The following is a 57,546-nucleotide window of genomic DNA, read 5'->3' on the forward strand; positions in this document are numbered from 1 at the left end:
CCCCCGCGGGCGGGGCGGGCACCCCTGTCCGCGGCGCGGCCGGCCCCCCCCCCCCCCCCCCCACTTGCCTGAATCGGGTTTGAATCGCGAAACCCTGATCCCCGCGCATCAAGCGGTCGCTTGTCGCCCACGGCTGAACAGCTTGGGCCCAAGCAGATTTACCGTCAGACCCAACATCACAAGCACACCCCCCGCGCATTGCAGCACGCTGAGTCGCTCGCCCAGCACCAACGCTGAGGAACTGAGGCCGACCACCGGCACCAGCAGAGAAAATGGCGCGACCTTGCCCGCTGGATAGCGCGACAGCAGCTTGCTCCAGCTGATGTAGCCGAACAGCGTGGCGACGAAGGCCAGGTAAGCGAGCGACAGCACTGAACTCCATCCCAGATTAAGCAACGAATGCTCAATGAGCGCTGGCCCCTCCAGCCACAGCGACATGGCGAGAAACGGCAGCGGCGGAACGATCGCACCCCAGACCACCAGGGCGACGAGATCGACGTTCCCAAACCGGCGCGTGATGATGTTGCCAAGCGCCCACATCGAGGCCGCGCACAACACCAGCAACACCGCCAGAAGCGGGGTCGCAGCCCCCGTGCCCATGCCGATAAGGGTCAGTCCGCCAGCAGCAATGAGTAAGCCCGCCACGCTATACACGCGTAATTTCTCACCGATGAATATCGCCGCAAACAGCAGCGTGAAGAATGCCTGCGCCTGCAGCAGCAAGGAGGCCAGCCCCGGCGGCATGCCATGGGCCATGCTCTCGAACAGAAAGGCGAACTGACCGAAGGAAATGGTCGCTCCATACGCGAGCAGCCAGAACCAGGGCAACTGCGGACGGCGAATGAAAAACACCGCGGGAATCGCGACCAGCGTGAACCGCAGCGCGCCCAGCAACATCGGCGGCAGGCCATCCAGGCCGTATTTGATCACGATGAAATTCAACCCCCACGCAATGATGACCAGCAATGCCAGGCAAAGGTCTTTAAACGGCATGGTGTTCCTTAATAGTTGGCAGGTATTTCGGGGCGATCCCGAGAAGCAATAATCGCCTCACGCTCGCCGCGTTTGCAAACCCATTGGCAGTGTTAAATGAAGAATTAGTTAATTGATTATTTAGCACTGAGCAAACACGCGACCATGATAGCTATAGGCCTGCCTTTCCGCTGGACGTACCTTAAGTAATTGAAAATCCGGCAGACACGCTGATAGCTGGAACGGACCTCAGCATTCCTTTGGAGCTCCGGAGAGACCCACATGCAACTACAAAACTTTAAGATTTCGACCAGAGCGCTGCTCTGCTTTGGTCTGATTACGCTCATTCTGCTAGGCCTTGGCCTGTTCGCCTACGTTCAAATTGATGAAATGCGTACCACTGAACAAAAGCTGGAAACCGACGTGGTGCCCAGCATTCAGGTAATTGACGATATCCAGATCGCCCTGCTGCATACCCGGCTGGAAAGCATACGATCGCTGGCGGTGGCGGGCTCAGACGCACAACGCAAGGTCACCGATAGTATTTTTCAGGACATTGCCATGCTCGAAGACAAGACGGGTTACTACCGAGCACACCTGGTTACTGACGAAGAGGATAACAAGCAGTTTCAGACCGCGAACGGCCTGATGGAGAAATACATAGCTGGCGTCAAAAACATTATTTCGCTGAATAAAACCGACCATCAAAGCGCGCTGGACTATGCCAACAACGAACAGGCGCAGACCGCGACGCAGTATCAGGCAGAGCTCACAAAGCTGCGTGACCTTAATTCACAGAACGCAGTTAACGCCGGGCATCGCGCTGCAGAGGTTTACAGCCACAGCATCATGGTTCTTATCTCGGTTGTTCTGGTTGCATCGGTGCTCACCATAGGCCTGGCGTATGCCCTGACCCGAAGCATCGTAAAGCCGGTTGCCAGCTCATTGACCTTCGCGGAGCAAATCGCGACGGGCGACCTCTCCGGTGTCCTCCCCGTGACGGGGCGAGATGAGGTATCCAGTTTGATGATTGCGCTCAATGTCATGGCCGGCAATTTAAAGACCACGATCACCGAGATATCGGGAGCAGCCGACCAACTGAGCACCGCCTCCGTCGAAATGACATCGATCACCGAAAGCGCAGACCGGACACTTCAAAGACAGAACAGCGAGATCGAACAGGCGGCCACTGCGGTCACCGAAATGAGTGCGGCAGTGGAGGAAGTGGCGAGAAATGCGAACTCAACGTCCGAGGCCGCGAAGTCATCCAGCACATCCGCCGAAGAGGGCAACCGCAGGGTCGTCAACACGGTGACGGCCATGACGAGCCTCGCCGACCTCGTGGACAACTCAGTGGTTCAGGTCAAGGCCCTGGCCAGTCAGGCGGACGATATTACAAAAGTGCTGAGCGTCATCAGGGCCATTGCCGAGCAGACAAACCTGCTCGCGTTGAACGCAGCGATTGAGGCGGCGCGCGCCGGGGAACAGGGACGAGGATTCGCTGTGGTGGCAGACGAGGTTCGGGCACTGGCGCACCGGACCCAACTGTCCACGCAGGAAATCGAGCAGATGATCACCAAGGTCCAGTCAGGGTCTGCCGCTGCCGTGGAGTCCATGGACAAAAGCAGGCAGGAGGTTTACAGCACGCTGACCTCTGCGAAAGACGCCGGCTCGTCCCTGCGCCTGATCACCGATGCGGTCCTGGAAATCAATGAACGAAATATGCAGATTGCGACGGCGTCGGAGGAGCAAGCCCATGTTGCCCGCGATGTGGACAGAAACCTGGTGAGCATTCGGGATCTGGCAATGCAGAGCACCGAAGGCGCGAGACAGACACTGGAAGCAAGCAACGAGCTCTCGAAGCTGGCGGTCCGGCTCAATGACATGGTCGGCAAGTTCCGGCTTTAGCCCACCGCGGCCCTGACGCCCGGACTTCAGAGCCCATTTCCAACCAGACCCCGAAAACTAAAAAGCCCCGCAGATGCGGGGCTTTTTACTGTGTTTGGCGGACCTGGAGATTTGAACCCCGGAAACGGTCTCAACCCTCGCCGGCTTTCAACACCACTGGTTTCTACCGCTCACAGATGCCGCTCCGGTAGATGTCTTGCGCCCATGTCAGACGCTCAGGATGGCCTATGCTTCGTTGGCCTGGAATAGCCAGGCTATTTCATAAGGGCGTAGAAAATGGCTGACAATTTAGGTAATCGCGGACCACAGGACAGAGCCAGAGTGAATACCTCTGAAGCCTGGGAGCTGCAGTACTGGACTAACGAGTTTGGGGTGACCGAAGAACAACTCAAAGCCGCAGTAAAGGCAGTCGGTCCAATGGTGGTAGACGTACGTAAAAAGCTGGGTAAATAAATCAGACATTCCCTGCGGAGTGCCGAGAAGCGCAGCCAATGTGACAAAGGTCTGCGCTTTTCTCTGTCTAAACAGAAAGACCTCTGATTTACAGAAGCCCTCTGATTTGCTCGCTCAGGGTCAAGAGATCCAAGTTAGCCTTGGCAGTGTTAAACGGTTACGGCTGGAGATCGCCTTCGCTACATCTGAAACTTGCTGACTTCCACTTGCAGGCTGGTGGCAAGATTTTTCAACCCGCCGCTCGTCTTCAGCAAGTCCTGAATGGACATATTATTTTGTTCAGCCATCTGCGCAGTGCGCTCCACATTCCGAGCTACATCCTGACTAGCTGCCGTCTGCTCCCGCAAGGCCAGGGAAATCTGGTCTACAACTTCGAGTACCTTATTCGAGCTGTCGCGTATCTCGCCTATTGCCGTGCCGGCACTACCCGCCATTTCCACGCCGTCATTCACTTCCTGGACCCCGCTGCGCATGCTTTCTACGGTTTCGCGGACGCCAGATTGAATCTTTCCGATCATGGTTGCGATTTCCTTGGTCGATTTGCCAGTGTTCTGCGCTAACAAGCGCACCTCGTCGGCCACTACTGCAAATCCACGCCCCTGTTCACCCGCCCGCGCCGCCTCAATGGCGGCGTTAAGGGCGAGTAAATTGGTCTGGTCAGCGATACCTTGGATCACACTGATAATTGAGGAAATCTGCTCGGAATGCTGGCCCAAGCCTGCGACCTGTGTAGAGGAAAGCTGCACTGTTTTTGCGATGCCCATCATGCTGGACAGGGTGCTTTCTATAACTTGCGCACCATCCTTCGATTGCTGGCCTGAGCGGGTAGCCAACGTGTGAGCTTCATCCGCATTTTCGGAGACATGGTGAATGCTGACGGTCAACTCTTCGACAGTTGCAGCCATCATTGACGCGGACGTTGATTGCTCTTGAATAGCGCCGGAAAGCTGCTCGGATGCCCCCGAAATTTGTTGCACAGCGACAACTAGCTGACTGGCAGCGAGGCTGATTTGCTGGATCATCTCTCTAAGCCGAGTCTGCATACGCAAGAAGGCTTTGGGCAGCTCATCATGGCTACTGGTGTCAATAACGGTATCCAGCTTACCGTTGGCGATTGCAGTGGCTGCGTCGATAGCGAGTTGCAGGCGTGCGGTTGTACTACGGCCCAACGTGGTAGCCAAGATGACGGATAGAACCGCTGCTGCGATGCCTCCCCAGATCAGAATCAACAACGCATCATGCTTGGCGTCCGCCATTGCCTGGTTTCGGACTTCAAGCAACCTGTTCTCATCAGCGGTGATTTCCCCCAATACAGCCCGCATGCTGTCCATTTTGGCCTTGTCAGCCCCTGAGGTAATACGCTGGTCCAAAGGGTCATCGGGGGCACTGCGCTGAGTCAAATCTCTGCGCATGGCGATGATCGGGTGCACGTCTTCGTCAATCCACCGTTTCTGAATTTCGCCAAGCTGGGCAAGTCTTTGTTGCTGTTGCGGGTTATCGGCGGTCAAGCTTTTGAGCAGGTTGAGCACCTCGGCGAACTGCTTTTCGCCCATCATCGTGGGTTCTAGAAATGAGTCTTTTGACGAAATGACGAATCCGCGCATGCCAGTTTCAATATTAATCAACTGTTCCAGTGCGACCTGTGTTCCGTTAAGCACTTGATAGCTATGCACATTGCTCCTGGTTGCGGTTTCAACCTCTTCAAAACCCTTGTACGCGCTTCCTACCAACATCCCGATTAGCAATACGATAACGAAGAAACTGAAATACAGCTTTTGAGATATGCTTAGCTTACTTAGCATTATCTAAATCCCGGCAAAGCCCTTCCCTGGCTGATAATTGAGCTTAATGTGGCGCGTGAGTGCGCGTTTGACAGTGAGGCTCGCCCAGGATCGAACTGTGCTCAGACCTTAATGAAAGTGTCGACAATTATGCTTTTTACTTGAGGAACTTTTTTCGAGCGTGGTTGTATCGCAGGTGCTGCGAAAGCCCGGCGGTCTTATCACTTTCACCTGTTGCTAGCAGCGGAGCTGCCGACCGGGGCTCGGGTAAGAGATAGGATGGCCAGCGATGTGGAAAAAGCCCGGGAGAATGCGCAGCAGAGAGCTATCAAGCAGGGCGTCCCGATGTCGGCAGGGAGATAGGGGGATTTCAGTTCCGGGACATCAGGCCAAAGGCCGACTCGGAGATTGTTGATATCTACGATGCAAGCTTGCTGCAGGGCTACCGGGGGGTCGGCGTGACTGCGAAGCCATCAAAGAAGCCTCCCGGCGAACACCATACGCCGAAAACGAAAATGTCTCTCGCATGATGAAACCGGTCGGGGTTGCGGTTGGCTGAGCACAGGATCATGTGATCTCCCACAAAGGCGAGGCACTTGACCAGCGGTTGCTGGTTGACGATTCGATGGTATTCGCCGGGATTAATAAATCACCTGACTAATAAACGACGCGAAAATATACAGGTACCGACGCAGACGCTAATGCGACATTGCCTGATAACACCTTGAATACGGCATTGTTAGCATCGTATGACACGAGCTGAATCACGATGGCATTAGGGTTTGCCCCTGCAAAGATACGAGGGAACACAAGAAGTGCTGTTGAAGCGGACAAAGTACAATTGCCCAGACGTCGAGGACGCTGTCCTAAGGTATCTCGGTTGTTGATACGGTCAATTTTCATTGCTCCATAGATGCAAACAACCCCGAGGCGGGTGTTCTTAGGGTGGGTAGATTATTAGGCTTGCGAAAGGGTGAAGCCGTATACGCTGAAGGACCGGGCGCTTGCAGACGAGCGACGCGTAACGACTCGCTGAGCGTTGTGCCGTAGATCACGGAACGTCTTTGAAAAATACGTGGTCCCCGAGTTTCAGAGTCCGCTTAGCCCTGGCAGCCCACTCCGGAGCCTTCGACAGAGTGGTCGCGTAGTAATGAGTTGCCCCACCGGTGGGGTCTGGCACCTTCCCGTCGATCACTTGGTCAGCAGCGATTTGGCACTGCGCCAACTCCCTGAACGGGATCTGTCGCGTGCCGCTCAGGAATGGATAGTTTGGGTCGCCCCTGTTCCAGCAACTGAACTGATAGGGTTTTTGGCATACCCCGGCATAGCCCTCGCCCCACCATGATTTTTCTTGTCCATCATTCACGCGGTTGCGGATCGTCCAGGCCACGGCAACCATTCCGGCAAGCCCTTCTCCACGAGCTTCGCCGTACACCGTGCGAGCGAGAACATCGCGATCTTTATCAGTCACGGTCATGACTATCCTCCAGGCAAAAAATCCGCTCATGGGTGCGTCCAGACTCGACGCACCTCCAATAAACGGGCTTACTTATTCTTGCTTCGAACGATCTGCGCATCGACTTGGTCGGCGCATGTGTCGAGCAGCTTGATGGCCTGATCCTTCAGCTCCCATACGTCGCCGTTGTCACGCAGATCGGTATCCTCCGCATTGACCCGCTCGCACGGAGTCAGCTCATGGGCTTGCAGCCTTATGACTGTGGTCTTTGTTACCACTGGCGGCTTTGCCGCGCAGGCCGTCAGGCAAAGGCTGAGCAGCCCAATCACGAACAGGTTTACTGGTGCGCTTGAGGTCATCGAACTCCTTCCTCGCCTTCTTGGCTTTGTCTTCACTGGCCCTGATGCGCTTGTTCAGGTCGGCGGTGTAGTCGGCGTTAAGCTGTGCTTCAGCGCGCAGCGTCGTGATCGTGGCCTGGCTTTCCTTATTGGCGTCGACGGCTTCCTGTTTGGCTTTGGCCTCGACACTGATGGCCCCTTGCAACGTGACCACGCGGATCTGCTGGATGGCAATCAGCAGGCCCATCACGATGACAATGACTATGGCGACCGCGACGGCTCGCAAGGTGGCGCCAGCTTTGGCTACTGCGGCAATGGGTTCGAGGCTCATAACGAATCCGCCTTGCGTCCGAGGAACCGGATGATCAGCTCGCGGATCGCCGTCACGCCGATGAACCCGATGGTGCCGCCGGCGGCAACGGACAGGCTCGACGGCCAGGCCATCCATTCGATGACGCTGCTGGCTGACAGGCTCAATGCACCACAGATCAGCGCCTCAAGCACAACGCGCCATTTGTTGGCTTCTTTGCCTTCATAGACCACGCGCAATAGAGAAATGGTTGCGGCCATGATCGCTCCTTGCCAGAGCGGCGTCGTGATGATCAGCCAGACGTGGGCCCAGAAGTCAGGTGTTTTTTCCGACATCTTCGTCGACCTCCGACAGTCCGCCCTCTCGGGCTCGGGGAATGGGGCAGCCCCGCAGCACGCCTGGCTTAGAGCGATAGGCGTGGCAGGGCTAAATACGAAAAAGCCTCGGTGAATGCCGAGGCTCTGAATAAGTGCATGTCGTTCAGGCTGCCCGTCGGAGCAGCGCGTGTGCTGTTATATAGCGTTCCGGATCGGGTGTTCACACACGCGGTCACTGGAAGAATGGGAAGGAGAGCCTCCCGGAATGGGAGGCTCAGGCTCTGCTAGCCAGACCTACGCTTGTGCATAACCCCACTGAGTGATGCGCTCAGCGAAGTATGGCTTCACCATCGTAACCGTTGCCGCTTGGTTACTCGCTTCAAGGCTCATCTTCTCGCCGTCAGTGCCCGGACCCGCGACCCATAGGGTGACGGGGATTTTCTCAGCCTTGGCTTTGTCGAGCAAATTCTTCAGCGCGGTACGGCCAGCGTCCGTTGGTGGAATGCCAGTCTCGCCGATGAATGCTGCCATCTTGTTGGCTTTGGCGTAAGTCAGAAACGGACCCACGATTTGGTCGCGCAGCGCCGTTGGCGAAATTTGGGTGTTGTCGCCGTTGTAGGCACCGCTCGATCCGCCATCGACGTCAGCATAGGCGTGCGCTTCCCACACGATAGAATTCGCCGGATCCACAATCTTCGACTGTAGATTCGCCGAGACACCCGCCCATTCCTTGGCACTCGCGAATTGCAGGCCGCAGATGAAGACTGGCTTTTTGGAGCTATTGCGCAGGGCCTTCAGCACGGTATTCATCGTGTTGATGTAGAGCGTCTCCAACGCAGGCGCTGTGATGTTATCTTTCGCGCCAGCACTGTTACTCGCGTAGGGTTCGTTGCCGAGCCCCCAACCAAGAACCATGGGGTCGTCGCATGCAACAACCAACTTCTGGTGGAAGTTCGCCAAGTGGACCGCACTCCAAGAGCCACCACCGACGGAGTTACCCTCCTGGATCAGAACCTGCTCCGTAATTTTCCAGCCGTCTTGATTGCCCGCCTCTTTACTTGGGTAAAGCTGACCGGTCAGTTGGCCATTCGCATCGGTCTGGTAGCGATGCAGGCGCATGTAGTGATGCGGATCGGGAATGATCCTGGCTTCACCGTTAGAGTCATCGCTGATCGCCTTCAGCATTTCCTTCCACTTGTCCACGAACTCCTGCTTCAAGTTCGCGCCTTGACCTGGCAGACCGTCAATTGTCGACAGCTCAATGGCGCGCTGCAGTTCGAACGGAAAACGGATAAGGCGCACACCGAGGTTCTTCACCCAGTGAGTGATGGTGTCCCGAGTGGGCCATTGATAATGAGTGCCGGCCGAACCTGGAAGGATCTGGCCAGCATTGGCGACCGAGCCCAGGTTGATTCCTACCAGAGGAATGTTTTTGAGCTGGGCGATTACTGAGCTGCTATTGGACATTTTGATTACCTTGAGTCGAATGATTTTTAGCGGAGAATTCCGCATTCATGTCGCTCAAAGGCGATAGCTCGGGGCACGTGGCCCTCACATGATTCAACGTCCCGCACCGGGCACACTTGATCTGGAGCTCCGTCATCTCACCGATACGGGCGAGAAGTCTTTTGCACTTTCCACATCTGCAATCTTTCAACATTCTGCGAAGCCTTTTGGATTCTGCCAGGCTCCGCCCCGCTCGCGCGGAGAGTAAGGGCCTCGGCTGGTTTGCAGGTACAACCTGCGATCTGGCGATCCCTGTGGGTGTTAGTGCACCCGCCTGACTGCCCTCTCTTTCTTCGTTGATTTCCCGTCTGGCCCTGCTACCAAGGCCAGCCAGTGAAATCGGTGATTCCGTCCTGCTAAAGAGCTTTGATCCAGTCGGTCCCTTGTCGGGGCTGGGAGACCACTTCGCTGGTCCCTGGCTATCTGGCGGCTTCACCAGTCATGTACCGCTGCGCTATGTCGCTGCGATGGATGTAAGTTAGCAAACGCTAAATGCAGCGTCAATAGCTAACGCTAAATTATTTACGCGCTTGGAATGGGTGCTGGTCGCTCGAAGCAGATCGATATTTCTGACAGGGGTTTTGCAAACAGCTGACTGCCGTTATGCTTGCGAAAGCTGTACGTATACACAGTAATCAAGGAGAAACTGATGTCCCAGCCAGAGAAGAACAAGCCTCAAGAGCGCGAGCCCATGTCCGGCCTTGAGCGCCTGAACCTAAGGGTCGCGAGCATGATCAACCACCCCATCGCTCAGGATCAGATGTGGGTCACGATCCATAAGCTGGAGACCGACGGCGAGCGAGAGTGGGACGAAGTGATGGGGGCTATTGCGGAAGTAGATGGGATAGAGATGGTTTTCAATGATGAAGACAGTTCGGTCACGCTGAAGTGGGAGGCGCCGTCAGATGACGATCCCCGCGTTCAAGTGCGGGACGAATTCGAAGCACTGGAGGAAGCCGCGCCTTTCTGAGTGCACAAAAAAGCCCGCTTGATTCGCGGGCGTCTGCACCTTCAAAAAACCGCCTGTGCCGGCCACTAGTCGGCCAGATCGGCCAGCGCAACTAGGCCTTCCTTGCGTTCCAGATCAATAACACCTTCGCATGGATCGTCACATCGTCGATCCTTGCCGTCTGGTTCTCATAATGCTGATTGTCTGAAATAAGCCTGTAATTCTCTTCGTCCAGTCGCATCACGCGCTTGATGTACAGCTCTTGATGCCAGGTCAGTACGTAGATGCCCTCACCGATGAAGTCCTGCACGCCTTTGTCGACGATCACCAAGTCTTTATCGTTGATGGTTCCTTCCATGCTCTGACCCCAGCCACTGATCATGGCCAGGGCTGTCTTCGAGGTGTAGGTCACACCTTTCTCGCGAAGAATCTCCTCTCTGACAACCAAGTTGCGCACTACCTCATTGTAATCAGGCGGCACCTGTCCGTGACCCATCGCTGCACGTATGTCGTACTGGCGAATCACAATCTCTTCATGGGTAGGACGAAGCGCGGCGTAATTGGCCGGAAGCACGTCTGTGCTCTGGTCATCCGGGTCGGCAGCCGCCGCCACAATCCGGTCCCGCGCCTCATTTGAAAAGCCTTTCACCTTGGCGAGGGACTGCTTGAGCTGTTCCAGTGCCGAAAGCCCGGCCTTCACCGCTGTCGCAGAAGTCTCGGACGCAGCAGGGCTGACCAGGCTTCCCGAAGGAAGGCCGATCTTCTCTTCCAAATTCGCAGCAGCTTTCTCGCCGAGATTTCTGTGCCCGTTAAGAATCTGGGACAGATACGACGCATCAAGGCCGTGCCGATTGGCGAAATCTTTCTGGGAGGCCCCGGCCATCAGGGCTTTCAGGGCGTCAGCTCTAAGCTTGTTAATGTCCATGTCCAATCATCGCTTCGGGTTAGCATACAGTAAATGACGGTCTGCTATCAGCCACATGATTAGCATCTGCTAACTTTGGGCAGCGCGGGCTGGATGATCCGATAGATTACGATCAAAAGCAGCCGAGCAAAAACCAGACCCCGAAAACGAAAAAGCCCTGCATGAGCAGGGCTTTTTACTGTGTTTGGCGGGGAACTAGGGATTCGAACCCTAGAAACGCTATTAACGTTCGCCGGTTTTCAAGACCGGTGCATTCAACCACTCTGCCAATTCCCCGAAGCATCTGGCGTCGGAAGTTTTTCACCCCTCCGTCGCTTTGCGGGCGCCATAATACCGTAATGAAACAAGCTGTCAAACTCTCCGGCTAGCGCGCTGCCTCGCCTCTGTTATGATCTTTGCAACTTGAGGTTTCAAACCCTTCGTTTTCACCATCAGGAGTAGCGCCATGCGCGAACAGGATTACGCAGTCAACAACCGCGTGCAGGTCGAGCAGCTAGAGGTTAGCCGCGTCCTGCGCAACACTTACGGCCTTCTGGCCCTCACCCTCGCCTTCAGCGGCATCATGGCGTTCGTTGCACAACAGATGAACGTGCGTTACCCGAACGTCTTCGTCGTGCTGATCGGCTTCTACGGTCTGTTCTTCCTCACCAACAAATTGCGCGATTCGGCATGGGGTCTGGTCTCGGCGTTCGCGCTGACGGGCTTCATGGGTTTCATCCTCGGCCCGATCCTCAACCGTTACATCGGCATGCAGGGCGGCGCTGAAGTCGTTGCTTCCGCGTTCGCGATGACGGCGCTGGTCTTCGGCGGTCTGTCGGCCTACGTGCTGATCACCCGCAAGGACATGAGCTTCCTTGGCGGCTTCATCACCGCAGGCTTCTTCGTGTTGCTCGGGGCGGTGGTGGCGAGCATGTTCTTCCAGATCAGCGGCCTGCAACTGGCGATCAGCGCCGGCTTCGTACTGTTCTCTTCGGTCTGCATTCTGTTCCAGACCAGCGCGATCATCCACGGCGGTGAGCGCAACTACATCATGGCGACCATCAGCCTGTATGTATCGATCTACAACCTGTTCATCAGCCTGTTGCAGATCTTCGGCATCATGGGCAGCAAAGACTGATCAGTTTGCCCGCTTAAACAAAAAGCCCGCTTCGGCGGGCTTTTTGCTGTCCGGCGTTCATGAATTCTTTATCATTGCGCTCATGTTCCTTGCCAGCGCCCCCACCGAGCCGCCCATGAAGTTCGCCATCGCCCTGCATTCACCCGCCCACGCGCCCTCCTCACGGCGTGCGCTGCTGTTCGCCAAAGCCGCATTGGCGCAGGGCCATGAAATCGTCCGCCTGTTCTTTTATCAGGACGGCGTACACAGCGCGTCCGGCAATGTCGTGTCGCCTCAGGACGAGTCGGACACTGCCGGGCAATGGCGTGATTTCGTCACCACCCACCAGCTTGATGGCGTGGTCTGCATCGCAGCGGCCCTGCGCCGAGGCGTATTGAATGCCGAAGAAGCGGAACGCTATTCGCGACCTGCGGCGAACCTTGCTGCACCGTGGGAATTGTCGGGGCTGGGTCAGTTGCACGACGCGGTCCAGGCGGCCGACCGTTTGATGTGTTTCGGAGGGCCGTGACGTGGCGAAGTCATTACTGATCATCAGCCGTCAGGGGCCATGGTCTGGTCCGGATGCCCGCGAGGCACTGGACATTGCCCTGGCCGGCGGCGCGTTCGATCTGCCGGTCGCCCTGCTGTTCATGGACGACGGCGTGTTTCAGCTGGCGACGGCGCAGAATCCCAGCCAGGTGCAGCAGAAAGACCTGACCGCCAACCTGCAAGCGTTGTCGATGTTCGGTGTGGAAGACCTGTTCGCCTGCGGCACCAGCCTGAATCAGCGTGGGATGCAGCCAACCGGCTTGAGCGTCGAACCCCTTCAGGTACTGGATGACCCGCAAATCGCTGGGCTCATTGACCGTTACGACCAGGTGATCACAATCTGATGGCTACCCTGCACGTACTCTCTCACTCCCCTTTTACCGATTCGCGCCTGAGCAGTTGCCTGCGCGTGCTCGGCAGTCAAGACGCGATCCTTTTGTGCGGCGACGCAACCTATGCATTGCGCGAAGACACCACTAGCGCCGAGGCACTGAGCGCGAAAACGGGCAGCCTGAAACTGTTCGTGCTCGATGAAGACGCCACCGCTCGAAACATCGCGCTGCCTGACTGGGCCCAAGGCGTCGACTACGCCGGCTTCGTCGTGCTCTCGGTGCAATACGACAAGGTCAATACGTGGCTATGAAACAGCTCATCGTCGACGGGCACAGCATCGCGCTGGACAAAGACGGCTATCTTGAGGACCTCCACGACTGGTCCAATGAAGTCGCCGAAGCCCTGGCCCTTGAAGAAGACATCGCCCTTACTCCCGATCACTGGGAAATCCTCGAATTGCTGCGTGCGTTCTACGCGGAGTTTCAGCTGTCCCCGGCCACGCGGCCGCTGGTCAAGTACACCGCGCTGAAACTGGGCGCCGACAAGGGCAACAGCTTGCACCTGAATCGTCTGTTCAACGGCACTCCCGCCAAACTTGCCGCCAAGCTGGCGGGCCTGCCCAAGCCGACCAATTGCCTATGACCGACTTCACTCCCCTCGTCATCGAAACCCCTGCCGAGCATCCGTTCGCGCCCTTCGTTCGTATTCTCGGCAAGGGCAAGCGTGGTGCGCGCAACATGACCCGCGCCGAAGCCCGGGAAGCCATGGGCATGGTGCTCGATGAAAAAGTCGAAGACACCCAACTCGGCGCGTTCCTGATGTTGCTTCGACACAAGGAAGAAAGCCCGGATGAGCTCGCGGGTTTCACCGAAGCGGTGCGCGAGCGGCTGCATGCGCCGGAACTGAAGGTCGATATCGACTGGCCCACGTATGCCGGCAAAAAGCGTCATCTGCCGTGGTACCTGCTGGCCGCCAAGTGCCTGGCACAGAACGGCGTGCGCGTATTGATGCACGGCGGCGGCGCCCACACCGCCGGCCGCCTGTACAGCGAGCAGTTGCTGGAGCTGTTGGGCATTCCGCTGTGCCGCAACTGGCAGGCGGTGGGTGAAGCGCTGGAGCGGCAGAACATTGCGTTCTTCCCCCTCGGCGACTGGGCGCCCCAGCTGCAGCGCATGATCGATCTGCGCAACACGCTGGGTCTGCGCTCGCCGATCCATTCCCTGGCGCGCATCCTCAATCCGCTGGGTGCCCGCTGCGGGCTGCAGAGTATTTTCCATCCGGGCTATCAGGGCGTGCATCGCGACGCCAGCAGCCTGCTCGGCGACCACGCCATCGTGATCAAGGGCGACGGCGGTGAAGTCGAGATCAATCCCGACACCATCAGCCACTTGTATGGCACGACTGACGGTCAGCCGTGGGACGAGGAATGGCCGGCGTTGTCGGACCGTCGCCACGTGAAGCCGGCCACCCTCGATCCGCAGCATCTGCTCGCGATCTGGAAAGGCGACATCGAGGACAGTTACCCGCAACTGGCCCTGATCGCCACCATGGCGCTGGCACTGCGGGGCCTCGGGATGCCGCGAACTGAAGCCTTCGCGCAGGCCGAGCAGTATTGGGCGAACCGAAACAGATCGATTTAGCCGATAGCTACCCCCCAGTCTTTGCGTTATTCGTTCGAACGATTGCCTTTAGACTGATATCCAACGTACTTCGGTACAGCTCACTTTGGAGTCAGACATGGGCCTTCTCGTTGAAGGACGCTGGCAAGACCAGTGGTACGAAAGCAGCAAAGACGGCGCTTTTCAGCGCGAGCAAGCCAAGCGCCGGAACTGGGTTACCAGCGATGGTCGGCCCGGCCCGTCCGGTGAAGGCGGCTTCAAGGCGGAAGCCGGTCGCTACCATTTGTACGTTTCCCTTGCCTGCCCGTGGGCCCATCGGACGCTGATCGTCCGTAAGCTCAAGGGCCTGGAAGGTCTGATCGACGTCTCCGTGGTCAGTTGGCTGATGCGCGAGAACGGCTGGACGTTCGACAAGCAGAAAGGGTCTACCGGCGACGCGCTGGATGGCCATACGTTCATGTATCAGCGCTACCTGGCCGACACCGCCGATTACACCGGTCGGGTGACCGTGCCGGTGCTGTGGGACAAACAACTGAATCGCATCGTCAGCAATGAATCATCGGAAATCATCCGGATGTTCAATTCGGCGTTCGACGATTTGACCGGCAATCATCTGGATCTCTATCCAGAGCCGCTGCGCAACGAGATCGACCGGCTGAACGACCGAATCTATCCGGCCGTGAACAACGGTGTTTACCGCGCCGGTTTCGCCACGTCACAAGGTGCGTACGAAGAGGCCTTCGACGAAGTGTTCGCCGAGCTTGATGCGCTGGAAAGCCTGCTCAGCGAGAAACGCTACCTGGCGGGTGAATACCTGACCGAAGCGGACGTGCGCCTGTTCACCACGCTGATTCGCTTTGACGCGGTGTATCACGGGCACTTCAAGTGCAACCTGCGGCGCATTGCCGATTACCCGAACCTGAGCAACTGGGTGCGCGAGCTGTACCAGCTGCCAGGCGTGGCCGAGACAGTGGATTTCGTGCACATCAAGCATCACTACTACGCAAGCCACGCCACCATCAACCCGACCGGCATCGTGCCAAAAGGCCCGCTGCAGGACTTTAGCGGCGAGCATGATCGCGGGCGTTTGAGCGGAAAAGGGATCTTGCACAACGACTGATGGGTTTCAGTTAAAGACCTGAAACCCATCACCCGGTGCATGATCATTGTGGGAGCGAGCTTGCTCGCGAATAGGCCAGTGCGTCCGCAAAATTTTCAGCGGCTGGAAGGCAGTCTTCGTGAGCAAGCTCACTCCCACAGGGACGGTGTTTGCAACGGGAAAGGGCGCCGCGCTAGTAACGCTTCATCAAGCGTGACGAAGCCGCAGATGTGGCGGTTGACCGATGAACTGTAGGAGTGAGCTTGCTCGCGAATAGGCCAGTGCATCCGCAAAATTTTCAGCGGCTGGAAGGCAGTCTTCGTGAGCAAGCTCACTCCCACAAGAATTGTGTAGCTCTCGCGAAGCCAGGCAGGCGCATGTCGTGATCAAACGCTCGCCTGCGCCCCTTCGAACCACGCCAGTTTTTCCCGCAACTTCACCACTTCGCCCACAATCACCAGGGTCGGCGCATGAACCTCATGCTCCGCGACCAGTTGCGGCAGATTGGCCAGCGTGCCGGTGAAGACGCGCTGGTTGACTGTGGTGCCCTGCTGAATCAGCGCCGCGGGGGTTACGGCCGAGCGGCCGTGCTTGATCAACTGTTCGCAAATGACCGGCAGCCCGATCAGGCCCATGTAGAGCACCAAGGTCTGGGATGGTGAGACCAGGTCTTTCCATGGCAGATCGGTAGAGCCGTTCTTCAGATGACCGGTCACGAAACGCACGGACTGCGCGTGATCGCGGTGGGTCAGCGGGATACCGGCATAGGCCGCGCAACCACTGGCCGCCGTGATGCCCGGCACGACCTGGAAGGGAATGCCGTGGGCCGCCAGTTCTTCGATCTCTTCACCGCCACGGCCGAAGATGAACGGATCACCGCCCTTCAGTCGCACCACGCGTTTGCCCTGCTTGGCCAGATCCACCAGTTGCTGGTTGATCTGATCCTGGGGCAAGGCGTGATCGGCGCGCTGCTTGCCTACGTAGACGCGGTCAGCGTCGCGGCGGCACAGATCCAGAATCGCCGGTGCTACCAGGCGGTCGTACAGCACCACATCCGCCTGCTGCATCAAACGCAGCGCGCGGAAGGTCAGCAGATCAGGATCACCCGGGCCGGCGCCCACGAGGTACACCTCACCGGTCGTAGCCGGCGCATCGCCGTCAATCTTTGCCTGCAACAGCCGCTCTGCTTCGGCGCCCTGCCCGGCCAGTTGCCGGTCAGCGATGGGTCCCTGAAATACATCCTCCCAGAACGCCCGGCGCTGCTGAACGTTGGGAAACAGCCCTTTCACCTGATGGCGAAAGCGCGCGGCCAGACCGGCCAGATGCCCGTAAGTCGGTGGAATCCAGGTTTCCAGCTTGGCGCGGATCAGCCGTGCCAGCACCGGCGCATCGCCACCGCTGGACACCGCAATCACCAGCGGCGACCGATCGACGATGGCCGGGAAGATCACGCTGCACAGCGCAGGCGCATCCACCACGTTGACCGGCACACCGCGCTGGCGGGCATCGGCCGACACCTGCGCATTGAGTGGCTCATCGTCTGTGGCGGCAATGATCAGCACGCAACCGTTGAGGTCCGACTCGGTGTAGCCGCGCAGAATCTCTTCGCCGCCGCTGCGCTCGATCAGCTCGCGCACCTCCGCTCCGATCTCGGGGGCAACCACGCGCAGCACCGCCCCGGAGTCGGCCAGCAGGCGAGACTTGCGCAAGGCAATCTCGCCGCCGCCCACCACCAGCACCCGAGCGCCACGAAGGTTATGGAACAGCGGCAGAAATTCCATTTAGCCGATCACCTCGATGCCGCCCATCCAGGGCTTGAGGACATCCGGCACGCGGATCGAGCCGTCGGCCTGCTGGTAGTTTTCCAGCACCGCCACCAGCGTACGACCCACCGCGAGACCCGAACCGTTCAGCGTGTGAACCAGTTCCGGCTTGCCGGTTTCCGGGTTGCGCCAGCGCGCCTGCATGCGACGCGCCTGGAAATCGCCGCAGTTGGAGCACGACGAGATTTCACGGTATTTGTCCTGACTCGGAATCCACACTTCCAGGTCGTAGGTTTTCACTGCGCTGAAACCCATGTCGCCGGTGCACAGCGCCAGTACGCGATACGGCAATTCGAGCAGTTGCAGAACGCGCTCGGCGTGACCGGTAAGGCTCTCAAGCGCTTCCATGGATTTTTCCGGCTCGACGATCTGCACCATCTCAACCTTGTCGAACTGGTGCTGACGGATCATGCCGCGGGTATCACGGCCCGACGCGCCGGCTTCGCTGCGGAAGCACGGGGTGTGGGCGACGAACTTCAACGGCAGCTGCTTGGCGTCGATGATTTCCCCGGAGACGATGTTGGTCAGCGACACTTCGGCGGTCGGGATCAGGTACAGATCGGCCTCGCCTTCGCGGGAGATCTTGAACAGGTCTTCTTCGAATTTCGGCAGCTGCCCGGTGCCCTGCAACGCAGGCGCCTGGACCAGATACGGCGTGTAGGTCTCTTCGTAACCATGCTCGTTGATGTGCAGCGTGATCATGAATTGCGCCAGCGCACGGTGCAGGCGCGCAATCGGGCCACGCAACAACGCGAAACGGGCGCCGGAGAGCTTGGCGGCGGTTTCGAAATCCAGCCAGCCGAACTTCTCGCCCAGGGCAACGTGGTCCTGAACCGCGAAATCGAACGACGCCGGCGTGCCCCATGTGCGCACTTCGACGTTCTCTTCTTCATCAGCGCCCACCGGCACCGATTCGTGGGGCAGGTTCGGCATGCTCAGGGCCATGGCGTCGAGCTCGGACTGGATGGCGTCCAGCTCTTTCTTGCCGGTGCTCAGCTCTTCGGCCATGCGATCGATGTCAGCCATCAGCGGCGCGATGTCTTCGCCGCGCTGCTTGGCCTGGCCGATGGATTTGGAACGGGCGTTACGCTCGGCCTGAAGCTGTTCGGTGCGGGTCTGCACCGTCTTGCGCTGGGCTTCCAGCGCTTCGATGCGGGCCACGTCCAGTGTGTAGCCACGGGAAGCCAGGCGATCCGCTACGTCCTGAAGTTGAGTACGCAGCAGTTTGGAGTCGAGCATATCGGTCTCTCGTATATTAAATTCGGGTCAAAGACAGGCCGGCCCATGTCGCGAGCAGCCCGCCCAGTACGCTGATGAGGGCGTAACCAATGGCCAGGGGAGCCTGGCCGCTTTCAAGCAGGCGAATCGTGTCCAGTGAGAAAGACGAAAAGGTCGTCAAGCCTCCAAGGACTCCCACCATCAATCCGGCGCGCACTTCGATCGGGACTTCCGGGCGGATCAGAAACAGCCCGTAGAGCAAACCGATCAGCAGGCAGCCCACCAGATTCACGGCGAGCGTTGCTGTGTAGAAATAGCGCGGCCAGTTCGCAGCGACCACGTTAGCCGTCGCGAAACGCAGTAATGTACCAGCCACGCCACCGGCGGACACGGCAAGAATCAACTGAATCACTATTTTCTCCGTTGACGAGGGCTGGCGCGGTCGAGCGCCGACAGGTGTTTGAGTTTTTCGCCGATCTTCAGCTCAAGGCCTCGGGGAACCGGCTGATAATACTGACGCGGTTCGAGTTCGTCGGGGAAGTAGTCTTCACCGGCCGCGTAGGCATCCGGCTCATCATGGGCGTAGCGGTACTCTTCGCCGTAGCCGAGCTGTTTCATCAGCTTGGTCGGCGCGTTGCGCAGGTGCAGCGGCACTTCCAGCGAACCGTGCTCGGTGGCCTCGCGCATGGCCATTTTGAAACCCATGTACACGGCGTTGCTCTTCGGCGCACAGGCCAGATACACAATGGCCTGGGCCACGGCCAGTTCGCCTTCCGGACTGCCGAGGCGTTCCTGCACATCCCACGCCGACATGCACAGCGGCAAGGCGCGCGGATCGGCGTTACCGATGTCTTCGCTGGCCATGCGCACCACGCGCCGCGCCAGATACAGCGGATCGCAGCCGCCGTCGATCATCCGCGCGAACCAGTACAACGCGGCATCGGGGTTGGAGCCGCGAATGGATTTGTGCAGCGCGGAAATCTGGTCGTAGAAGGCTTCGCCGCCCTTGTCGAAACGGCGACGGCTGTCACCGAGCAGGCTTTGCAGCAATTCGGGATCGATTTCGCTGCCGTCTTCGGCCAGGTCCGAGGCGTTTTCCAGCAGATTGAGCATCCGCCGGCCGTCGCCATCCGCTGCCGCCAGAAGCGTCGTGAACGCCTCGTCGCCCAGCGTCAGATGCCGATTGCCCAGCCCGCGCTCTTCGGTCAGCGCGCGGTTGACCAACTGACGCAACGCCCCTTCGTCCAGGCTCTTGAGCACATAGACCCGGGCGCGGGAGAGCAGCGCGTTATTCAGTTCGAATGACGGGTTTTCAGTGGTGGCGCCGATGAAGATCAGCGTGCCGTCTTCCACATAGGGCAGAAACGCATCCTGCTGCGACTTGTTGAAGCGGTGCACTTCGTCGACGAACAGAATGGTCCGGCGGCCGTACTGACCCGCCTGTTGCTTGGCGATCTCTACGGCCTGCCGAATCTCTTTGACCCCCGCTAGCACCGCCGACACCGTCTCAAAATGCGCGTCGGAGACTTTCGCCAGCAACCGCGCCAGCGTGGTTTTGCCCACGCCGGGCGGTCCCCAGAAAATCATCGAATGCAGCGCGCCCTGCTCCAGCGCTTCACGCAGTGGCTTGCCGTGGGCGAGCAGGTGCTGCTGGCCGACGTACTCGTCCAGATTGGTCGCTCGCAGGCGGGCGGCCAACGGTTGCGCGATCGGTTCAGTGCTGAACAGGTCCATGAAACAGGCGAACCCCTTTTATTCCTGAATGACGTCAGCGCCTTTCGGGATCTGGAACTGGAATTTGCTCGCCGCGACAGGCTCGTTGGCCTTGACGCCGGTGAACAGGATATTGGTGCGCTGGCCGACGCTGTCGATCAGTTGCATGTCGTTGATCATGCCGTTGCGAAACGACAGACGCAGGCTGTCGAACAGCGTGTCCTTGGATTTAGGCTTGAGCACGAAGTCGATCACGCCACCCGCTTCCTTGGCAGTGATGTCGAAGCTTTCGCTGATTTTTGATACATCGCCGGACAGCAGCAGTGCTGGGGTCTGGGTCAGACGCTGGTCGAGGGTCTTGATGGTGACCTGCTCCAGGTCAGGGTCCCACAGGGAAACCTTCTTGCCGTCGGAGACCATCGTTTGCTCCTGCGGCGGGTCGGTGTGCCAGTAGAACAGGCCCGGGCGCTGCAAGGTCATCTCGCCGGCGGTTTCCTGCAACTGGGTGCCGCCACCGTCGAGGGTGAGCTGGGAGAAACGCCCGCTCAAGGTTTTCGAATTTTCCAGCAGTTGGGTCAGGCGCGCCACGTCCTTGCTGTCGGCGTGGGCCGAGACAGCGGAAAAAGCCAGTGCAGATACCAACAGCATGCGGATAAGACGCATGGGATTCCTCTTTGAGTGTGGTTGAAGCCGGGCGCCGCCGCGGTGGCGACTCCCGGTAACGCGTGACCGGGAAGTGTCAGTCACGCACAGGGGCTGGCGCAATCACTTCGCGCGAGCCGTTGGTGTTCATCGGCGTCACGACGCCCGCGTTTTCCATGGTTTCGATCATCCGCGCGGCGCGGTTGTAGCCAATCTTCAGCTTGCGCTGCACCGCAGAGATCGACGCACGACGGCTTTCCAGCACGAACTTGACGGCTTCGTCGTACAGCGCATCGCTTTCGCTGTCTTCGCCATCACCGCCGCCACCGCCACCGTCGAAGCCGCTGCCCGGCTCTTCGACGCCGGCCAGGATGTCATCGTTGTAGTTCGGCGTGCCGCGCAGCTTCCACGCCTCGACCACGCGGTGAACCTCTTCGTCCGATACGAACGCGCCGTGCACACGAATCGGCAGGCTGGTGCCCGGCGGCATGTAGAGCATGTCGCCGTGCCCGAGCAGTTGTTCAGCGCCGCCCTGATCGATGATGGTCCGGGAATCGATCTTGCTCGATACCTGAAACGCCATGCGCGTCGGGATGTTCGCCTTGATCAGGCCGGTGATCACGTCCACCGACGGACGCTGGGTCGCGAGGATCAAGTGGATGCCTGCTGCTCGGGCCTTCTGGGCGATACGGGCGATGAGTTCTTCGACCTTCTTGCCGACGATCATCATCATGTCGGCGAACTCGTCCACCACCACAACGATGGTCGGCAGCTTGGTCAGCAGCGGCGCTTCGTCGTGAATGCTTTCGCGGTGGTACAGCGGGTCGGACAGCGGCGTGCCAGCCTCCTCCGCTTCGCGCACTTTCTGGTTGAAGCCCGACAGGTTACGCACGCCCATCTTGGCCATCAGTTTGTAGCGGCGTTCCATTTCAGCCACCGACCAGCGCAGGGCGTTGGCGGCGTCTTTCATGTCGGTCACCACCGGGCACAGCAAATGCGGGATGCCTTCGTAGATCGACAGCTCGAGCATTTTCGGGTCGATCATGATCAGCTTGGCGTCTTCCGGCCCGGACTTGAACAGGATCGACAGGATCATCGCGTTCACGCCCACCGACTTACCGGAACCGGTGGTACCGGCGACCAGCAGGTGCGGCATCTTGGCGAGGTCGGTAATGACCGGCTTGCCGCCGATGTCGTGACCCAGCGCCAGGGTGACCGGTGATTTCGCGTCGTCGTATTCCGGCGTCGACAGGACCTCGGAGAAACGCACGATCTGACGATCCTCGTTGGGGATTTCGATACCAACGGTGGTCTTGCCGGGAATGACCTCGACCACACGGACGCTGGTCACTGCCAGGGAGCGCGCCAGGTCTTTCGCCAGGTTCGAGATACGGCTGACTTTCACGCCGGCAGCCGGCTGGATTTCGTAACGGGTAATCACCGGGCCGGGGTGAATCGAGTCCACGGTGACTTCGACGCCGAATTCCTTGAGCTTGATCTCCAGCAGATGACCCACCGCTGCCAGGGATTCAGGCGAATAGTTGAGCTGCTTTTTCTCTGCCGGGTCAAGGATCGAAATCGGCGGCAAGGTGCCTTCCACGGCGCTGTCGACGAACAACGGCGCCTGTTTCTCTTTCTGTACGCGCTTGCTCGGCTCCGGTGCCCGTGGAGGTGCCGGCGCAATGACGGCGGGCACGTGCTTCTCGCGGGCGGCCATGTGCTCGGTCAACGCCTGTTCGCGCTCGATCAGGCGCTCCTTGGCTTTGGCCTGCTCCCGTCGATCCGGGGCAACCGGCGCGACCACTTCGTCGACACGCATGTCGACTTCACGCAGCTGAGCCACCATCTGCTTGCGCTCGTTGCGCGCGGTCCACCAGCGGTTGAGCGAGCCCGTGAACAGTTCGATCAGGTCCAGGGTGATCTTGCCGGTGTTGTCCATGACCTTGAACCAGGACAGATCGGTGAACACGGTCAGACCGAACAAAAACAAGGCGATGAACAGCAGCGTGCTGCCCTGAACATTCAGCGCGCGCTTGGCCAGATCGCCCAGCACTTCGCCCAGCACGCCACCGGCAGAACCCGGCAGGCCCGATGCCGAATGAAAGTGCAAGTGCGCCAGCGAAGCGCCGGCCAGCACCAGAAACACCAGACCGATCATGCGCCAGGAAAACAGCCAGCCGCTCCACTGCCACGGCTCATGGCGATGGCGGAAAACCTGATAGGCCTTGATCCCCAACAACAGCGGGAAGATGTAGGCGAAGTAGCCGAGGATCATGAACAGGATGTCGGCAGAGTAAGCACCGGCGAAGCCTGCGGCGTTCTGAACCTGGGCAGAATTGCTTGAGCTGCTTGTGTGGCTCCAGCCTGGATCGCCCTGATCGTAGGTCAGCAGCGCCATGATCAAATACAGACACAGCGCGCCGAACGCGATCAGTGCACCTTCCTTGAGCCGGTAGTGCAGGTGCTGCCGCCAGAGCGGAACGGGGGTGGGTGCTATGGTGGATTTCTTCAAAACGCTTCAATTCCTGCGCGCAAGCGCGAACATCTGATGATTGACTGTGTACGACTGCCTTGACGAAATGGCAGTGCCTTTCCCGAACATCGGCCTGAATATCGGTCCGACGGTCAGCATGACCACCGGGGAAAACACGACTGCGATAACGCACGCTCGACAGGTGACTTGAAATGAGGTTAAACAACATCGGCATTGTACGGATTTGCGCGCCGCGCGCTACGTTAGTCTGGCGCGGAGCTTGCCGATCTTCAAGCTTCGACGGCCGCAGACAATTGCGGCACGCATTTTCTTTGCCGACAAAGGCTTATGACGCGTAGCTACTGGTTCCTTGAACTGTCAAAAGGCCATGCTGGAATGAAGAAATCAAGCGGTCCGACATCCCGGTTCGATCAGGCGGCTTGTGACCCCGTTTGCAGCACGGAGTTGCAATTCGCAATGACGACCCGCGCTGACTCCCCTCCCCTCTCGTAAAGGCTGGATGCCATGCTGACCTGGTTACAACGCGACACCCTTGATTTTCCTGCGCTGGAAAAAGCCATGCGCGAGCCCAACGGACTGTTGGCCGGCGGCGGCGATTTGTCTGCCGATCGCCTGATCGCTGCGTACCGCCATGGCTGTTTTCCCTGGTATCAGCAGGGCCAGCCGATTCTGTGGTGGTCGCCGGACCCGCGTACCGTGCTGTTTCCGGATGAACTGCATGTGTCGCGCAGTCTGGGCAAGTTGCTGCGCCAGGGGCGTTATCGGGTCACGTTCGATCAGGACTTCCCGGCGGTCATTCAAGCGTGCGCCGAACCTCGGGCCTACGCAGACGGCACATGGATAACCGACTCCATGCAGGCGGCCTACATCGAACTGCACGCGCGTGGGTTCGCCCATAGCGTTGAGGTCTGGGAGGGCGACGCCTTGGTGGGCGGCTTGTATGGATTGGCCATGGGCCAGTTGTTCTTTGGCGAATCCATGTTCAGCCGCGCCGACAACGCTTCAAAGGTCGGCTTTGCGACGCTGGTCGAACATTTGCAAACGTGGGGACTTGTCCTGATCGATTGCCAGATGCCGACCGAGCACCTGCTAAGCCTTGGCGCTCGGTCGATTCCACGGCAGACCTTCGCCGACTGTCTGCGCGAACATCTGGATAAGAGCACTTGCGCCGACTGGCTGCCTAGGCGAGTTTGAGTCGGCTGGCATACACTCTTAACTCAAGGTTTTTCTCGAGGGTTGATCATGACCGAGCTGGCGCGGCTGAAGTTCTATGCCACTCAACCCCACTCCTGTAGCTACCTGCCCGAGGAACAAGCCACCACGCTGTTTCTCGACCCCAGCCAGCCGATGGACGTCCAGGTCTATGCCGATCTCTCGGACATGGGGTTTCGCCGCAGTGGCGATCATTTGTACCGTCCGCACTGCCAGAACTGCAGCGCCTGCGTGCCTGCGCGCATTCCGGTCGGGCTGTTCGTGCCTGATCGTCAGCAGAAACGTATTTTCAGAAGGAACGCCGACCTCGAAGTGACGAGCACCAAGCCGCATTTCAGTGAGGAGTACTTCGATCTGTATCAGCGCTACATCGAGCAGCGCCATGCGGACGGCGATATGTTCCCACCAAGTCGCGACCAGTTTTCCACGTTCCTGGTACGGGACCTGCCGTTCTCGCGGTTTTACGAATTTCGCCTGGAAGGCCGGCTACTCGCCGTGGCCGTCACCGACCTGCTGCCCAACGGGCTTTCGGCCGTTTACACGTTCTACGAACCCTCGGAAGAGCGCCGCAGCCTGGGGCGTTACGCGATTCTCTGGCAGATCGCCGAAGCCGCACGCATGCAATTGCATGCCGTGTACCTCGGCTACTGGATAAAGAACTGCAAAAAGATGAATTACAAGACCCAATATCGCCCCATCGAGCTGCTCACCAATCAAAGATGGGTCACTCTTTACTGAAGCCCTTGGCTTAAACCTCAATTTTCGGGCACAATGCAGCCCGCTTTTGCCTGGCTGCCGTTTGCACCGGGCCATTCATTGGATACCGAGGGCTTTACTGCATGTCGAAAGAAGACAGCTTCGAAATGGAAGGCACTGTCGTCGACACCCTGCCCAACACCATGTTCCGTGTGGAGTTGGAAAATGGGCACGTCGTAACCGCGCACATCTCCGGCAAGATGCGCAAGAACTACATCCGCATTCTTACCGGCGACAAGGTCCGCGTTGAGCTGACGCCCTACGACTTGAGCAAAGGGCGCATCACTTACCGCGCCCGCTAACAGGTCTTAACAAAAACGCCCGGCTCATGCCGGGCGTTTTTGTGTGCGCGAGATTCACCCTACCCGCTCACGGCAAGCCGCAAAAAGCGGCTCACTCGGTCCGTCAGAACGCGGCACGTTGCAAAAGATGTGGGAGCGAGCTTGCTCGCGATTGCTTCGTGTCAGTCACCTAATGTGTCTCAGACAAATCGCAATCGCGAGCAAGCTCACTCCTACAGGGTTCTGCACGTTCGCACCCAACAAAAAAGGCGCCAATCGGCGCCTTTCAGGTTTGTTGCAATAACCGAAGCGTCAGGCCAGTTCAGCCGTGGTTTCGTAATCGAACGAGATCTCGCCGTCCTTGATGTCGATGTGTACCACACCGCCATGCTCGGACAACTCGCCGAACAGAATCTCCTCGGCCAGCGGACGCTTGATCTTGTCCTGGATCAGACGTGCCATCGGGCGTGCACCCATCGCTGCGTCGTAACCCTCCTCGGCCAGATAATCCCTCACCGCGTCGGTCACCTCCAGCAATACGCGCTTGTCTTCCAATTGCGCCTGAAGCTCGGTGAGGAACTTGTCCACCACGTTCTTGATAACCTCATGGCTGAGGCGACCGAATTGAATGATGGTATCCAGACGGTTGCGGAATTCCGGCGTAAAGCTCTTCTTGATCACTTCCATCGCATCAGAGGAGTGATCCTGATGGGTGAAACCGATCGAAGCGCGCGCGGCCGTTTCAGCACCGGCGTTGGTGGTCATGATCACGATCACATTGCGGAAGTCCGCCTTGCGCCCGTTGTTGTCGGTGAGCGTCCCGTGGTCCATCACCTGCAGCAGCAGGTTAAAGACTTCAGGGTGCGCCTTCTCGATTTCATCGAGCAGCAGCACGCAATGCGGCTGTTTGGTGACGGCTTCGGTCAGCAGACCGCCCTGATCAAAACCGACATAGCCCGGCGGCGCACCGATCAGACGCGATACGGTGTGACGCTCCATGTACTCGGACATGTCGAAACGCACCAGCTCGATACCCAGAGCCTTGGCCAGCTGACGCGCTGCCTCGGTCTTGCCGACACCGGTCGGACCTGCGAACAGGAACGAACCGACAGGCTTGTCCGGGGACTTGAGGCCTGCACGGGACAACTTGATCGCGGTGGACAGCGAGTCGATGGCTGCGTCTTGACCAAACACGGTCAGCTTCAGGTCGCGCTCCAGGTTACGCAGCAACTCCTTGTCGGAGCTGTTGACGTGCTTCGGCGGAATCCGCGCGATCTTCGCGACGATGTCTTCAACCTGCGGCACTTCAATGCGCTTGACGCGCATTTCCACCGGTTGCAGCCGCTGATAGGCGCCCGCCTCGTCAATCACGTCAATGGCCTTGTCGGGCATGTGACGGTCATTGATGTAGCGCGATGCCAGTTCGGCAGCGGCACGCAGGGCTTCGTCGCTGTATTCGATATTGTGATGCTGTTCGAAACGGCCCTTCAGACCGCGCAGAATGCCGATAGTGTCTTCGACAGACGGCTCCGAGACGTCGACCTTCTGGAAACGACGGGCCAGCGCACGGTCTTTTTCGAAGATGCCGCGGAATTCCTGAAACGTGGTCGAACCGATGCAACGGATATCACCCGACGACAGCAACGGCTTGAGCAGGTTGGACGCATCCATCACGCCACCGGAGGCAGCGCCGGCACCGATGATGGTGTGGATTTCGTCGATGAACAGGATCGCATGCGGACGCTTCTTCAACTCGCCGAGCAGCGCCTTGAAGCGCTTCTCGAAATCGCCACGGTATTTGGTACCGGCCAGCAGTGCGCCCAGGTCGAGGGAGTACACGACGCTGTTGGCCAGCAGATCGGGCACCTGATTGTCGACGATGCGTTTGGCCAGGCCTTCGGCAATGGCGGTTTTACCCACCCCGGCCTCGCCCACCAGCAGCGGGTTGTTCTTGCGGCGCCGCGCGAGAATCTGGGCGACGCGCTCGACTTCCATCTCGCGCCCTACCAGCGGATCGATGCGGCCTTGACGGGCCAGCTCATTCAGGTTGCTCGCATAGGCATCCAGAGGATTGCCTGAGGAAGAAGACTCACCGCCCTCGTCATCCTGCATATCTTGCTCACCTTCAGATTGATCGCCATGCCCCGGCACTTTGGAAATACCGTGGGCGATATAATTGACGACATCGATACGGGCAACGCTCTGCTGCTTGAGCAGGAACACTGCCTGGCTTTCCTGCTCGCTGAAGATCGCCACCAGCACGTTTGCGCCAGTGACTTCTCGCTTGCCGGAGCTCTGCACATGGAAAACCGCACGCTGAAGAACGCGTTGGAAGCCGAGTGTAGGTTGGGTCTCGCGATCCTCGTCATGCACGGGGATCAGCGGCGTGGTGGAGTCGATGAACTCCTGGAGGTCGTGTTTGAGTTTGTCGAGGTTTGCGCCGCAGGCACGCAGTACGGTGGCGGCAGCCTCATTGTCCAATAGGGCCAGCAGGAGGTGCTCGACGGTCATGAACTCATGACGTTTAGAGCGGGCCTCCTTGAAAGCCAGATTGAGGGTGACTTCGAGCTCACGGTTTAACATAGCTTCACCTCATACCCAAGTGTCCGGCGTTAACCGTCCTTCTCGATTTCACAGAGTAGCGGATGCTGGCTTTCCCTGGCGTACTGGTTGACCTGCATAGCCTTGGTCTCGGCGATGTCGCGGGTAAACAATCCGCAAACGGCCCGTCCCTCTGTATGGACGGCCAGCATGACCTTGGTCGCCAGCTCACGATTCAGGTTGAAAAACACCTCGAGCACTTCGACAACGAAATCCATCGGGGTGTAGTCATCGTTGAACAAAACCACCTTGTACATAGGCGGCACCTGCAATATCGGCTTGGCTTCCTGTACAGCGGTGCCCGACGCATCGTCCTCATGGGGATGCGGGTCATCCTGATTGAATGTTAGTCGAATCTTGCTGATTGCATGCATGGTAAAGAAGGTTCACAGAGGACGTGATTGAAATAAGTGGTGGCGGTGATACCGGTTTTCAACTGGACCGCCGCTTGACCTTGACTATCGGCCAATCGGTGTTACAAACAATAGAACCCACATTGGGTAAAAAGGGTCCGCGCAGTCAACCAAAATTTTTTAGGTCCGGCGGATGAGAGGTGATGATACTCCCATCGGAGTCCTTTGCAGAGGGATGTGACTATGCTAAGCGGTAAGGTCAAGTGGTTTAACAACGCCAAGGGGTATGGCTTCATCGTCGAAGATGGCAAGTCCGAGGACCTGTTTGCACACTACTCGGCGATCAGTATGGATGGCTATAAAACCCTGAAGGCCGGACAGCCGGTAAATTTCGAAATCATCCAGGGACCGAAAGGTCTTCACGCCGTTAAAATCAGCGCGAAGATCTCCGCTGATAACCATCAGGCCGTCCCTCATCACGAGAGGCAACCCGAGGAACAGCGGGCATAGCGCAACAATCACGCCTGAGCCGGACCGTTCAAGCGCGAGATTCGATAAGCCGGTCAATCCATCAGGGTTGGCCGGCTTTTTTTGTGCCTTCGCTGCCCCGTTGCGCGCATCTATCGTGCATCTATATAGGGAAGCGAGCCAACGCAACTGTGGCCCAGGTGCTCCTTTAGTCGAAATCCGCCTCGTTACGCGTCGGGACGGATTCACACCCGCTAACTGCGACAGGTTGCCGCAGGCCCCGTGGCGCAAGGGCTGCACGGTTTTCCCGGGGAATCCTCACGCATCCCGAGACCTGCGCAATCGTCCCGGGCACCGCAAAGCCGTCACACGAGTACCGTAGTAATGGCCGGGTGCAGTGATATACTCAGCGCCGGTGACCGTTGGGTCATTGGGGGCCGAACCACCTGAACCCAGGCTTTCAGCCCTCGACAGGCCGGACCGCTACCCGGGTCCGACCGTTTGACGCTCGACTGATGCACCCCCTATCACGCGACGAAATTCTCGACTTTCGGCTCATCGATACTTTGGGCGAAAGTGCCTACCCTGCGCATCTCGAAATTTTGTGTACGCTCAGCAAAGAAGAGAGTTATCCCGAATATGTCCAACCGCTCGAAGATCATCTACACCTTCACTGACGAAGCGCCAGCCCTCGCCACCTACTCACTGCTGCCTATCATCGAAGCGTTCACCGCCTCCGCTGACATCGCCGTTGAAACCCGCGACATCTCGCTTGCAGCCCGTATCCTCGCCAGCTTTCCCGAGCGCCTGGGTGACAAGAAGGTGTCCGACGATCTGGCAGAGCTGGGCCAACTGGCGACCACGCCGGAAGCCAACATCATCAAGCTGCCGAACATCAGCGCTTCGGTTCCACAACTGAAGGCCGCGATCAAGGAACTGCAAGCCAAGGGCTACGACATCCCGAACTATCCGGATGAAGTCGTCACCGAAGCCGACAAGGTTGCCCAGGCTGGCTACGACAAAGTGAAAGGCAGTGCCGTGAACCCGGTGCTGCGTGAAGGTAACTCTGATCGCCGGGCGCCGCTCTCCGTCAAGAACTACGCGCGCAAGCACCCGCACAAAATGGGCGCCTGGTCTGCGGACTCCAAGTCCCACGTGGCGCACATGGACAATGGCGACTTCTACGGCAGCGAAAAATCCTCGCTGATCGAAGCCGCTGGCGCCGTGAAGATCGAGCTGATCGGCAAAGATGGCAGCACCACCGTGCTGAAGGACAAGACGTCAGTACTGGCGGGCGAGATCATCGACTGCGCGGTCATGAGCAAGAAAGCCCTGCGCGCTTTCGTGGCCCGTGAAATCGAAGACGCCAAGAAGCTCGGCGTGCTGTTCTCCGTGCATTTGAAAGCCACCATGATGAAGGTCTCGGACCCGATCATGTTTGGCGAGTTCGTCGCCGAGTACTATCAGGAAGCGCTGAGCAAGCACGCTGAGGTCCTGAAAGAAATCGGCTTCAACCTGCACAACGGCATCGGCGACCTGTACGCCCGCATCAAGGACCTGCCCGCCGACCAGCAAGCGCAGATCGAAGCGGACGTCAAAGCCGTCTATGCGACCCGCCCTGCCCTGGCGATGGTCAATTCCGACAAAGGCATCACCAACCTGCACGTGCCGAGCGACGTCATCGTCGACGCCTCGATGCCGGCGATGATTCGTGATTCCGGCAAGATGTGGAACAACGACGGCGTGCTGCAGGACACCAAGGCCGTGATCCCGGATCGCTGCTACGCAACCATCTATCAAGCCGTGATCGAAGACTGCAAAAAACACGGCGCCTTCGACCCGACCACCATGGGCAGCGTGCCAAACGTTGGCCTGATGGCGCAGAAAGCCGAAGAGTACGGCTCTCACAACAAAACCTTCCAGATCGAAACCGATGGCGTGGTCCGCGTGACCGACGACAAAGGTCAGGTCTTGATGGAGCAGAACGTTGAAGCCGGCGACATCTGGCGCATGTGCCAGACCAAGGATGCGCCGATTCAGGACTGGGTCAAACTGGCCGTCAACCGTTCGCGCCTGAGCAACACCCCGGCGATTTTCTGGCTGGACCCTGAGCGCGCCCACGATGCGGCGATGATCAAGAAGGTCGAGCACTACCTGAAGGATCACGACACGGCAGGCCTGGACATCAGCATCCAGTCGCCGGTCGACGCGATGAAGGTTTCCCTGGAGCGTATCCGCGCGGGCAAGGACACCATTTCGGTGACCGGTAACGTGCTACGCGACTACCTGACCGACCTGTTCCCGATCATGGAGCTGGGCACCAGCGCCAAGATGCTGTCCATCGTGCCGCTGATGAGTGGCGGTGGTCTGTTCGAAACCGGCGCAGGTGGTTCGGCGCCGAAGCACGTTCAACAGCTGAACGAAGAGAACTTCCTGCGCTGGGATTCCCTGGGCGAATTCCTGGCACTGGCCGCTTCCCTCGAGCACTTGGGCAACGTCTACGACAACCCGAAAGCGCTGGTACTTGCTACTGCTCTGGACAAGGCCACCGGTCAGTTCCTGGACAACAACAAGTCGCCATCGCGCAAGGTCGGCGGTATCGACAACCGTGGCAGCCACTTCTACCTGGCCACCTACTGGGCTCAGGCTCTGGCGGCACAGACCGACGATACGGCGCTGCAAGCCAAGTTCACGGAGCTGGCAAAAACCCTGGCTGACAACGAAGCGACCATCGTCGCCGAGCTGAACAGCGTGCAGGGCAAGCCACTGGACATCGGCGGCTACTACTTCCCTACCCCGGAACTGGCCAGCAACGCCATGCGCCCAAGCAAGACCCTGAATGACGCGATCAATGCGTTGAAGTAAGACGGTAAGCGCTACGCAGTACTGCAAGGATGCAAAACGAAACCCGGCCTCGTGCCGGGTTTCTTTTTTTTGCAGGTCACTGAGGCCGGCAAAACGGCCTGGCATTGCTATGGCCGGGAAGGCTTCACGTTGAGCGTATGCCTGGTGTTCGTGTAATCACTGGGCTCACAGCGGTCAAAGGTGGGCGTGGCTGGATCCGTTTTCTTGCAGAAAATACTTAACGATTTGGCGCCTTCGCTGTTGATGGCCTCTAGTTTCACGGCGACCGAAGGGGGGTCAAGCGCCTCATTGACCAATGTGGGGAATCGAACGTCAGGTTGCTCGGTCTCAACCCCTGCGTCTGTCTGGATTGAATACCGGGTGGTTGACGGATCACCCCTGTCCCAATCGAAGATGACCCCACCACCTGGCATTAACGTGCCTTTTAAGTCTATCGGCATCGAGGGGCGGCCGTGATACATCACGAGCTCCTTAGGGGCTGAATGGTTACCCGCCGCATCATAGGCCCTAAGACCAAAGGTATGGTTTTCGCCAGTGCTGAGGCCCAGATCGGCGGTCTTGACGGGTCTTTCGCTGGCGGTTTGTACTACGTTTCCATCCACCGATAGTTGGTAGCCGGCCACGCCGGTGTCGTCGGTCGCATCCTCCCACTTCAACAGAGGCGTGTCTGTTTCAGCACCATTCGCGCCATAGGCATAAAAGAACGGCGCAAGCACTGGCGCAACCCGATCAACAAGCAGCAGGGCGCGGGCAGATTGATTGCCGGCGGCATCGAACGCTTCCAGGTGAAAGGTGTAGGTCGTTGCGGGGGTCAGGCCCGATGCAGTGAACGTCGTCAGATCAGTTTCACCGATGGCCTCAGGCAGATCATCTCGGTAGATGTGGTAACCCGTTACGCCGACATCATCGGTGGAGGCGGTCCACTGGATAAGCAACGTGGTGCCTGTGTCCTCGCTGTAGCGGGCCCCGGACGGCGCTGACGGTGGTTCGCGATCCACCAAAAGCATAGTGGGCTGCGATGGGTTAAGGTTGGCGTCGTAAGCGCTCACACTGTAACGATAAGTCGTCAGGGGTTTAAGCGTGGTGTCGTGGTAGTCGGGGGTTTCGGTATCGAAGGTCGCGCCATCGTCCCGCACAATGCGATACCCGACGACACCCACATTATCGTGTGAGGGAAGCCATGAAAGTTTCAGCGACGTCGGTGTCACATCGCTGTATTCAATGTCACGGGGCGTAGACGGCGCTTCACGATCAACGAACACAGAAACAACAGCTGACTGGTTATCAGCGGCGTCCCTGGCCTGGACAGCGAAGGTGTAGTTCACACCGATCTCCAACCCCTCGACAGTGAATGTCGTGCCTGCTGTCTCGGCCAACAGGCTGCCATCCCTGTAAACCGCGTACCCCTTCATTTTCGTCTCGTCAGACGACGCGGCCCAACTCAATTTCAACGAGTGGCTTTGCAGGTCACTGAAACTCAAGTCTGAAGGTGACTGAGGGGGGGTCCTGTCGATAAACAGGGATACGGGCGCCGAATAAGTGTCATTAAACTTGTGAGCACGAACGGCCAGCATGAAGTTGAGCGGTGTTACAGCTTGGTCGATCGCTATCGACGTTTCGGGCGTTACCCCTTGCACCTGTCCATCGTAGGAAATCTCATATGCCAGGCTGCTTGCGGAGCCCGCGATCTCATCCCAGCTTATTTCAAACAACCCGTCCTGGTGATTGACGACCTTCAGCCCTGTCGGCGTGGCGGGCGGTGTGGCATCGAACGCCGGAACCGCCACGGATGAGGGCGCAGAACGATTGCCATCGAAATCGACCGCTACGACGGACACCTCACTGATGCCTTGCGTGTTGAATTCATAGAAGTTGGTGTGGGTACTTCCCAACACTCGGCCATCACCCGATATCTCGAACTCGGCGATGCCATCCTGGTTTACGGAATCGTCCCAGTAGATCACAGACGTTCCAGGGGTCACTTGCTGTATGACCGGCTTTGTGGGCAACACCTCGTCAAAGCTGCGGGCACAATACATTCTCATGCCGTTCAGGGCAGTGTCGTCACCCTCCCCCTGATAACCCTCGAGCCGCGTTATAAACCCTGCGGCGTACAGATCCGCAGGACAGATAAAATCGCTGCTCCAGACTCCCCAGTCTTCAGGCATGGCTCCGCCAATTCGGGTACCGTCCTGGCAGACGCCGATGAGGTCGGTTGCGACCACCTCGTCGCTGTGATCTCTGGGCCACAGCGTCCTCATGGCAAAACCCTTGAGCGGCCCGTTCGAAGGGGTGCACTTATACGTCGCGCTCCAGTCCCCCCAACTTCCCCCGGCACTCTCGATCGGGTTTGACTGAGCGTCTTCTGAACAAAACATTCTGACTGAGTTGAGCCCGGTGTTATCTCCGCTACCCTGGTTCTTTTCGATTTTCAAACTGAACCCCCAGGCAAACCGGCCGACCGGGCACTGAGCTTTAGTCCCCCAACTACCAAAAGAGCCATCGGCCTCCGCGCTTGTTGGCACGACGTCCTGGCCCGTAAAGCTGTCCAGTGACACCTTCATATAAGAGACCTTGCCCGCCAGTTGCTGATCGCCCCCATATCGAACAGCCAATACCGATCCGTCAGCACTTTCCGTGCTCGCACCGAATCTGTCCAGATTGGCAATGCTGAAGGGAGCGGTCATGTCCTTGCGTACAAATAATCTGACGCAACCCTGCGAACAGGTTTCGGACACATCTTTAGTACCAAAGAGCGTGATAGTGCTGCCGGCTAAAGCCCCCGTCAGCACAAAGGACTGGGCATCATCGTTTGAACATCCATAAGCATCACCATTTCCGCCCAACTCAAATGAAATGGCCGCATCCACCGGAACAGAGCAAACGTCATTGTCGCTGTCGTCAGCCAATTTTATTTTAGGCATGATGCTGCCTGTCTCGGGCTCGATAATGATGTGTGACACCTTGCCGTCAAGTCCGTTGTGAGGGTGATAGATCACCTCTACATCTGCGTTTGTGTAAGAGCGCTCATAACTGCCCACCACGACTCGCTCGCTGAGCCCGATGTCACGCAACACGTTGATGACGGTGTAGTCGTCCGACTTGCTCGCATTAGGTTGATCGAAAACTTTTATACTGGTGCCTTTCTTGACACCCCTAAGTGCAAGGGATCGTGTTTCGTCGTTCTCGCACCCTGCAGCTTTTAAGCGAATATCCCACTCGACACTGGTGGGCAAGACGCAGACGACGTCTGAGTTCAAAGCACTGGTGGGACCTGCGTGAAGCGTTGAATCTGGATGAGCCTCGGAGACACCGTTGTTATCCTCATAGAAGTAGACGCCGCCCTCGGTCAATGCACCGGCATAGGCGACCGCATCACCCACTTGGGAGTAATCCAGAGCGAGGAAGTTGGGAATCAACCGTTTCTCATTTGCGACCGCGCACGCACGGTCAATCCGGTGTTCCATCCACGTTAAATTATTGTCGATCTGGGCGGCATGGGCGGGGGAGGAAAACAACGTGTGGAACTGATTCAGGGTAAAAAGCCTGGGCCACGATGTAAACCCGACTTCCGAGGCGTAAGGAGTTGTCAGCGGGATGTCTGACCAGCGAGTAACACACTCCCAGTTATCAGAGGTTGTAGACCCCAGATCATAGGTATTCTCCACCTTGAAATTCGAACCCTTCGCCAGGTAGACGGGCCCGGCTGGCGTCAGATACTCACCATTGAGGTTCTCAACGAAAAAGATGATCCTTTTGTGACTGTCGATTATTTGCTGCAACGTTGGCCAATGATCATCGCGAATGTAGTCTCTTACATCAAATACGTAGTCCGACAAACCAGGCACGCTGGCAAAGGCCTCTTCGATAAATCGGCGTTCGACTCGATCTTGCAGCAATATAGTAACGACAGCGGATTTATTCTCTTCCTTATCAAGAAACCGCATGACTTTTTGCAGTTCGTCCTTGAATGGTTTTCTTGTTTTGGATGCAGGAGCGCACGGACTCTCCTCATAACCGCCCAAGGTTTCATGACACAAATAGGCCTCGGTCCAGTAGTCGGGATAGGCCCCCAGCCTGAAGGGGTGAACGTCCCACATCAATCCGCGAACACCTCGCTCCAACTGTTCGTCCAGGTCATTCAGATAACCGTTATGAGCCGTTACCCAGACATATTCATTATAGGGCTTGGAAAAATCTCGAATGTATGGCGCGCTGTTGCCTACTCCGGCGTGGTCGGGTTCAGGTTTCTGAAGACTGCGGTCTTTGGCTTGTAATATTACCTCCGGCGACGCTACTGCATTGCCCCGCTGCTCGCCTCCCACTTCAAGCGGCCCCGCCCACCCTCTTTGCATTAATCCAATTAGAAGTATCACCCCAAAAACGATAGGTCGCCATTCAATAACGTCTACATACCGGCAAGCGCACGACCGGCCTTTATCACCATCCATAGTGTTCATGTACTTCTCCATTTATAACGGGCGACCCTATCCGGCACTCAATGAATGCGGACTTGCGCACTGATACAACAACCTTATCTTTCAGTTAAGCACTATTTTTCCCTGGCAAGAAAAGCAAATGCTGGATAAGACCAACGGTAGCCAAGAGGACGGGTTTGAGGCAGGTCACTGTAGCGGCTATGCTCCGAAACCTTATTTATATTCTCCGAGCTATCCATGACCTGGCACCCCCACATCACCGTCGCAACCGTCATCGAAGACGATGGCCGTTTCCTTTTCGTCGAAGAATTGAAAAACGGCAAGCTCGTGCTCAATCAGCCTGCCGGTCACTTGGAGCCTGATGAAACGTTGCGCGAAGCGGCCATCCGCGAAACGCTGGAAGAAACCGGCTGGGACGTCGAACTGACGGGCGTCGTCGGCATTTACCTGTACACAGCGCCATCGAATAGCGTGACCTACCAGCGCGTGTGCTTTTCGGCCAAAGCAACGCGGCACCACCCCGAACGTGCGCTGGACACCGGCATCGTCGGCGCGCCCTGGTTCAGCCGCGACGAACTCGCCCGTCAACCGGAGCGCTGGCGCAGCAAGCTGGTATTGCGCTGCATCGACGACTACCTGGCAGGCCCGATTCACATTCTGGACGTTGTACGCGACTGACTGGCCCTTTCCCGGCTGAAGCAGGTCCTACTCATCCCATGCGTCTGTGCAACTGAATAGCTTTTAGCCTTGGCGCCGACTCCCTGCTAGAATCGCGCCCTTTCCTGCTGCTACCCAATCGAATTCCTATGTCTGATTCAGCCTTTTCCGATACAGAAAAGAAGCGCGTCATTGTCGGCATGTCCGGCGGCGTGGATTCTTCGGTCTCCGCCCTTCTGCTCATGGAGCAGGGGTACCAGGTGGAAGGCCTGTTCATGAAGAACTGGGAAGAAGACGACGGAACGGAATACTGCACCGCCATGGACGACCTCGCGGACGCCCAGGCTGTGTGCGACAAGATCGGTATCAAACTGCACACCGTGAATTTCGCGGCCGAGTACTGGGATCACGTCTTCGAGCATTTCCTCGAAGAATACAAAGCCGGGCGCACGCCGAACCCGGACATCCTGTGCAACCGCGAGATCAAGTTCAAAGCCTTTCTCGACTACGCCTTCATGCTCGGCGCTGACCTGATTGCCACCGGGCACTACGTGCGCCGCCGCGACATCGACGGCCGCACCGAACTGCTCAAGGGCCTGGACCCGAACAAGGACCAGAGCTACTTCCTGCATGCCGTCGGCGGTGAGCAGATCGCCAAGACCCTGTTCCCGGTCGGTGAACTGGAGAAGCCCGAGGTGCGTGCCATCGCCGAGAAATACCAGCTGGCGACCGCGAAGAAGAAGGACTCGACCGGCATTTGCTTCATCGGCGAGCGTCGTTTCACCGACTTCCTCAAGCAATACCTGCCTGCGCAGCCCGGCGAAATCAAGACCACCGAGGGCGAGGTCATCGGTCGGCATGCCGGCCTGATGTACCACACCATCGGCCAGCGCCAGGGCCTGGGCATCGGCGGACTGAAGGACGCCGGCGATGAGCCGTGGTACGTGCTGGTCAAGGATCTGGAGCACAACGAGCTGATCGTCGGCCAGGGCAACGAACACCCGTGGCTGTTCTCCCGCGCCCTGCTCGCGTCGGAGATCTACTGGGTCAATCCGATCGACCTCAGCAGCACGCGCCAGCTGACCGCCAAAGTGCGTTACCGCCAGAGCGACCAAACCTGCACCCTGGAACGTACCGAGACCGGCTATCGCGCCACCTTCGACGAACCGCAACGCGCCGTGACGCCGGGCCAGTCCGTGGTGTTTTACGACGGCGAGGTCTGCCTCGGCGGCGGCGTTATCGAAATCGCCGAGCCGTGGCACACCAGGGATGCACGTTGATGACCCCGATTCAGGAACAACTTGTCGCCCTGGCCGGAGTCTTTCAGGCCGCTGTGCTGGTCGATCGCATCGCCAAGACCGGCCAGGCCGGTGAAGCGGCTGTTGGCTGCCTGATGGGCACGCTGCTGGTCATGGACCCGAAATACACGCTGGACGTGTTCGGTGGCGACGACCTGAATCTGCACGAGGGCTATCGCGCCCTCGCCAGCGCTCTGGAACGCGATCCGGCCACGCTGCAACGGGAACCCCTGCGTTATGCCCTGGCGATGCTGGGCCTGGAACGTCAACTGTCCAAGCGTGAGGACATGCTCGACACCATCGGCAAGCGCCTGCCGCAGATCAAATCCCAGGTCGAGCATTTCGGTATCGCGCACGAAAACGTCATTGCTGCCAGCGGCGCGCTGTATCAGGACACCCTGAGCACCTTGCGTCAGCGGATTCAGGTCCACGGCGACATGCGCAATCTGCAGCAACCCAACAATGCCTCGAAAATCCGCGCGCTGTTACTTGCCGGTATTCGCTGCGCACGCCTTTGGCGACAAGTGGGCGGCCACCGCTGGCAACTGGTCATCAGCCGCCGCAAGTTATTGAAAGAACTGTATCCGTTGCTTCACCGCTGAGTGGCCAACCCCATTCAGCCCGCTCCGAACCTGACATCGCGCGAGTCATAACGGTCAGCCAGCCTCGGCTGACCGGAATTTTCATGTATGATACGCGCCCCTTTTCGTCGCCTGACAGTCCGAGAACACCCCATGCAGCTTTCTTCGCTCACTGCGGTTTCCCCTGTAGATGGCCGCTACGCCGGCAAAACCCAGGCCCTGCGCCCGATTTTCAGCGAGTACGGCCTGATCCGTTTCCGCGCCCTGGTGGAAGTACGCTGGCTGCAACGCCTGGCGGCTCACCCGCAAATCCCTGAAGTGCCGGCATTCTCCGCCGATGCCAACTCCCTCCTCGATGCCCTGGCTAACGATTTCGCTCTCGAGCATGCCGAGCGCGTGAAAGAGATCGAGCGCACCACCAACCACGACGTCAAGGCCATCGAGTACCTGCTCAAGGAGCAGGCGGCCAAGTTGCCGGAGCTGGCCAAGGTCAGCGAGTTCATCCACTTCGCCTGCACCAGCGAAGACATCAACAACCTGTCCCACGCGCTGATGCTGCGCGAAGGCCGCGACACCGTGCTGCTGCCGTTGATGCGGGAAATCGCCGAGTCGATCCGCGAGCTGGCGATCCGCTTCGCCGCCGTGCCGATGCTCTCGCGCACCCACGGTCAGCCAGCCTCGCCGACCACCCTGGGCAAGGAACTGGCCAACGTCGTTTACCGCCTGGAACGCCAGATCGCTCAAGTCGCTGCCGTGCCGCTGCTGGGCAAGATCAACGGCGCCGTCGGCAACTACAACGCGCACCTGTCGGCCTACCCGGACATCGACTGGGAAGCCAACGCCCGCGCCTTCATCGAAGACGAGCTGGGTCTGGGCTTCAACCCCTACACCACGCAGATCGAGCCGCACGATTACATCGCCGAGCTTTTCGACGCGATCGCCCGTTACAACACGATCCTGATCGACTTCGACCGCGACATCTGGGGCTACATCTCCCTGGGCTATTTCAAGCAGCGCACCATCGCCGGCGAAATCGGCTCGTCGACCATGCCGCACAAGGTCAACCCGATCGACTTCGAAAACTCCGAAGGCAACCTCGGCATCGCCAACGCGCTGTTCCAGCATTTGGCCAGCAAATTGCCAATCTCCCGTTGGCAGCGTGACCTGACGGACTCCACTGTGCTGCGTAACCTCGGCGTGGGCTTCGCTCACAGCGTGATTGCCTACGAAGCCAGCCTGAAAGGCATCGGCAAGCTGGAGCTCAACGAGCAGAAGATCGCCGCCGATCTGGACGCTTGCTGGGAAGTCCTGGCCGAGCCGATCCAGACGGTCATGCGTCGCTACGACATCGAGAACCCGTACGAGAAGCTCAAGGAATTGACGCGCGGCAAGGGCATCGGCCCTGAAGCACTGTTGACCTTCATCGACGGTCTGGACATGCCTGCCGAAGCCAAGGCAGAGCTGAAAAAGCTCACGCCGGCGAACTACATCGGCAACGCCGTGGCGCAAGCCAAGCGCATCTGACCGCACTGCACACGCTCTGAACGCCCGGCTGAGCCGGGCGTTTTTATTCCCGTCGTAAAAACTCGTTTTTTCAATAGGTTACACATGAATCCTGACATCCCTCTTCACCTCCTAGGTGGCATCACAGCGCGCGAGTTCCTGCGTGACTACTGGCAGAAGAAACCTTTGCTGATCCGTCAGGCCATTCCGGATTTCCAGAGCCCGATCGATGCGGACGAACTGGCGGGCCTGGCGCTGGAAGAAGAAGTTGAATCGCGCCTGGTCATCGAGAAAGGCGAGCGCCCGTGGGAGCTGCGCCGCGGCCCGTTCGCCGAAGACGAATTCAGCAAACTGCCGGAGCGTGAGTGGACCTTGCTGGTCCAGGCCGTGGATCAGTTCGTGCCTGAAGTCAGCGAACTGCTGGAAAACTTCCGCTTCCTGCCGAGCTGGCGCATCGATGACGTGATGATCAGCTACGCCGCACCGGGCGGTAGCGTCGGCCCGCATTTCGACAACTACGACGTATTCCTGCTGCAGGGTCACGGCAAGCGTCACTGGCAGATCGGTCAGATGTGCGACGCCGAGAGCCAACTGCTCGAGCACGCCGACCTGCGCATCCTCGCCGACTTCCAGGGTACCGACGAGTGGACGCTGGAACCGGGCGACATGCTCTATCTGCCGCCACGTCTGGCCCACTGCGGCGTCGCCGTGGATGAGTGCCTGACGTACTCGGTGGGCTTCCGCGCGCCAAGCGCCGCTGAAGTGCTGACCCACTTCACGGACTTCCTCAGCCAGTTCATGTCTGAAGAAGAACGCTACACCGATGCCGACGCGCAACCGGTGAGCGATCCGCACCAGATTCAGCGTGATGCCCTCGACCGCCTGAAAGGCTTGCTGGCCGAGCACATGGGTGACGAGCGCCTGTTGCTGACCTGGTTCGGCCAGTTCATGACCGAGCCTCGTTATCCCGAGCTGGTGGTCGGCCCGGAACTGGCCGAGAGCGAGCTGCTCGACAGTCTGGAACAGGGCGCCGTGCTGATCCGCAACCCGAGCGCGCGACTGGCGTGGTCGGAAGTCGACGACGACCTGCTGCTGTTCGCCAGCGGTCAGAGCCGTCTGTTGCCGGGCCATCTGCGCGAACTGTTGAAAATGATCTGTGCAGCCGATGCGCTGCACATCGACAATCTGGGCCAATGGCTGGCAGATGACGATGGACGTAACCTGCTCTGTGAGCTGGTCAAACAAGGAAGTGTGGGGTTTGCTGATGAATAAGATCCACGTACGGGTAGCCGACTGGCAGAAAGACAACGCCGACATTCGGCGCATTCGCGACGCTGTATTCGTGTCGGAACAGTCGGTGCCGCCCGAACTGGAATGGGACTCGGAAGATGCAGACGCTCTGCATTTTCTGGCGCTGGAAGGCGATTACGCCGTGGGCACCGCGCGCCTGTTGCCGGACGGTGAGTTTGGCCGATTGTCCGTGCTGAAAGACTGGCGCGGGCTGAACGTAGGCGAGGCGCTGATCACCGCCATCCTCGCCGAAGCAGAGCGCCGCGGCCTGAAACAGCAGCGGCTCAGCGCTCAGGTTCATGCCACGGCACTCTACGAGCGCTTCGGTTTTAGCGTGGTCAGCGACGAGTTCCTCGAAGCCGGCCTGCCCCACGTGGACATGGTGCGCGACTCGCACTGATTGCCCATTGCTGCACCCGGCGCCCCGGCGTTCGCACCTCAGCTGTCTATGCTGAAACGCGAGCACCGGGGCGTTTTGCTGCCCGCGATTCAACTTGGTGCTGCGCGGGCCGACAAACTGGCAAACTCGTCGTTCAGACGCGCCCCTCGCGGAGACCACATCGATGTCATTACGCACCCTCCTCGCTTCACTGTTGTTGGCTTGCAGCTTCACGGCTTCGGCCGCCACTGAAGTCATCCCCCTGAATTACCGCACCAGCGACGATCTGCTGCCCACCGTAAAGTCGTTTCTGGGCAACGAAGGCAGCGTCAATGCCTATGGCAACAAGCTGATCGTCAACGCCGAACCAGACAAGATCAGCGAACTGCGCGACCTGCTCGGTCAACTCGATACCGCGCCCAAGCGACTCATGATCAGCGTCGACACCAGTGATAGCACGGTCCAGAGCGACCAGGGTTACTCGGTCAATGGCACCGTGCGTTCCCAGGACGGACGCATCAGCGCCGACGGCCGCACGCGCATCCAGAATTACGGCACCGCCAGTCGCGACGGTGGCGTGCAACAGGTTCAGGCCAACGAAGGGACGCCGGCGCTGATTCAGATGGGCCAGAGCGTACCGATCACCACGGTGCAATCCGATGGCTATGGCTACCCGCAGACCAACACGCAGTATCGAAACGTGACCCAGGGCTTCTACGTCACCGCGACGGTCACCGGTGACATCGTCCACCTGAGCATCAGCACCAACAACGACCGCATGAGCCAGCAACAGGCCGACGCGATCAAGGTGCAGAGCACCGACACGCAAGTCAGCGGTCGGCTGGGTGAGTGGATCACGCTGGCCGGCGCCAGCGATCAGTCCCGCGCCGACGAGCATGGCGTCGTCCGACGCTACTCGACACAGGGCAGCAATGACATGCAGCTGCGGGTGAAGGTCGATAGCCTGGATTGAGGGGAACCGCTCGTTATCGCAATGCTAAGCCCAAGGGTGATTTAGCCACTGCACAAAATTGTGGGAGTGAGCTTGCTCACGAAGAGACCGGTGCAGCCAGTGGCTCTCTGGTGGCTGACACAAGGCTTTCGCGAGCAAGCTCGCTCCCACATGGACCGTGGCCATCCGTGCTATTCCGGTTCGATACCGCCAATTATGTAGTGCCCGATTCAGCACTACATCCTGCCTCCATACCGTGACCGCCCAGTATCCACGCTGACTTCCCCTTCTCAGCACTCACACGCCTGAAACTGACCGACAGGTCGTATTAGACAAAGGATGTAGTGCTCTCATAAAAGCACTACAAAGTGTTTGACGAGGCAAAATCGGCGAGGCATGATGGCCTCGCTCCCGCTGATCGGAGGTCGTGCAGAACGCCTCCTGATCGCGCTCGAACTCAGCATGTTCGTGCCGATTAGCGTCATTTCCGCCCAAAAGGCAGCTTCATCGCCTCATCATCCTGATGGCGAAAAAATCTGACTGAGAATCCATGCTTTCCGATTCAGTGAGCAGCCATCAGTGCGCCTTGAAGAAATCCGGCGCCGGCGAAGCAAGGAGCTTCACCTCAAGACCCACAACACCAAGCAACGAGGTTTACCCCATGGCACTGACACGCGAACAACAAATTGCAGCCATCGAGAAAGACTGGGCCGAGAATCCACGCTGGAAAGGCGTAACCCGCACCTACTCCGCTGCTGACGTCGTCCGCCTGCGTGGCTCGGTTCAGCCTGAACACACGTTTGCAAAGCTGGGCGCTGACAAGCTGTGGAACCTGGTGACCCAGGGCGCCAAGCCGTCCTTCCGACCCGACAAGGATTTCGTCAACTGCATGGGCGCCCTCACCGGCGGTCAGGCCGTGCAGCAAGTCAAAGCCGGCATCCAGGCGATTTACCTGTCTGGCTGGCAAGTCGCGGCGGACAACAACTCCGCCGAATCGATGTACCCCGATCAGTCGCTGTACCCGGTGGACTCGGTGCCAACCGTGGTCAAGCGCATCAATAACTCGTTCCGCCGTGCTGACCAGATCCAATGGAAAGCCGGCAAGAACCCGGGCGACGAAGGCTATATCGATTACTTCGCGCCGATCGTGGCCGACGCCGAAGCCGGTTTCGGCGGCGTGCTTAACGCCTACGAACTGATGAAGAGCATGATCGAGGCAGGCGCTGCCGGCGTGCACTTCGAAGACCAACTGGCGTCCGTGAAGAAATGCGGTCACATGGGCGGCAAGGTGCTGGTTCCCACCCAGGAAGCCGTACAGAAACTGGTGGCTGCCCGCCTGGCGGCTGACGTTGCCGGCGTGCCGACCATCATTCTGGCGCGTACCGATGCCAACGCCGCAGACCTGCTGACCTCGGACTGCGACCCGTATGACCAGCCGTTCGTGACCGGCACCCGCACGCCGGAAGGCTTCTACAAAGTACGAGCCGGCCTCGACCAGGCGATTGCCCGCGGCCTGGCGTACGCGCCATATGCCGATCTGATCTGGTGTGAAACCGCCAAGCCGGATCTGGACGAGGCCCGTCGCTTCGCCGAAGCGATCAAAAAGGAATACCCGGATCAGCTGCTGTCCTACAACTGCTCGCCTTCCTTCAACTGGAAGAAGAATCTGGACGACGCGACCATCGCCAAATTCCAGCGCGAGCTGTCGGCAATGGGCTACAAGCATCAGTTCATCACGCTGGCCGGCATCCACAACATGTGGCACAGCATGTTCAACCTGGCGCACGACTACGCCCGCAACGACATGACCGCCTACGTGAAACTGCAAGAACAGGAGTTTGCCGACGCGGCCAAGGGCTACACCTTCGTGGCGCACCAGCAGGAAGTGGGAACCGGCTACTTCGATGACATGACCACGGTCATTCAGGGCGGCAAGTCTTCAGTGACCGCACTGACGGGTTCGACGGAAGAAGAACAGTTCCATTAAGCCACTACGCATTGGGAATTCAGAGGCCGCCTACGGGCGGCTTTCTGATGACAGTGAGGGATTAAACCTACGTTGCTGGTCAACTATTAACGATAGACAACTCAAATCAGCGTCTAAAAGTTAATTAACCACACACTCAATAACCGTCTTCCTCTCCCGGCTAATTAAACGGGAACTTCGTCACGTTCCAGTGACACACATCAAACCCAGCCGCCAAATGATATTTATTATCATTTAAGTCAGGTCGAACTGTCGCCGCGCCGTAAGAAACATATTTCTCCAAACCCTCTTCGATGCCCGTCCCCGCTGGGGCTAAGCATGAAAACCGTGACCTATCTCATTAATCCTGCGAATAAATTTGATGCAGAAAATTTACTTGCCCTCCTTTTGCACATAAAATCCCGGAATTGATCGCACTGCGACATATCGTCACTGCTTCTACTTCTTTTCCAAGCCCAGAGACCTTTGCTCTCTGTTAAGGACTGCCAGCATGCCCGACTCGACAGGATTGATTGCCCACAATTGGGGCTTCGCCGTGTTTCTCCTTGGTGTCGTCGGCCTCTGCGCCTTCATGCTCGGTCTCTCCAGCCTGCTGGGCTCCAAAGCCTGGGGCCGCAGCAAAAACGAACCGTTCGAATCCGGCATGCTGCCCACCGGTGGCGCCCGTCTGCGGCTCTCGGCAAAATTCTATCTGGTCGCGATGCTCTTCGTGATTTTCGACATTGAAGCCCTCTTTCTGTACGCCTGGTCTGTGTCCGTCCGCGAAAGCGGCTGGACCGGCTTCGCCGAAGCGCTCGTTTTCATAGCAATTCTGTTGGCAGGTCTTGTCTACCTATGGCGGGTAGGGGCGCTCGATTGGGCTCCCGTTGGTCGTCGTAACCGGCAGGCGAAGCTAAAACAATGAGGCTTTGGCAATGCAATATAATCTCACCAGGATCGACCCGGATGCTCCTAACGAGCAGTACCCCATCGGCGAACGCGAAGTCGTTTCCGATCCGTTAGAAGACCAAGTCCACAAAAACATCTACATGGGCAAGCTCGAAGACGTGCTGAATGGCGCGGTCAACTGGGGTCGCAAGAACTCCCTTTGGCCGTACAACTTCGGCCTGTCGTGCTGCTATGTGGAAATGACCACCGCCTTCACGGCGCCCCACGACATCGCGCGCTTCGGCGCCGAAGTGATCCGGGCATCGCCGCGCCAAGCGGATTTCATGGTCATCGCCGGCACCCCGTTTCTGAAGATGGCCCCGATCATCCAGCGCCTCTATGAGCAAATGCTGGAGCCCAAGTGGGTCATCTCCATGGGCGCATGTGCCAACTCCGGTGGCATGTATGACATCTATTCCGTGGTTCAGGGCGTGGATAAATTCCTCCCTGTGGATGTTTACGTGCCCGGCTGCCCGCCCCGTCCAGAGGCATTTCTGCAAGGCTTGATGCTGTTGCAGGAATCCATTGGCCAGGAGCGTCGTCCCCTTTCCTGGGTCGTCGGTGATCAGGGCGTTTATCGCGCCGAGATGCCGTCGCAGAAGGAACAGCGCCGCGAACAGCGTATTGCGGTGACCAACCTGCGCAGCCCCGACGAAGTCTGATCCAGTTTTTCTTTTACAAAAAGAAGCCTGAACCTGGGTTCATTCTGTACGTTGACCGATAGCGATCGAGACCTATGACTGCAGACACCGCTCTGTACATCCCGCCTCACAAGGCTGACGACCAAGAGGTCGTCGTTGAACTCCATAACCGTTTTGGCGCTGAAGCCTTCAGCGCCCAGTCCACCGTCACTGGCATGCCCGTGCTGTGGGTGCAACGTGCGCGGCTGATCGAAATCCTGACCTTCCTGCGTCAGATGCCCAAGCCGTACGTGATGCTGTACGACCTGCACGGCGTCGACGAGCGCCTGCGCACCAAGCGCCGTGGCCTGCCGGACGCCGACTTCACCGTGTTCTATCACTTGATGTCGATAGAACGTAACAGCGACGTCATGATCAAGGTCGCGCTGTCCGAAAGCGACCTGAGCATGCCGACCGTGACCGGCATCTGGCCGAACGCCAACTGGTACGAGCGTGAAGTCTGGGACATGTTCGGGATCGACTTCCCGGGCCACCCGCACCTGACCCGCATCATGATGCCGCCGACCTGGGAAGGTCATCCGCTGCGCAAGGACTTCCCGGCCCGCGCCACCGAGTTCGACCCCTACAGCCTGACGCTGGCCAAGCAGCAACTGGAAGAGGAAGCCGCGCGTTTCCGTCCGGAAGACTGGGGCATGAAGCGTTCCGGCACCAACGAGGACTACATGTTCCTCAACCTGGGCCCGAACCACCCTTCGGCCCACGGTGCGTTCCGCATCATCCTGCAGCTGGACGGCGAAGAGATCGTCGACTGCGTGCCGGACATCGGTTACCACCACCGTGGTGCCGAGAAAATGGCCGAGCGCCAGTCCTGGCACAGCTACATTCCGTACACCGACCGCATCGATTACCTCGGCGGCGTGATGAATAACCTGCCGTACGTGCTCTCGGTCGAGAAACTGGCCGGGATCACCGTGCCGGATCGGGTCAACGTCATCCGCATCATGATGTCCGAGTTCTTCCGCATCACCAGCCACCTGCTGTTCCTGGGGACGTACATCCAGGACGTCGGCGCCATGACCCCGGTGTTCTTCACATTCACCGACCGTCAGCGCGCCTACACCGTGATCGAAGCCGTCACCGGTTTCCGTCTGCACCCGGCCTGGTTCCGCATCGGCGGTGTCGCCCACGACCTGCCGCGCGGCTGGGAAAAACTGGTCAAGGATTTCATCGACTGGATGCCCAAGCGTCTCGACGAGTACACCAAGGCGGCGCTGCAGAACAGCATCCTCAAGGGTCGTACCGTGGGCGTCGCTGCGTACAACACCAAGGAAGCGCTGGAATGGGGCGTCACCGGGCCTAGCCTGCGCGCGACCGGTCTGGACTTCGACCTGCGCAAGGCGCGTCCGTATTCGGGTTACGAGAACTTCGAATTCGAAGTGCCCCTGGCCCACGACGGCGACGCCTACGATCGCTGCATGGTCCGCGTCGAAGAGATGCGTCAGAGCCTGAAAATCATCGAGCAGTGCATGCGCAACATGCCGGCCGGCCCGTACAAGGCGGATCACCCGCTGACCACGCCGCCGCCAAAAGAACGCACCCTGCAGCACATCGAAACCCTGATCACCCACTTCCTGCAGGTTTCGTGGGGCCCGGTCATGCCGGCCAACGAATCCTTCCAGATGATCGAAGCGACCAAGGGCATCAACAGTTATTACCTGACGAGCGACGGCGGCACCATGAGCTACCGTACCCGGATTCGCACCCCAAGCTACCCGCACCTGCAGCAGATCCCTTCGGTGATCAAAGGCAGCATGGTCGCGGACTTGATTGCGTACCTGGGTAGTATCGATTTCGTTATGGCCGACGTGGACCGCTAAGCATGAACAGCACGCTTATCCAGACAGACCGTTTCGCCCTGAGCGAATCCGAGCGCTCGGCCATCGAGCACGAAATGCATCACTACGAGGACCCGCGCGCGGCGTCCATCGAAGCCCTGAAGATTGTTCAGAAGGAACGCGGCTGGGTGCCGGACGGCGCCATCTACGCCATCGGCGAAGTGCTGGGCATCCCTGCCAGCGACGTTGAAGGCGTGGCGACGTTCTATAGCCAGATCTTCCGTCAGCCGGTAGGCCGCCACATCATTCGCGTCTGCAACAGCATGGTCTGTTTCATCGCCGGTCACGAAGACATCGTCAGCGAGATTCAGAGCACGCTGGGCATCGGCCTGGGTCAGACCACCACCGACGGTCGTTTCACGTTGCTGCCGGCCTGCTGCCTGGGCAACTGCGACAAGGCGCCGGCGGTCATGATCGACGACGACACTTTCGGCAATCTACAGCCTGCGGGCGTCGCCCCGCTGCTGGAGGGTTACGTATGACCATCACTTCCTTCGGCCCCGCCAACCTCATCACCCGCGCTCCGGAAACCCATCCGCTGACCTGGCGTCTGCGCGATGACGGCGAGCCGGTGTGGCTCGACGAATACCAGAAGAAAGACGGTTACGCAGCGGCGCGCAAAGCGTTCGCCACGCTGTCGCCTGACGAAATCGTTCAGGCCGTCAAAGACTCCGGCCTCAAGGGTCGCGGCGGCGCAGGCTTCCCCACGGGCGTGAAGTGGGGGCTGATGCCCAAAGACGAATCCATGAACATCCGTTACCTGCTGTGTAACGCCGATGAAATGGAGCCGAACACCTGGAAGGACCGCATGCTGATGGAGCAACAGCCCCATCTGCTGATCGAAGGCATGCTGATCAGTGCACGCGCGCTGAAGGCCTACCGCGGTTACATCTTCCTGCGCGGCGAGTACACCACTGCGGCCGTGCACCTGCGCCGTGCGGTAAAAGAAGCCGAAGCGGCCGGCCTGCTGGGCAAGAACATCCTCGGCAGCGGTTTTGATTTCGAGCTGATCGTGCACACCGGCGCAGGGCGTTACATCTGCGGCGAAGAAACCGCACTGATCAACTCCCTCGAAGGCCGTCGCGCCAACCCGCGTTCCAAGCCACCCTTCCCTGCCGCCGTTGGCGTATGGGGCAAGCCGACCTGCGTGAACAACGTCGAGACGCTGTGCAACGTGCCGGCCATCGTCAACAACGGCAACGACTGGTACAAGTCCCTCGCCCGCGAAGGCAGCGAAGACCACGGCACCAAGCTGATGGGTTTCTCCGGCAAGGTGAAGAACCCCGGCCTGTGGGAATTGCCATTCGGCCTGCCTGCCCGCGAGCTGTTCGAAGACTACGCCGGCGGCATGCGCGACGGCTTCAAGCTCAAGTGCTGGCAGCCCGGCGGCGCCGGTACCGGCTTCCTGTTGCCGGAACACCTCGACTGCCAGTTCTACGCCGGCGGCGTGGCCAAGGTCGGCACCCGGATGGGGACCGGTCTGGCGATGGCGGTGGACGACAAGGTCAACATGGTGTCGCTGCTGCGCAACATGGAAGAGTTCTTCGCCCAGGAGTCGTGCGGGTTCTGCACGCCGTGCCGCGATGGCTTGCCGTGGAGCGTGAAGATGCTGCGCGCCCTCGAAAACGGTCAGGGTCAACCGGGCGATATCGAGACGCTGCTGGGGTTGGTCAACTTCCTCGGCCCAGGCAAAACCTTCTGCGCCCACGCACCGGGCGCCGTGGAACCTCTGGGCAGCGCGATCAAGTACTTCCGGCCGGAATTCGAGGCAGGCATCGCACCGACACGTGCGGGCGACCTCAATCAGGTCATCAGTCCGACCATGGTCGGCGCATAACACGATAAACGGTCGGCGGCTCACAAGGCCGCCTTCCCTGCATCCGACGACGCCGCGAGGCTGTTTGAGTCGGATGGCACCGAGATTCCATTAGCCACGCCCGCTGACACCGGGCCAACGAAGAACTTTGAACCATGGCCACTATCCACGTAGACGGCAAAGCGCTCGAAGTCGATGGCGCAGACAACCTGTTACAGGCGTGTCTGTCGCTGGGCCTCGACATCCCTTATTTCTGCTGGCATCCGGCACTTGGCAGTGTTGGCGCCTGTCGCCAGTGCGCGGTCAAGCAGTACACCGACGAGAACGACACCCGTGGTCGTATCGTCATGTCCTGCATGACGCCCGCCACTGACAACACCTGGATTTCCATCGAAGACGACGAATCCAAGGCGTTTCGCGCCAGCGTCGTCGAATGGCTGATGACCAACCACCCGCACGACTGTCCGGTCTGCGAGGAAGGCGGTCACTGTCATTTGCAGGACATGACGGTGATGACCGGCCACAACGAGCGCCGCTATCGCTTCACCAAGCGTACTCACCAGAACCAGGAGCTGGGGCCGTTCATCGCACACGAGATGAACCGCTGCATCGCCTGCTATCGCTGCGTTCGCTTCTATAAGGACTACGCCGGCGGCACTGACCTCGGCGTGTTTGGCGCCCACGACAACGTGTACTTCGGTCGCGTCGAAGACGGCACCCTGGAAAGCGAATTCTCCGGCAACCTCACCGAGGTCTGCCCGACCGGTGTATTCACCGACAAGACCCACTCCGAGCGCTACAACCGGAAATGGGACATGCAGTTTTCGCCGAGCATCTGCCACGGCTGCTCAAGCGGATGCAACATCAGCCCGGGCGAACGTTATGGCGAAATCCGCCGTATCGAAAACCGCTACAACGGTTCGGTGAACCAGTATTTCCTCTGCGACCGTGGCCGTTTCGGTTATGGCTACGTCAACCGCACGGACCGTCCGCGCCAGCCGCTGGCCGAAGGCATCAAGCTGGGCCTGGACGCTGCGCTGGATAAAGCGGCTGACCTGCTGCGCGGGCGCAACATCGTCGGCATCGGTTCGCCCCGCGCCAGCCTGGAAAGCAACTTCGCCCTGCGCGAACTGGTCGGCGCCGAGCATTTCTACTCGGGCATCGAAGCCGGTGAGCTGGAGCGTCTGCGCCTGATCGCCCAAGTGCTGAAAGACAGCCCGCTGCCGATCCCGACCTTGCGTGAAGTCGAAGAGCACGACGCCGTGTTCATCCTTGGCGAAGACGTCACCCAGACCGCTGCGCGCATGGCCCTCGGCTTGCGTCAGTCGGTGAAGAACAAAGCCGAAGACATGGCCGCTGCGATGAAAGTCCAGCCATGGCTTGACGCTGCGGTGAAGAACATCGGTCAGCACGAGTTGAACCCTCTGTTCATCGCCAGCCTCACCGACACCCGCCTCGACGACATCGCCGAAGAGTGCGTGCACGCGGCGCCTGACGACCTGGCGCGCATCGGTTTCGCGGTGGCCCACGCCATCGACCCGAGCGCTCCGGCCGTTGTTGGCTTGGACAGCGAAGCGCTGGAACTGGCCGAGCGCATTGCCACCGCGTTGCTTGACGCCAAGCGCCCACTGATCGTCTCCGGCGCCTCGCTGGGTTCGAACGCGCTGATCGAAGCCGCGGCGAACATCGCCAAAGCCTTGAAGCTGCGCGACAAGCAGGGTTCGCTGAGCCTGATCGTGCCGGAAGCCAACAGCATGGGCCTGACCCTGTTCGGTGGCGACTCGGTGGACGCTGCGCTGCAGGCCGTGATTTCCGGCCAGGCCGACGCCATCGTCGTGCTGGAAAACGATCTGTTCACCCGCGTTGATGCCGCCACGGTCGAGGCTGCATTGAAGGCCGCGAAAGTGGTGATCGTTGCTGATCACCAGAAGACTGCGACCACCGACCGCGCGCACCTGGTGCTCCCGGCTGCGAGCTTTGCCGAAGGTGACGGTACGCTGGTCAGCCAGGAAGGCCGCGCCCAGCGCTTCTTCCAAGTCTTTGATCCAACTTACCTGGACGCAAGCATTCTGGTTCACGAAGGCTGGCGCTGGCTGCATGCCCTGCGCGCTACCCTGTTGAATCAGCCGGTTGACTGGACTCAGCTCGATCACGTCACTGCAGCCTGCGCCGCCAGCAATCCGCAACTGGCCGGCATCGTCGGTGCTGCGCCGTCTGCTGCGTTCCGCATCAAGGGCCTGAAACTGGCTCGCGAGCCGCTGCGTTACAGCGGCCGGACCGCCATGCGCGCCAATATCAGCGTCCACGAACCGCGTACGCCGCAGGACAAAGACACTGCGTTCGCGTTCTCGATGGAAGGTTACTCGGGCTCTGCCGAACCCCGCTCCCAGGTGCCGTTCGCCTGGTCGCCGGGCTGGAACTCGCCACAGGCGTGGAACAAGTTCCAGGACGAAGTCGGTGGTCACCTGCGTGCCGGCGATCCGGGCGTGCGCCTGATCGAAAGCAGCGGCGACAAGCTGGGCTGGTTCGCCAATGTCCCGCGTGCCTTCTCCCCTGCACAAGGAACCTGGCAGGTCGTGCCGTTCTATCACCTGTTCGGCAGCGAGGAGACTTCCTCCAAAGCCGCGCCGGTTCAAGAGCGCATTCCTCAGGCGTATGTGGCGCTGGCCAAGTCCGAAGCGGACCGTCTGGGCGTCAACGACGGCGCACTGCTGAGCCTGAGCGTTGCCGGACAGACGCTACGTCTGCCGCTGCGCATCAGTGAAGAACTGGGCGCAGGCCTGGTGGCACTGCCGTCCGGTCTGGCGGGCATTCCTCCGGCGTTGTTCGGCAAAACCGTCGACGCACTGCAGGAGGCCGCTCAATGACCTGGTTCACCCCTGAAGTGATCGACTCGATCATCGCCGTCGTCAAGGCCATCGTGGTGCTGCTCGCCGTGGTGGTCTGCGGCGCGCTGCTCAGCTTCGTCGAACGTCGTCTGCTGGGCTGGTGGCAGGACCGTTACGGTCCGAACCGCGTCGGTCCGTTCGGCATGTTCCAGATCGCCGCCGACATGCTGAAGATGTTCTTTAAAGAGGACTGGAACCCGCCCTTCGTCGACCGGGTGATCTTCACCCTGGCGCCGGTGGTGGCCATGAGCGCGCTGTTGATCGCGTTCTCGGTCATCCCGGTGACCCAGACCTGGGTAGTCGCCGACCTGAACATCGGTCTGCTGTTCTTCTTCGCCATGGCCGGTCTGTCGGTCTATGCGGTGCTGTTCGCCGGTTGGTCATCGAACAACAAGTACGCCCTGCTGGGCAGCTTGCGTGCCTCGGCGCAGACCGTGTCGTACGAAGTGTTCCTCGGCCTGTCACTGATGGGCATCGTGGTGCAGGTCGGTTCGTTCAACATGGGAGACATCGTCAAGTACCAGGCCGATCACCTGTGGTTCATCATTCCGCAGTTCTTCGGCTTCTGTACCTTCTTCATCGCTGGCGTCGCCGTGACTCACCGTCACCCGTTCGACCAGCCGGAAGCGGAACAGGAACTGGCCGACGGTTACCACATTGAATACGCCGGCATGAAATGGGGCATGTTCTTCGTCGGTGAGTACATCGGCATCATCCTGATCTCGGCGCTGCTGGTGACCCTGTTCTTCGGTGGCTGGCATGGTCCGTTCGATATCCTGCCGCAACTGTCGTTCATGTGGTTTGCCCTGAAAACCGCGTTCTTCATCATGCTGTTCATCCTGTTGCGTGCTTCGATCCCTCGTCCGCGTTATGACCAGGTGATGGATTTCAGCTGGAAGTTCTGCTTGCCACTGACCCTGATCAATTTGCTGGTGACCGCTGCGGTCGTCCTGGCGGCTCAGTGAGGATTTGACCCATGTTCAAATATATTGGCGACATCGTTAAGGGTACGGGTACCCAGCTGCGCAGCTTGATCATGGTCTTCGGCCATGGCTTCCGTAAGCGTGACACCCTGCAATATCCGGAAGAGCAGGTCTATCTGCCGCCCCGCTACCGTGGCCGCATCGTCCTGACCCGCGACCCCGACGGCGAAGAGCGCTGCGTGGCGTGCAACCTGTGCGCCGTGGCGTGCCCGGTGGGTTGCATCTCGCTGCAGAAGGCCGAGACCGACGACGGTCGTTGGTACCCGGAGTTCTTCCGCATCAATTTCTCGCGTTGCATCTTCTGCGGCATGTGTGAGGAAGCTTGCCCGACCACCGCGATCCAGCTGACACCGGATTTCGAGATGGCCGAGTTCAAACGTCAGGATCTGGTGTACGAGAAGGAAGATCTGCTGATCTCCGGCCCCGGCAAGAACCCTGATTACAACTTCTACCGCGTTGCGGGGATGGCCATCGCCGGCAAGCCGAAAGGCGATGCCCAGAACGAAGCCCAGCCCATCAACGTCAAGAGCTTGCTGCCTTAAGGAAGAAAGATGGAATTCGCTTTCTATTTCGCATCCGGCATCGCTGTGGTGGCCACCCTTCGGGTGATCACCAACACAAACCCGGTGCACGCCCTGCTCTACCTGATCATTTCGCTGATCGCCGTGGCCATGACGTTCTTCAGTCTCGGTGCACCGTTTGCCGGTGCCCTGGAAGTCATCGCTTACGCGGGCGCCATCATGGTGCTGTTCGTCTTCGTGGTGATGATGCTGAACCTGGGCCCGGCCTCGGTTCAACAAGAACGCGCCTGGCTCAAACCCGGCATCTGGCTCGGCCCGATGCTTCTGGGCGGCCTGCTCATGGCGGAGTTGATTTACGTGCTGTTTGCCAACTCCACCGGCGCTTCCATCGGTCACACCACGGTGGACGCCAAAGCCGTCGGCATCAGCCTGTTCGGCCCTTACCTGCTGGTTGTCGAACTCGCCTCGATGCTGCTGCTTGCGGCAGCCGTGACGGCGTTCCATGTCGGCCGCAACGAGGCGAAGGAGTAAAGCCATGAACTCAGCAATCCCTCTGGAACATGGTCTGGCGGTCGCCGGCATCCTGTTCTGCCTCGGCCTGGCGGGCCTGTTGGTACGCCGCAACATTCTGTTCGTGTTGATGAGCCTGGAAATCATGATGAACGCAGCCGCGCTGGCCTTTGTGGTCGCGGGCAGCCGTTGGGCACAGCCTGACGGCCAGATCATGTTCATTCTGGTGATCAGCCTTGCCGCAGCCGAGGCCAGCATTGGCCTGGCGATTCTGCTGCAACTGTATCGCCGCTTCCACACGCTCGATATCGACGCTGCCAGCGAGATGCGCGGATGAACCTACTCTTTCTGACTTTCGTATTCCCCCTGATCGGTTTCCTGCTGCTGTCGTTTTCGCGCGGTAAATGGTCGGAAAACCTTTCAGCCCTGATCGGCGTGGGCTCCATTGGCCTGTCGGCCATCGTGGCCGCGTATGTGATCTTCCAGTTCAACGTCTCACCACCCGAAGGCGGTCACCTGACCATGGTGCTGTGGCGCTGGATGTCAGTGGACGGCTTCGAACCCAACTTCGCCCTGTATGTCGATGGCCTGTCCATCACCATGCTCGGTGTGGTGGTCGGCGTCGGCTTCCTGATTCACCTGTTCGCCTCGTGGTACATGCGCGGTGAAGACGGCTATTCGCGCTTCTTCGCCTACACCAACCTGTTCATTGCCAGCATGTTGTTTCTGATCCTGGGCGACAACCTGCTGTTCATCTACTTCGGTTGGGAAGGCGTGGGCCTGTGCTCGTACCTGTTGATCGGTTTCTATTACAGCAACCGCAACAACGGCAACGCGGCACTGAAAGCCTTCATCGTGACCCGCATCGGCGACGTGTTCATGGCCATCGGCCTGTTCATCCTGTTCCAGCAGCTGGGCACGCTGAACATTCAGGAACTGCTCGTTCGTGCACCACAGCACTTCAAGGTCGGTGATTTCTGGATCGTTCTGGCCACACTGATGCTGCTGGGCGGCGCTGTCGGTAAATCCGCGCAACTGCCGCTGCAAACCTGGCTGGCGGATGCGATGGCCGGTCCTACTCCGGTGTCGGCACTGATCCACGCCGCCACCATGGTGACCGCGGGCGTTTACCTGATCGCGCGGACCCACGGCCTGTTCATCCTCGCTCCGGACATCCTGCATCTGGTCGGCATCGTCGGGGGCGTGACCCTGGTACTGGCGGGTTTCGCCGCACTGGTGCAGACCGACATCAAACGTATCCTCGCCTACTCGACCATGAGCCAGATCGGCTACATGTTCCTGGCGCTGGGCGTGGGTGCATGGGACGGCGCGATTTTCCACCTGATGACCCACGCCTTTTTCAAGGCGCTGCTGTTCCTCGCGTCCGGCGCGGTGATCGTTGCCTGCCATCACGAGCAGAACATCTTCAAGATGGGCGGCCTGTGGAAGAAGCTGCCACTGGCCTACGCCAGCTTCATCGTCGGCGGCGCGGCGTTGTCGGCCCTGCCATTGGTCACGGCGGGTTTCTACTCCAAGGACGAAATCCTTTGGGAAGCGTTCGCCAGCGGTCATCAGTACCTGCTTTATGCCGGTCTGGTCGGTGCGTTCATGACCTCGCTGTACACCTTCCGCCTGATCTTCATCGCCTTCCACGGCGAAGCGAAGACCGAAGCCCACGCCGGTCACGGGATTTCCCACTGGTTGCCGCTGGGTGTGCTGATCGTGCTGTCGACGTTCATTGGCGCCTGGATTCATCCGCCACTGGCCGGCGTGCTGCCGGAAAGCGCGGGTCATGCGGGTGGCGAAGCCAAGCACAGCCTGGAAATCGCCTCGGGCGCCATCGCTCTGGCCGGTATCCTGCTGGCGGCGGTGCTGTTCCTCGGCAAGCGTCGTCTGGCCACGGCCATCGCCAACAGCGGTCCGGGTCGTTTCCTGTCCGCATGGTGGTTCGCGGCGTGGGGCTTCGACTGGGTGTATGACGTGCTGTTCGTCAAACCTTACCTGGCGATCAGCCGCCTGCTGCGTGGCGACCCGCTCGACCACACAATCGGCCTGATTCCGCGTCTGGTCAAAGCTGGCAACGGCTTGATGACCCGCACCGAAACCGGTCAGCTCCGTTGGTACGCCGCTTCGATCGCCGCAGGTGCCGTACTGGTACTCGGCGCGATTGTGCTGGTCTGATGAGTCGAACTGACATGAACCTTGCGACTTTGCGAAAGGAATTGAGCCCGTCATGATTCTG

Annotated in this window: 54 protein-coding genes, 1 tRNA gene and 1 pseudogene (1 of these 56 only partly in view); 36 read left to right on the plus strand and 20 right to left on the minus strand. The window is 59.1% G+C overall.

Annotated features, from left to right (window positions below; translation table 11 throughout):
- Positions 1-108: 108 nt before the first annotated feature.
- The gene (locus tag QMX88_RS13305) at positions 109-993 is read right to left on the minus strand and encodes an EamA family transporter (protein WP_282369995.1); all 885 of its coding nucleotides are present in this window, start codon (positions 991-993) and stop codon (positions 109-111) included.
- A gap of 261 nt (positions 994-1,254) precedes the next feature.
- Between QMX88_RS13305 and QMX88_RS29695 the strand changes: the two are divergent.
- From QMX88_RS29695 to QMX88_RS13315, 3 genes and pseudogenes are all read left to right on the plus strand, one after another.
- A pseudogene (locus tag QMX88_RS29695) lies at positions 1,255-2,022 on the plus strand (MCP four helix bundle domain-containing protein); the annotation flags it as partial.
- Between the two features lie 69 nt (positions 2,023-2,091).
- Positions 2,092-2,880, plus strand: a complete 789-nt coding sequence (locus tag QMX88_RS29700) for a methyl-accepting chemotaxis protein (protein ID WP_407073265.1) — start codon at positions 2,092-2,094, stop codon at positions 2,878-2,880.
- 276 nt (positions 2,881-3,156) lie between these two features.
- Positions 3,157-3,333 (plus strand): DUF3606 domain-containing protein, encoded by a 177-nt coding sequence (locus tag QMX88_RS13315; RefSeq protein WP_282369999.1) that lies wholly within the window; start codon positions 3,157-3,159, stop codon positions 3,331-3,333.
- Between the two features lie 179 nt (positions 3,334-3,512).
- On the opposite strand, the gene QMX88_RS13320 is transcribed toward QMX88_RS13315, so the two are convergent.
- The 7 genes from QMX88_RS13320 to QMX88_RS13350 form a co-directional block, all read right to left on the minus strand.
- Positions 3,513-5,135, minus strand: coding sequence for a methyl-accepting chemotaxis protein (locus QMX88_RS13320; RefSeq protein ID WP_282370001.1), 1,623 nt, complete (start codon positions 5,133-5,135; stop codon positions 3,513-3,515).
- A gap of 1,030 nt (positions 5,136-6,165) precedes the next feature.
- Positions 6,166-6,591 carry a cell wall hydrolase gene (locus tag QMX88_RS13325; RefSeq protein WP_192174858.1) on the minus strand — a complete coding sequence of 142 codons (426 nt, stop codon included), beginning with the start codon at positions 6,589-6,591 and terminating at the stop codon, positions 6,166-6,168.
- A gap of 68 nt (positions 6,592-6,659) precedes the next feature.
- The gene (lysC, locus tag QMX88_RS13330; RefSeq protein ID WP_282370003.1) at positions 6,660-6,899 is read right to left on the minus strand and encodes an Rz1-like lysis system protein LysC; all 240 of its coding nucleotides are present in this window, start codon (positions 6,897-6,899) and stop codon (positions 6,660-6,662) included.
- Complete coding sequence (locus tag QMX88_RS13335) at positions 6,808-7,194, minus strand: hypothetical protein (protein ID WP_192174859.1); 387 nt, start codon at positions 7,192-7,194, stop codon at positions 6,808-6,810. The genes lysC and QMX88_RS13335 overlap by 92 nt, the downstream gene beginning before the upstream one ends.
- A gap of 41 nt (positions 7,195-7,235) precedes the next feature.
- Complete coding sequence (locus tag QMX88_RS13340) at positions 7,236-7,553, minus strand: phage holin, lambda family (protein ID WP_192174817.1); 318 nt, start codon at positions 7,551-7,553, stop codon at positions 7,236-7,238.
- A 276-nt stretch (positions 7,554-7,829) separates the two neighbouring features.
- Positions 7,830-9,002: a cellulase family glycosylhydrolase gene (locus QMX88_RS13345; protein WP_282370005.1), complete on the minus strand. Its 1,173-nt coding sequence runs from the start codon at positions 9,000-9,002 to the stop codon at positions 7,830-7,832.
- Positions 8,992-9,195 carry a Com family DNA-binding transcriptional regulator gene (locus QMX88_RS13350; protein WP_192174819.1) on the minus strand — a complete coding sequence of 68 codons (204 nt, stop codon included), beginning with the start codon at positions 9,193-9,195 and terminating at the stop codon, positions 8,992-8,994. The genes QMX88_RS13345 and QMX88_RS13350 overlap by 11 nt, the downstream gene beginning before the upstream one ends.
- A 495-nt stretch (positions 9,196-9,690) precedes the next feature.
- Here QMX88_RS13350 and QMX88_RS13355 point away from each other — a divergent pair, with 495 nt between their 5' ends.
- Entirely contained in the window at positions 9,691-10,011 is a 321-nt protein-coding gene (locus QMX88_RS13355) for a DUF1654 domain-containing protein (protein ID WP_282370008.1), read from the plus strand.
- A gap of 91 nt (positions 10,012-10,102) precedes the next feature.
- Here QMX88_RS13355 and QMX88_RS13360 read toward each other — a convergent pair whose 3' ends face one another.
- The gene (locus QMX88_RS13360) at positions 10,103-10,915 is read right to left on the minus strand and encodes an XRE family transcriptional regulator (protein ID WP_282370010.1); all 813 of its coding nucleotides are present in this window, start codon (positions 10,913-10,915) and stop codon (positions 10,103-10,105) included.
- 185 nt (positions 10,916-11,100) lie between these two features.
- Positions 11,101-11,191 (minus strand) — tRNA-Ser (locus tag QMX88_RS13365).
- 169 nt (positions 11,192-11,360) lie between these two features.
- Between QMX88_RS13365 and QMX88_RS13370 the strand changes: the two genes are divergently transcribed.
- The 7 genes from QMX88_RS13370 (at position 11,361) to QMX88_RS13400 (ending at position 15,632) form a co-directional block, all read left to right on the plus strand.
- Entirely contained in the window at positions 11,361-12,032 is a 672-nt protein-coding gene (locus QMX88_RS13370; RefSeq protein ID WP_282370012.1) for a Bax inhibitor-1/YccA family protein, read from the plus strand.
- A gap of 115 nt (positions 12,033-12,147) precedes the next feature.
- Positions 12,148-12,540 carry a sulfurtransferase complex subunit TusD gene (gene tusD, locus QMX88_RS13375; protein WP_282370014.1) on the plus strand — a complete coding sequence of 131 codons (393 nt, stop codon included), beginning with the start codon at positions 12,148-12,150 and terminating at the stop codon, positions 12,538-12,540.
- A 1-nt stretch (position 12,541) separates the two neighbouring features.
- Positions 12,542-12,904, plus strand: a complete 363-nt coding sequence (tusC, locus tag QMX88_RS13380) for a sulfurtransferase complex subunit TusC (RefSeq protein ID WP_282370016.1) — start codon at positions 12,542-12,544, stop codon at positions 12,902-12,904.
- On the plus strand, positions 12,904-13,203 hold the full coding sequence (tusB, locus tag QMX88_RS13385) for a sulfurtransferase complex subunit TusB (RefSeq protein ID WP_282370019.1): 300 nt from the start codon (positions 12,904-12,906) through the stop codon (positions 13,201-13,203). The genes tusC and tusB overlap by 1 nt, the downstream gene beginning before the upstream one ends.
- Positions 13,200-13,535 carry a TusE/DsrC/DsvC family sulfur relay protein gene (locus QMX88_RS13390; protein ID WP_192174860.1) on the plus strand — a complete coding sequence of 112 codons (336 nt, stop codon included), beginning with the start codon at positions 13,200-13,202 and terminating at the stop codon, positions 13,533-13,535. Before tusB ends, QMX88_RS13390 begins: the two co-directional genes overlap by 4 nt.
- On the plus strand, positions 13,532-14,533 hold the full coding sequence (locus QMX88_RS13395; RefSeq protein ID WP_282370022.1) for a glycosyl transferase family protein: 1,002 nt from the start codon (positions 13,532-13,534) through the stop codon (positions 14,531-14,533). Before QMX88_RS13390 ends, QMX88_RS13395 begins: the two co-directional genes overlap by 4 nt.
- A gap of 97 nt (positions 14,534-14,630) precedes the next feature.
- Entirely contained in the window at positions 14,631-15,632 is a 1,002-nt protein-coding gene (locus tag QMX88_RS13400; RefSeq protein ID WP_282370024.1) for a glutathione S-transferase family protein, read from the plus strand.
- Positions 15,633-15,760: 128 nt separating this feature from the next.
- Here the strand turns inward: QMX88_RS13400 and QMX88_RS13405 are convergent, their stop codons facing one another.
- The 7 genes from QMX88_RS13405 to QMX88_RS13435 all read right to left on the minus strand — a co-directional run bounded on the left by QMX88_RS13405 (position 15,761) and on the right by QMX88_RS13435 (position 23,519).
- Positions 15,761-15,940: a hypothetical protein gene (locus QMX88_RS13405; protein WP_282370026.1), complete on the minus strand. Its 180-nt coding sequence runs from the start codon at positions 15,938-15,940 to the stop codon at positions 15,761-15,763.
- Positions 15,941-15,997: 57 nt separating this feature from the next.
- Complete coding sequence (gene cysG / locus QMX88_RS13410; RefSeq protein WP_282370028.1) at positions 15,998-17,392, minus strand: siroheme synthase CysG; 1,395 nt, start codon at positions 17,390-17,392, stop codon at positions 15,998-16,000.
- On the minus strand, positions 17,393-18,673 hold the full coding sequence (serS, locus tag QMX88_RS13415) for a serine--tRNA ligase (RefSeq protein ID WP_282370030.1): 1,281 nt from the start codon (positions 18,671-18,673) through the stop codon (positions 17,393-17,395).
- 16 nt (positions 18,674-18,689) lie between these two features.
- Positions 18,690-19,064, minus strand: a complete 375-nt coding sequence (gene crcB, locus QMX88_RS13420) for a fluoride efflux transporter CrcB (protein ID WP_282370032.1) — start codon at positions 19,062-19,064, stop codon at positions 18,690-18,692.
- Entirely contained in the window at positions 19,064-20,386 is a 1,323-nt protein-coding gene (locus QMX88_RS13425; RefSeq protein WP_192174829.1) for a replication-associated recombination protein A, read from the minus strand. Before QMX88_RS13425 ends, crcB begins: the two co-directional genes overlap by 1 nt.
- 18 nt (positions 20,387-20,404) lie before the next feature.
- Positions 20,405-21,028 (minus strand): outer membrane lipoprotein chaperone LolA, encoded by a 624-nt coding sequence (lolA, locus tag QMX88_RS13430; RefSeq protein ID WP_282370037.1) that lies wholly within the window; start codon positions 21,026-21,028, stop codon positions 20,405-20,407.
- A 76-nt stretch (positions 21,029-21,104) separates the two neighbouring features.
- A complete protein-coding gene (locus tag QMX88_RS13435; RefSeq protein WP_282370040.1) occupies positions 21,105-23,519 on the minus strand; it encodes a DNA translocase FtsK in 2,415 nt (804 codons plus the stop codon).
- A gap of 486 nt (positions 23,520-24,005) precedes the next feature.
- Between QMX88_RS13435 and aat the strand changes: the two genes are divergently transcribed.
- The 3 genes from aat (at position 24,006) to infA (ending at position 25,771) form a co-directional block, all read left to right on the plus strand.
- Complete coding sequence (aat, locus tag QMX88_RS13440) at positions 24,006-24,695, plus strand: leucyl/phenylalanyl-tRNA--protein transferase (RefSeq protein ID WP_282370042.1); 690 nt, start codon at positions 24,006-24,008, stop codon at positions 24,693-24,695.
- 48 nt (positions 24,696-24,743) lie between these two features.
- Positions 24,744-25,451, plus strand: a complete 708-nt coding sequence (locus QMX88_RS13445; protein WP_282370044.1) for an arginyltransferase — start codon at positions 24,744-24,746, stop codon at positions 25,449-25,451.
- A gap of 101 nt (positions 25,452-25,552) precedes the next feature.
- Entirely contained in the window at positions 25,553-25,771 is a 219-nt protein-coding gene (gene infA / locus QMX88_RS13450; RefSeq protein WP_002553999.1) for a translation initiation factor IF-1, read from the plus strand.
- 291 nt (positions 25,772-26,062) lie between these two features.
- Here infA and clpA read toward each other — a convergent pair whose 3' ends face one another.
- Together clpA and clpS are read right to left on the minus strand one after the other, a co-directional pair.
- Complete coding sequence (gene clpA, locus QMX88_RS13455) at positions 26,063-28,333, minus strand: ATP-dependent Clp protease ATP-binding subunit ClpA (RefSeq protein ID WP_282370046.1); 2,271 nt, start codon at positions 28,331-28,333, stop codon at positions 26,063-26,065.
- Between the two features lie 29 nt (positions 28,334-28,362).
- Positions 28,363-28,725 (minus strand): ATP-dependent Clp protease adapter ClpS, encoded by a 363-nt coding sequence (clpS, locus tag QMX88_RS13460; protein ID WP_122536342.1) that lies wholly within the window; start codon positions 28,723-28,725, stop codon positions 28,363-28,365.
- A 222-nt stretch (positions 28,726-28,947) separates the two neighbouring features.
- On the opposite strand from clpS, the gene cspD reads away from it, so the two are divergent.
- Both cspD and QMX88_RS13470 read left to right on the plus strand, forming a co-directional pair.
- Positions 28,948-29,214 (plus strand): cold shock domain-containing protein CspD, encoded by a 267-nt coding sequence (cspD, locus tag QMX88_RS13465; protein WP_282370050.1) that lies wholly within the window; start codon positions 28,948-28,950, stop codon positions 29,212-29,214.
- Positions 29,215-29,811: 597 nt separating this feature from the next.
- On the plus strand, positions 29,812-32,037 hold the full coding sequence (locus tag QMX88_RS13470) for an NADP-dependent isocitrate dehydrogenase (RefSeq protein WP_282370052.1): 2,226 nt from the start codon (positions 29,812-29,814) through the stop codon (positions 32,035-32,037).
- Between the two features lie 107 nt (positions 32,038-32,144).
- On the opposite strand, the gene QMX88_RS13475 is transcribed toward QMX88_RS13470, so the two are convergent.
- The gene (locus QMX88_RS13475) at positions 32,145-36,497 is read right to left on the minus strand and encodes a fibronectin type III domain-containing protein (protein ID WP_282370054.1); all 4,353 of its coding nucleotides are present in this window, start codon (positions 36,495-36,497) and stop codon (positions 32,145-32,147) included.
- 216 nt (positions 36,498-36,713) lie between these two features.
- Here QMX88_RS13475 and QMX88_RS13480 point away from each other — a divergent pair, with 216 nt between their 5' ends.
- From QMX88_RS13480 to nuoM, 20 genes are all read left to right on the plus strand, one after another.
- Positions 36,714-37,154, plus strand: a complete 441-nt coding sequence (locus QMX88_RS13480; protein ID WP_282370056.1) for an NUDIX hydrolase — start codon at positions 36,714-36,716, stop codon at positions 37,152-37,154.
- Positions 37,155-37,282: 128 nt separating this feature from the next.
- Positions 37,283-38,413 (plus strand): tRNA 2-thiouridine(34) synthase MnmA, encoded by a 1,131-nt coding sequence (gene mnmA, locus QMX88_RS13485; RefSeq protein ID WP_282370058.1) that lies wholly within the window; start codon positions 37,283-37,285, stop codon positions 38,411-38,413.
- Positions 38,413-39,033, plus strand: coding sequence for a high frequency lysogenization protein HflD (hflD, locus tag QMX88_RS13490; RefSeq protein WP_282370059.1), 621 nt, complete (start codon positions 38,413-38,415; stop codon positions 39,031-39,033). The genes mnmA and hflD overlap by 1 nt, the downstream gene beginning before the upstream one ends.
- Before the next feature lie 132 nt (positions 39,034-39,165).
- Positions 39,166-40,536, plus strand: coding sequence for an adenylosuccinate lyase (gene purB, locus QMX88_RS13495; protein WP_282370060.1), 1,371 nt, complete (start codon positions 39,166-39,168; stop codon positions 40,534-40,536).
- 84 nt (positions 40,537-40,620) lie between these two features.
- On the plus strand, positions 40,621-41,787 hold the full coding sequence (locus QMX88_RS13500; RefSeq protein WP_282370062.1) for a ribosomal protein uL16 3-hydroxylase: 1,167 nt from the start codon (positions 40,621-40,623) through the stop codon (positions 41,785-41,787).
- Positions 41,780-42,205, plus strand: a complete 426-nt coding sequence (locus QMX88_RS13505) for a GNAT family N-acetyltransferase (RefSeq protein WP_282370064.1) — start codon at positions 41,780-41,782, stop codon at positions 42,203-42,205. Before QMX88_RS13500 ends, QMX88_RS13505 begins: the two co-directional genes overlap by 8 nt.
- Before the next feature lie 163 nt (positions 42,206-42,368).
- On the plus strand, positions 42,369-43,157 hold the full coding sequence (locus QMX88_RS13510; RefSeq protein WP_282370065.1) for a secretin N-terminal domain-containing protein: 789 nt from the start codon (positions 42,369-42,371) through the stop codon (positions 43,155-43,157).
- 640 nt (positions 43,158-43,797) lie between these two features.
- Positions 43,798-45,123 (plus strand): isocitrate lyase, encoded by a 1,326-nt coding sequence (gene aceA / locus QMX88_RS13515; RefSeq protein WP_122625266.1) that lies wholly within the window; start codon positions 43,798-43,800, stop codon positions 45,121-45,123.
- 490 nt (positions 45,124-45,613) lie between these two features.
- A complete protein-coding gene (locus tag QMX88_RS13520; protein WP_037008823.1) occupies positions 45,614-46,027 on the plus strand; it encodes an NADH-quinone oxidoreductase subunit A in 414 nt (137 codons plus the stop codon).
- 10 nt (positions 46,028-46,037) lie between these two features.
- Entirely contained in the window at positions 46,038-46,712 is a 675-nt protein-coding gene (locus tag QMX88_RS13525; protein ID WP_065989126.1) for a NuoB/complex I 20 kDa subunit family protein, read from the plus strand.
- 74 nt (positions 46,713-46,786) lie between these two features.
- The gene (gene nuoC, locus QMX88_RS13530; protein WP_122536330.1) at positions 46,787-48,568 is read left to right on the plus strand and encodes an NADH-quinone oxidoreductase subunit C/D; all 1,782 of its coding nucleotides are present in this window, start codon (positions 46,787-46,789) and stop codon (positions 48,566-48,568) included.
- Between the two features lie 2 nt (positions 48,569-48,570).
- The gene (nuoE, locus tag QMX88_RS13535) at positions 48,571-49,068 is read left to right on the plus strand and encodes an NADH-quinone oxidoreductase subunit NuoE (protein ID WP_282370081.1); all 498 of its coding nucleotides are present in this window, start codon (positions 48,571-48,573) and stop codon (positions 49,066-49,068) included.
- A complete protein-coding gene (gene nuoF, locus QMX88_RS13540; protein WP_192174847.1) occupies positions 49,065-50,423 on the plus strand; it encodes an NADH-quinone oxidoreductase subunit NuoF in 1,359 nt (452 codons plus the stop codon). Before nuoE ends, nuoF begins: the two co-directional genes overlap by 4 nt.
- Before the next feature lie 134 nt (positions 50,424-50,557).
- Positions 50,558-53,269, plus strand: a complete 2,712-nt coding sequence (nuoG, locus tag QMX88_RS13545) for an NADH-quinone oxidoreductase subunit NuoG (RefSeq protein ID WP_282370084.1) — start codon at positions 50,558-50,560, stop codon at positions 53,267-53,269.
- On the plus strand, positions 53,266-54,255 hold the full coding sequence (gene nuoH, locus QMX88_RS13550) for an NADH-quinone oxidoreductase subunit NuoH (protein WP_037008811.1): 990 nt from the start codon (positions 53,266-53,268) through the stop codon (positions 54,253-54,255). The genes nuoG and nuoH overlap by 4 nt, the downstream gene beginning before the upstream one ends.
- 11 nt (positions 54,256-54,266) lie before the next feature.
- Positions 54,267-54,815 carry an NADH-quinone oxidoreductase subunit NuoI gene (nuoI, locus tag QMX88_RS13555; RefSeq protein ID WP_037008808.1) on the plus strand — a complete coding sequence of 183 codons (549 nt, stop codon included), beginning with the start codon at positions 54,267-54,269 and terminating at the stop codon, positions 54,813-54,815.
- A gap of 9 nt (positions 54,816-54,824) precedes the next feature.
- Positions 54,825-55,325 carry an NADH-quinone oxidoreductase subunit J gene (gene nuoJ, locus QMX88_RS13560; protein WP_282370088.1) on the plus strand — a complete coding sequence of 167 codons (501 nt, stop codon included), beginning with the start codon at positions 54,825-54,827 and terminating at the stop codon, positions 55,323-55,325.
- Positions 55,326-55,329: 4 nt separating this feature from the next.
- Positions 55,330-55,641 (plus strand): NADH-quinone oxidoreductase subunit NuoK, encoded by a 312-nt coding sequence (nuoK, locus tag QMX88_RS13565; protein WP_065989117.1) that lies wholly within the window; start codon positions 55,330-55,332, stop codon positions 55,639-55,641.
- Positions 55,638-57,485, plus strand: a complete 1,848-nt coding sequence (nuoL, locus tag QMX88_RS13570) for an NADH-quinone oxidoreductase subunit L (RefSeq protein WP_172611451.1) — start codon at positions 55,638-55,640, stop codon at positions 57,483-57,485. The genes nuoK and nuoL overlap by 4 nt, the downstream gene beginning before the upstream one ends.
- 52 nt (positions 57,486-57,537) lie before the next feature.
- Positions 57,538-57,546 carry the start of an NADH-quinone oxidoreductase subunit M gene (nuoM, locus tag QMX88_RS13575; protein ID WP_282370096.1) on the plus strand. It continues 1,524 nt past the right edge of the window, so the window shows 9 of its 1,533 coding nt (coding positions 1-9); it begins with the start codon at positions 57,538-57,540; its stop codon lies beyond the right edge, outside the window.

Origin of the sequence: Pseudomonas sp. PS02290 (assembly GCF_029960075.1) — a bacterium.
Lineage (GTDB): Bacteria > Pseudomonadota > Gammaproteobacteria > Pseudomonadales > Pseudomonadaceae > Aquipseudomonas.

Bases quoted from the DNA above. Each gene is read 5' to 3' on its own strand.
- QMX88_RS13395 (WP_282370022.1), top strand. From the start codon at position 13,532: ATGACCGACTTCACTCCCCTCGTCATCGAAACCCCTGCCGAGCATCCG.
- QMX88_RS13390 (WP_192174860.1), top strand. From the start codon at position 13,200: ATGAAACAGCTCATCGTCGACGGGCACAGCATCGCGCTGGACAAAGAC.
- purB (WP_282370060.1), top strand. From the start codon at position 39,166: ATGCAGCTTTCTTCGCTCACTGCGGTTTCCCCTGTAGATGGCCGCTAC.
- QMX88_RS13355 (WP_282370008.1), top strand. From the start codon at position 9,691: ATGTCCCAGCCAGAGAAGAACAAGCCTCAAGAGCGCGAGCCCATGTCC.
- QMX88_RS13510 (WP_282370065.1), top strand. From the start codon at position 42,369: ATGTCATTACGCACCCTCCTCGCTTCACTGTTGTTGGCTTGCAGCTTC.
- QMX88_RS13445 (WP_282370044.1), top strand. From the start codon at position 24,744: ATGACCGAGCTGGCGCGGCTGAAGTTCTATGCCACTCAACCCCACTCC.
- QMX88_RS29700 (WP_407073265.1), top strand. From the start codon at position 2,092: ATGACATCGATCACCGAAAGCGCAGACCGGACACTTCAAAGACAGAAC.
- QMX88_RS13525 (WP_065989126.1), top strand. From the start codon at position 46,038: ATGCAATATAATCTCACCAGGATCGACCCGGATGCTCCTAACGAGCAG.
- QMX88_RS13345 (WP_282370005.1), bottom strand. From the start codon at position 9,002: ATGTCCAATAGCAGCTCAGTAATCGCCCAGCTCAAAAACATTCCTCTG.
- QMX88_RS13315 (WP_282369999.1), top strand. From the start codon at position 3,157: ATGGCTGACAATTTAGGTAATCGCGGACCACAGGACAGAGCCAGAGTG.
- clpA (WP_282370046.1), bottom strand. From the start codon at position 28,333: ATGTTAAACCGTGAGCTCGAAGTCACCCTCAATCTGGCTTTCAAGGAG.
- QMX88_RS13520 (WP_037008823.1), top strand. From the start codon at position 45,614: ATGCCCGACTCGACAGGATTGATTGCCCACAATTGGGGCTTCGCCGTG.
- serS (WP_282370030.1), bottom strand. From the start codon at position 18,673: ATGCTCGACTCCAAACTGCTGCGTACTCAACTTCAGGACGTAGCGGAT.
- QMX88_RS13475 (WP_282370054.1), bottom strand. From the start codon at position 36,497: ATGAACACTATGGATGGTGATAAAGGCCGGTCGTGCGCTTGCCGGTAT.
- QMX88_RS13480 (WP_282370056.1), top strand. From the start codon at position 36,714: ATGACCTGGCACCCCCACATCACCGTCGCAACCGTCATCGAAGACGAT.
- infA (WP_002553999.1), top strand. From the start codon at position 25,553: ATGTCGAAAGAAGACAGCTTCGAAATGGAAGGCACTGTCGTCGACACC.
- tusB (WP_282370019.1), top strand. From the start codon at position 12,904: ATGGCTACCCTGCACGTACTCTCTCACTCCCCTTTTACCGATTCGCGC.
- QMX88_RS13305 (WP_282369995.1), bottom strand. From the start codon at position 993: ATGCCGTTTAAAGACCTTTGCCTGGCATTGCTGGTCATCATTGCGTGG.
- QMX88_RS13320 (WP_282370001.1), bottom strand. From the start codon at position 5,135: ATGCTAAGTAAGCTAAGCATATCTCAAAAGCTGTATTTCAGTTTCTTC.
- nuoG (WP_282370084.1), top strand. From the start codon at position 50,558: ATGGCCACTATCCACGTAGACGGCAAAGCGCTCGAAGTCGATGGCGCA.
- nuoI (WP_037008808.1), top strand. From the start codon at position 54,267: ATGTTCAAATATATTGGCGACATCGTTAAGGGTACGGGTACCCAGCTG.
- QMX88_RS13425 (WP_192174829.1), bottom strand. From the start codon at position 20,386: ATGGACCTGTTCAGCACTGAACCGATCGCGCAACCGTTGGCCGCCCGC.
- aceA (WP_122625266.1), top strand. From the start codon at position 43,798: ATGGCACTGACACGCGAACAACAAATTGCAGCCATCGAGAAAGACTGG.
- cspD (WP_282370050.1), top strand. From the start codon at position 28,948: ATGCTAAGCGGTAAGGTCAAGTGGTTTAACAACGCCAAGGGGTATGGC.
- QMX88_RS13340 (WP_192174817.1), bottom strand. From the start codon at position 7,553: ATGTCGGAAAAAACACCTGACTTCTGGGCCCACGTCTGGCTGATCATC.
- cysG (WP_282370028.1), bottom strand. From the start codon at position 17,392: ATGGAATTTCTGCCGCTGTTCCATAACCTTCGTGGCGCTCGGGTGCTG.
- nuoC (WP_122536330.1), top strand. From the start codon at position 46,787: ATGACTGCAGACACCGCTCTGTACATCCCGCCTCACAAGGCTGACGAC.
- lolA (WP_282370037.1), bottom strand. From the start codon at position 21,028: ATGCGTCTTATCCGCATGCTGTTGGTATCTGCACTGGCTTTTTCCGCT.
- QMX88_RS13350 (WP_192174819.1), bottom strand. From the start codon at position 9,195: ATGTTGAAAGATTGCAGATGTGGAAAGTGCAAAAGACTTCTCGCCCGT.
- nuoH (WP_037008811.1), top strand. From the start codon at position 53,266: ATGACCTGGTTCACCCCTGAAGTGATCGACTCGATCATCGCCGTCGTC.
- nuoK (WP_065989117.1), top strand. From the start codon at position 55,330: ATGAACTCAGCAATCCCTCTGGAACATGGTCTGGCGGTCGCCGGCATC.
- nuoE (WP_282370081.1), top strand. From the start codon at position 48,571: ATGAACAGCACGCTTATCCAGACAGACCGTTTCGCCCTGAGCGAATCC.
- mnmA (WP_282370058.1), top strand. From the start codon at position 37,283: ATGTCTGATTCAGCCTTTTCCGATACAGAAAAGAAGCGCGTCATTGTC.
- QMX88_RS13400 (WP_282370024.1), top strand. From the start codon at position 14,631: ATGGGCCTTCTCGTTGAAGGACGCTGGCAAGACCAGTGGTACGAAAGC.
- QMX88_RS13325 (WP_192174858.1), bottom strand. From the start codon at position 6,591: ATGACCGTGACTGATAAAGATCGCGATGTTCTCGCTCGCACGGTGTAC.
- QMX88_RS13370 (WP_282370012.1), top strand. From the start codon at position 11,361: ATGCGCGAACAGGATTACGCAGTCAACAACCGCGTGCAGGTCGAGCAG.
- QMX88_RS13360 (WP_282370010.1), bottom strand. From the start codon at position 10,915: ATGGACATTAACAAGCTTAGAGCTGACGCCCTGAAAGCCCTGATGGCC.
- nuoL (WP_172611451.1), top strand. From the start codon at position 55,638: ATGAACCTACTCTTTCTGACTTTCGTATTCCCCCTGATCGGTTTCCTG.
- QMX88_RS13505 (WP_282370064.1), top strand. From the start codon at position 41,780: ATGAATAAGATCCACGTACGGGTAGCCGACTGGCAGAAAGACAACGCC.
- nuoJ (WP_282370088.1), top strand. From the start codon at position 54,825: ATGGAATTCGCTTTCTATTTCGCATCCGGCATCGCTGTGGTGGCCACC.
- aat (WP_282370042.1), top strand. From the start codon at position 24,006: ATGCTGACCTGGTTACAACGCGACACCCTTGATTTTCCTGCGCTGGAA.
- QMX88_RS13470 (WP_282370052.1), top strand. From the start codon at position 29,812: ATGTCCAACCGCTCGAAGATCATCTACACCTTCACTGACGAAGCGCCA.
- clpS (WP_122536342.1), bottom strand. From the start codon at position 28,725: ATGCATGCAATCAGCAAGATTCGACTAACATTCAATCAGGATGACCCG.
- QMX88_RS13500 (WP_282370062.1), top strand. From the start codon at position 40,621: ATGAATCCTGACATCCCTCTTCACCTCCTAGGTGGCATCACAGCGCGC.
- hflD (WP_282370059.1), top strand. From the start codon at position 38,413: ATGACCCCGATTCAGGAACAACTTGTCGCCCTGGCCGGAGTCTTTCAG.
- nuoF (WP_192174847.1), top strand. From the start codon at position 49,065: ATGACCATCACTTCCTTCGGCCCCGCCAACCTCATCACCCGCGCTCCG.
- tusD (WP_282370014.1), top strand. From the start codon at position 12,148: ATGAAGTTCGCCATCGCCCTGCATTCACCCGCCCACGCGCCCTCCTCA.